Annotated in this window: 59 protein-coding genes and 1 pseudogene; 25 read left to right on the top strand and 35 right to left on the bottom strand. The window is 58.1% G+C overall.

From position 1 onward, the window contains the following. Positions 1–168 precede the first annotated feature (168 nt). The 4 genes from NUV55_RS12340 (at position 169) to NUV55_RS12325 (ending at position 4,054) form a co-directional block, all read left to right on the top strand. Positions 169–1,089, top strand: a complete 921-nt coding sequence (locus tag NUV55_RS12340; RefSeq protein WP_296673425.1) for a calcium/sodium antiporter — start codon at positions 169–171, stop codon at positions 1,087–1,089. 177 nt (positions 1,090–1,266) lie between these two features. Further along, positions 1,267–2,646, top strand: a complete 1,380-nt coding sequence (locus NUV55_RS12335; RefSeq protein WP_296673423.1) for a cation:proton antiporter — start codon at positions 1,267–1,269, stop codon at positions 2,644–2,646. A gap of 36 nt (positions 2,647–2,682) precedes the next feature. Next, positions 2,683–3,531: a carboxylating nicotinate-nucleotide diphosphorylase gene (gene nadC, locus NUV55_RS12330; RefSeq protein WP_296673422.1), complete on the top strand. Its 849-nt coding sequence runs from the start codon at positions 2,683–2,685 to the stop codon at positions 3,529–3,531. A gap of 25 nt (positions 3,532–3,556) precedes the next feature. After that, positions 3,557–4,054, top strand: coding sequence for a DsrE family protein (locus NUV55_RS12325; protein WP_296673420.1), 498 nt, complete (start codon positions 3,557–3,559; stop codon positions 4,052–4,054). Here the strand turns inward: NUV55_RS12325 and NUV55_RS12320 are convergent. The 6 genes from NUV55_RS12320 to rluD form a co-directional block, all read right to left on the bottom strand. Beyond that, positions 4,045–4,893 carry an alpha/beta hydrolase gene (locus tag NUV55_RS12320; RefSeq protein ID WP_296673418.1) on the bottom strand — a complete coding sequence of 283 codons (849 nt, stop codon included), beginning with the start codon at positions 4,891–4,893 and terminating at the stop codon, positions 4,045–4,047. The genes NUV55_RS12325 and NUV55_RS12320 overlap by 10 nt on opposite strands. Beyond that, complete coding sequence (locus NUV55_RS12315; protein ID WP_296673416.1) at positions 4,893–6,812, bottom strand: DUF4105 domain-containing protein; 1,920 nt, start codon at positions 6,810–6,812, stop codon at positions 4,893–4,895. The genes NUV55_RS12320 and NUV55_RS12315 overlap by 1 nt, the downstream gene beginning before the upstream one ends. 84 nt (positions 6,813–6,896) lie before the next feature. Beyond that, positions 6,897–7,391 carry a DUF3015 domain-containing protein gene (locus tag NUV55_RS12310; RefSeq protein ID WP_296673414.1) on the bottom strand — a complete coding sequence of 165 codons (495 nt, stop codon included), beginning with the start codon at positions 7,389–7,391 and terminating at the stop codon, positions 6,897–6,899. Between the two features lie 275 nt (positions 7,392–7,666). Then, the gene (locus NUV55_RS12305; protein WP_296673412.1) at positions 7,667–8,500 is read right to left on the bottom strand and encodes a ZIP family metal transporter; all 834 of its coding nucleotides are present in this window, start codon (positions 8,498–8,500) and stop codon (positions 7,667–7,669) included. 38 nt (positions 8,501–8,538) lie between these two features. Then, positions 8,539–9,306 (bottom strand): peptidoglycan editing factor PgeF, encoded by a 768-nt coding sequence (pgeF, locus tag NUV55_RS12300; RefSeq protein ID WP_296673410.1) that lies wholly within the window; start codon positions 9,304–9,306, stop codon positions 8,539–8,541. 76 nt (positions 9,307–9,382) lie between these two features. Beyond that, the gene (gene rluD / locus NUV55_RS12295; protein ID WP_296673409.1) at positions 9,383–10,345 is read right to left on the bottom strand and encodes a 23S rRNA pseudouridine(1911/1915/1917) synthase RluD; all 963 of its coding nucleotides are present in this window, start codon (positions 10,343–10,345) and stop codon (positions 9,383–9,385) included. A 78-nt stretch (positions 10,346–10,423) separates the two neighbouring features. Here rluD and NUV55_RS12290 point away from each other — a divergent pair, with 78 nt between their 5' ends. After that, positions 10,424–11,206: an outer membrane protein assembly factor BamD gene (locus NUV55_RS12290; protein WP_296673407.1), complete on the top strand. Its 783-nt coding sequence runs from the start codon at positions 10,424–10,426 to the stop codon at positions 11,204–11,206. A gap of 10 nt (positions 11,207–11,216) precedes the next feature. Here the strand turns inward: NUV55_RS12290 and NUV55_RS12285 are convergent, their stop codons facing one another. The 7 genes from NUV55_RS12285 to NUV55_RS12255 form a co-directional block, all read right to left on the bottom strand. Beyond that, positions 11,217–11,555, bottom strand: a complete 339-nt coding sequence (locus NUV55_RS12285) for a P-II family nitrogen regulator (protein ID WP_296673405.1) — start codon at positions 11,553–11,555, stop codon at positions 11,217–11,219. Between the two features lie 173 nt (positions 11,556–11,728). After that, positions 11,729–13,396 (bottom strand): NAD+ synthase, encoded by a 1,668-nt coding sequence (locus tag NUV55_RS12280; RefSeq protein WP_296673404.1) that lies wholly within the window; start codon positions 13,394–13,396, stop codon positions 11,729–11,731. A 1-nt stretch (position 13,397) separates the two neighbouring features. Next, positions 13,398–14,270, bottom strand: a complete 873-nt coding sequence (gene sucD / locus NUV55_RS12275; protein ID WP_296673402.1) for a succinate--CoA ligase subunit alpha — start codon at positions 14,268–14,270, stop codon at positions 13,398–13,400. Beyond that, positions 14,267–15,430 (bottom strand): ADP-forming succinate--CoA ligase subunit beta, encoded by a 1,164-nt coding sequence (gene sucC, locus NUV55_RS12270; RefSeq protein ID WP_296673400.1) that lies wholly within the window; start codon positions 15,428–15,430, stop codon positions 14,267–14,269. The genes sucD and sucC overlap by 4 nt, the downstream gene beginning before the upstream one ends. A 71-nt stretch (positions 15,431–15,501) precedes the next feature. Further along, the gene (locus NUV55_RS12265) at positions 15,502–17,451 is read right to left on the bottom strand and encodes an ABC transporter permease (protein ID WP_296673398.1); all 1,950 of its coding nucleotides are present in this window, start codon (positions 17,449–17,451) and stop codon (positions 15,502–15,504) included. Positions 17,452–17,464: 13 nt separating this feature from the next. Next, positions 17,465–18,439: an HlyD family efflux transporter periplasmic adaptor subunit gene (locus NUV55_RS12260; protein WP_296673396.1), complete on the bottom strand. Its 975-nt coding sequence runs from the start codon at positions 18,437–18,439 to the stop codon at positions 17,465–17,467. Beyond that, positions 18,436–19,695, bottom strand: coding sequence for a TolC family protein (locus NUV55_RS12255; RefSeq protein ID WP_296673394.1), 1,260 nt, complete (start codon positions 19,693–19,695; stop codon positions 18,436–18,438). Before NUV55_RS12255 ends, NUV55_RS12260 begins: the two co-directional genes overlap by 4 nt. Positions 19,696–20,043: 348 nt before the next feature. On the opposite strand from NUV55_RS12255, the gene NUV55_RS12250 reads away from it, so the two are divergent. The 5 genes from NUV55_RS12250 to infA all read left to right on the top strand — a co-directional run bounded on the left by NUV55_RS12250 (position 20,044) and on the right by infA (position 23,473). After that, positions 20,044–21,213, top strand: coding sequence for a GNAT family N-acetyltransferase (locus NUV55_RS12250; protein WP_296673392.1), 1,170 nt, complete (start codon positions 20,044–20,046; stop codon positions 21,211–21,213). A gap of 86 nt (positions 21,214–21,299) precedes the next feature. Continuing rightward, positions 21,300–22,085: a leucyl/phenylalanyl-tRNA--protein transferase gene (aat, locus tag NUV55_RS12245; RefSeq protein ID WP_296673390.1), complete on the top strand. Its 786-nt coding sequence runs from the start codon at positions 21,300–21,302 to the stop codon at positions 22,083–22,085. Beyond that, a complete protein-coding gene (locus tag NUV55_RS12240) occupies positions 22,082–22,816 on the top strand; it encodes an arginyltransferase (protein WP_296673388.1) in 735 nt (244 codons plus the stop codon). The genes aat and NUV55_RS12240 overlap by 4 nt, the downstream gene beginning before the upstream one ends. 35 nt (positions 22,817–22,851) lie before the next feature. Beyond that, entirely contained in the window at positions 22,852–23,148 is a 297-nt protein-coding gene (locus NUV55_RS12235) for a hypothetical protein (protein ID WP_296673386.1), read from the top strand. A 106-nt stretch (positions 23,149–23,254) separates the two neighbouring features. Further along, entirely contained in the window at positions 23,255–23,473 is a 219-nt protein-coding gene (infA, locus tag NUV55_RS12230) for a translation initiation factor IF-1 (protein WP_296673385.1), read from the top strand. Positions 23,474–23,547: 74 nt separating this feature from the next. Here the strand turns inward: infA and clpA are convergent, their stop codons facing one another. Beyond that, positions 23,548–25,812: an ATP-dependent Clp protease ATP-binding subunit ClpA gene (gene clpA / locus NUV55_RS12225; RefSeq protein ID WP_296673383.1), complete on the bottom strand. Its 2,265-nt coding sequence runs from the start codon at positions 25,810–25,812 to the stop codon at positions 23,548–23,550. A 60-nt stretch (positions 25,813–25,872) separates the two neighbouring features. Beyond that, on the bottom strand, positions 25,873–26,190 hold the full coding sequence (gene clpS / locus NUV55_RS12220; RefSeq protein ID WP_367280420.1) for an ATP-dependent Clp protease adapter ClpS: 318 nt from the start codon (positions 26,188–26,190) through the stop codon (positions 25,873–25,875). A gap of 299 nt (positions 26,191–26,489) precedes the next feature. Between clpS and NUV55_RS12215 the strand changes: the two genes are divergently transcribed. Then, a complete protein-coding gene (locus tag NUV55_RS12215) occupies positions 26,490–26,699 on the top strand; it encodes a cold-shock protein (RefSeq protein ID WP_296673382.1) in 210 nt (69 codons plus the stop codon). A gap of 495 nt (positions 26,700–27,194) precedes the next feature. On the opposite strand, the gene icd is transcribed toward NUV55_RS12215, so the two are convergent. Beyond that, the gene (icd, locus tag NUV55_RS12210; protein WP_296673380.1) at positions 27,195–28,448 is read right to left on the bottom strand and encodes an NADP-dependent isocitrate dehydrogenase; all 1,254 of its coding nucleotides are present in this window, start codon (positions 28,446–28,448) and stop codon (positions 27,195–27,197) included. Between the two features lie 84 nt (positions 28,449–28,532). Between icd and NUV55_RS12205 the strand changes: the two genes are divergently transcribed. The 7 genes from NUV55_RS12205 to NUV55_RS12175 all read left to right on the top strand — a co-directional run bounded on the left by NUV55_RS12205 (position 28,533) and on the right by NUV55_RS12175 (position 34,127). After that, the gene (locus tag NUV55_RS12205) at positions 28,533–29,078 is read left to right on the top strand and encodes a pseudouridine synthase (protein WP_296673379.1); all 546 of its coding nucleotides are present in this window, start codon (positions 28,533–28,535) and stop codon (positions 29,076–29,078) included. Positions 29,079–29,090: 12 nt separating this feature from the next. Continuing rightward, the gene (locus tag NUV55_RS12200; RefSeq protein ID WP_296673377.1) at positions 29,091–29,573 is read left to right on the top strand and encodes an NUDIX hydrolase; all 483 of its coding nucleotides are present in this window, start codon (positions 29,091–29,093) and stop codon (positions 29,571–29,573) included. 6 nt (positions 29,574–29,579) lie between these two features. Next, positions 29,580–30,680, top strand: a complete 1,101-nt coding sequence (mnmA, locus tag NUV55_RS12195) for a tRNA 2-thiouridine(34) synthase MnmA (protein ID WP_296673376.1) — start codon at positions 29,580–29,582, stop codon at positions 30,678–30,680. Positions 30,681–30,777: 97 nt separating this feature from the next. Then, on the top strand, positions 30,778–32,163 hold the full coding sequence (gene purB, locus NUV55_RS12190) for an adenylosuccinate lyase (protein ID WP_367280421.1): 1,386 nt from the start codon (positions 30,778–30,780) through the stop codon (positions 32,161–32,163). Positions 32,164–32,228: 65 nt separating this feature from the next. Beyond that, positions 32,229–32,786 (top strand): hypothetical protein, encoded by a 558-nt coding sequence (locus tag NUV55_RS12185; RefSeq protein WP_296673373.1) that lies wholly within the window; start codon positions 32,229–32,231, stop codon positions 32,784–32,786. Between the two features lie 2 nt (positions 32,787–32,788). Beyond that, complete coding sequence (locus NUV55_RS12180) at positions 32,789–33,268, top strand: C40 family peptidase (RefSeq protein ID WP_296673371.1); 480 nt, start codon at positions 32,789–32,791, stop codon at positions 33,266–33,268. Beyond that, the gene (locus tag NUV55_RS12175; RefSeq protein WP_296673369.1) at positions 33,255–34,127 is read left to right on the top strand and encodes a hypothetical protein; all 873 of its coding nucleotides are present in this window, start codon (positions 33,255–33,257) and stop codon (positions 34,125–34,127) included. The genes NUV55_RS12180 and NUV55_RS12175 overlap by 14 nt, the downstream gene beginning before the upstream one ends. Before the next feature lie 3 nt (positions 34,128–34,130). On the opposite strand, the gene NUV55_RS12170 is transcribed toward NUV55_RS12175, so the two are convergent. Further along, positions 34,131–34,406, bottom strand: a complete 276-nt coding sequence (locus NUV55_RS12170) for a hypothetical protein (protein WP_296673368.1) — start codon at positions 34,404–34,406, stop codon at positions 34,131–34,133. Positions 34,407–34,975: 569 nt separating this feature from the next. Between NUV55_RS12170 and NUV55_RS12165 the strand changes: the two genes are divergently transcribed. Next, positions 34,976–35,908 (top strand): hypothetical protein, encoded by a 933-nt coding sequence (locus NUV55_RS12165; RefSeq protein WP_296673366.1) that lies wholly within the window; start codon positions 34,976–34,978, stop codon positions 35,906–35,908. A 23-nt stretch (positions 35,909–35,931) separates the two neighbouring features. Here NUV55_RS12165 and NUV55_RS12160 read toward each other — a convergent pair. From NUV55_RS12160 to NUV55_RS12145, 4 genes and pseudogenes are all read right to left on the bottom strand, one after another. After that, positions 35,932–36,144: pseudogene (locus tag NUV55_RS12160) on the bottom strand (EAL domain-containing protein); the annotation flags it as partial. 47 nt (positions 36,145–36,191) lie between these two features. Further along, complete coding sequence (locus NUV55_RS12155) at positions 36,192–36,905, bottom strand: general secretion pathway protein GspB (protein WP_296673364.1); 714 nt, start codon at positions 36,903–36,905, stop codon at positions 36,192–36,194. 2 nt (positions 36,906–36,907) lie between these two features. After that, complete coding sequence (locus NUV55_RS12150; protein ID WP_296673363.1) at positions 36,908–38,617, bottom strand: AAA family ATPase; 1,710 nt, start codon at positions 38,615–38,617, stop codon at positions 36,908–36,910. 588 nt (positions 38,618–39,205) lie between these two features. Continuing rightward, positions 39,206–39,394 (bottom strand): hypothetical protein, encoded by a 189-nt coding sequence (locus NUV55_RS12145; protein WP_296673360.1) that lies wholly within the window; start codon positions 39,392–39,394, stop codon positions 39,206–39,208. 752 nt (positions 39,395–40,146) lie between these two features. On the opposite strand from NUV55_RS12145, the gene NUV55_RS12140 reads away from it, so the two are divergent. After that, positions 40,147–40,743 (top strand): zinc ribbon domain-containing protein, encoded by a 597-nt coding sequence (locus tag NUV55_RS12140; RefSeq protein WP_296673358.1) that lies wholly within the window; start codon positions 40,147–40,149, stop codon positions 40,741–40,743. 17 nt (positions 40,744–40,760) lie between these two features. Here the strand turns inward: NUV55_RS12140 and NUV55_RS12135 are convergent, their stop codons facing one another. Beyond that, positions 40,761–41,078, bottom strand: coding sequence for a PilZ domain-containing protein (locus tag NUV55_RS12135; protein WP_296673356.1), 318 nt, complete (start codon positions 41,076–41,078; stop codon positions 40,761–40,763). Between the two features lie 213 nt (positions 41,079–41,291). On the opposite strand from NUV55_RS12135, the gene NUV55_RS12130 reads away from it, so the two are divergent. Beyond that, on the top strand, positions 41,292–41,621 hold the full coding sequence (locus NUV55_RS12130; protein ID WP_296673354.1) for a hypothetical protein: 330 nt from the start codon (positions 41,292–41,294) through the stop codon (positions 41,619–41,621). A gap of 61 nt (positions 41,622–41,682) precedes the next feature. Here NUV55_RS12130 and NUV55_RS12125 read toward each other — a convergent pair whose 3' ends face one another. From NUV55_RS12125 to NUV55_RS12115, 3 genes are all read right to left on the bottom strand, one after another. Continuing rightward, positions 41,683–41,865, bottom strand: a complete 183-nt coding sequence (locus tag NUV55_RS12125) for a hypothetical protein (protein ID WP_296673352.1) — start codon at positions 41,863–41,865, stop codon at positions 41,683–41,685. 291 nt (positions 41,866–42,156) lie between these two features. Next, positions 42,157–43,839, bottom strand: coding sequence for a dihydroxy-acid dehydratase (ilvD, locus tag NUV55_RS12120; protein WP_296673350.1), 1,683 nt, complete (start codon positions 43,837–43,839; stop codon positions 42,157–42,159). A gap of 135 nt (positions 43,840–43,974) precedes the next feature. Continuing rightward, positions 43,975–44,382 carry a hypothetical protein gene (locus tag NUV55_RS12115; RefSeq protein ID WP_296673348.1) on the bottom strand — a complete coding sequence of 136 codons (408 nt, stop codon included), beginning with the start codon at positions 44,380–44,382 and terminating at the stop codon, positions 43,975–43,977. Positions 44,383–44,512: 130 nt separating this feature from the next. Between NUV55_RS12115 and NUV55_RS12110 the strand changes: the two genes are divergently transcribed. Beyond that, on the top strand, positions 44,513–45,625 hold the full coding sequence (locus tag NUV55_RS12110; protein WP_296673346.1) for a quinone-dependent dihydroorotate dehydrogenase: 1,113 nt from the start codon (positions 44,513–44,515) through the stop codon (positions 45,623–45,625). Between the two features lie 234 nt (positions 45,626–45,859). On the opposite strand, the gene NUV55_RS12105 is transcribed toward NUV55_RS12110, so the two are convergent. Both NUV55_RS12105 and NUV55_RS12100 read right to left on the bottom strand, forming a co-directional pair. Further along, positions 45,860–46,702, bottom strand: a complete 843-nt coding sequence (locus NUV55_RS12105) for a GGDEF domain-containing protein (protein WP_296673343.1) — start codon at positions 46,700–46,702, stop codon at positions 45,860–45,862. Positions 46,703–46,792: 90 nt separating this feature from the next. Beyond that, complete coding sequence (locus tag NUV55_RS12100; protein ID WP_296673341.1) at positions 46,793–47,383, bottom strand: DUF938 domain-containing protein; 591 nt, start codon at positions 47,381–47,383, stop codon at positions 46,793–46,795. 53 nt (positions 47,384–47,436) lie between these two features. On the opposite strand from NUV55_RS12100, the gene NUV55_RS12095 reads away from it, so the two are divergent. Beyond that, the gene (locus tag NUV55_RS12095) at positions 47,437–47,781 is read left to right on the top strand and encodes a phenylpyruvate tautomerase MIF-related protein (RefSeq protein WP_296673337.1); all 345 of its coding nucleotides are present in this window, start codon (positions 47,437–47,439) and stop codon (positions 47,779–47,781) included. A 96-nt stretch (positions 47,782–47,877) separates the two neighbouring features. On the opposite strand, the gene NUV55_RS12090 is transcribed toward NUV55_RS12095, so the two are convergent. From NUV55_RS12090 to NUV55_RS12070, 5 genes are all read right to left on the bottom strand, one after another. Then, positions 47,878–48,531, bottom strand: a complete 654-nt coding sequence (locus tag NUV55_RS12090) for a hypothetical protein (protein ID WP_296673335.1) — start codon at positions 48,529–48,531, stop codon at positions 47,878–47,880. A 207-nt stretch (positions 48,532–48,738) separates the two neighbouring features. Continuing rightward, on the bottom strand, positions 48,739–50,310 hold the full coding sequence (locus tag NUV55_RS12085) for a diguanylate cyclase (protein WP_296673333.1): 1,572 nt from the start codon (positions 50,308–50,310) through the stop codon (positions 48,739–48,741). Positions 50,311–50,319: 9 nt separating this feature from the next. Continuing rightward, positions 50,320–51,195: a substrate-binding domain-containing protein gene (locus NUV55_RS12080; RefSeq protein ID WP_296673332.1), complete on the bottom strand. Its 876-nt coding sequence runs from the start codon at positions 51,193–51,195 to the stop codon at positions 50,320–50,322. A 276-nt stretch (positions 51,196–51,471) separates the two neighbouring features. Next, positions 51,472–52,608, bottom strand: coding sequence for a DegT/DnrJ/EryC1/StrS aminotransferase family protein (locus NUV55_RS12075; protein WP_296673330.1), 1,137 nt, complete (start codon positions 52,606–52,608; stop codon positions 51,472–51,474). Further along, positions 52,596–53,564 (bottom strand): Gfo/Idh/MocA family oxidoreductase, encoded by a 969-nt coding sequence (locus NUV55_RS12070; protein WP_296673329.1) that lies wholly within the window; start codon positions 53,562–53,564, stop codon positions 52,596–52,598. The genes NUV55_RS12075 and NUV55_RS12070 overlap by 13 nt, the downstream gene beginning before the upstream one ends. 181 nt (positions 53,565–53,745) lie before the next feature. Here NUV55_RS12070 and NUV55_RS12065 point away from each other — a divergent pair, with 181 nt between their 5' ends. After that, positions 53,746–54,588, top strand: coding sequence for an SDR family NAD(P)-dependent oxidoreductase (locus tag NUV55_RS12065; RefSeq protein WP_296673327.1), 843 nt, complete (start codon positions 53,746–53,748; stop codon positions 54,586–54,588). Between the two features lie 49 nt (positions 54,589–54,637). On the opposite strand, the gene NUV55_RS12060 is transcribed toward NUV55_RS12065, so the two are convergent. The 3 genes from NUV55_RS12060 to NUV55_RS12050 form a co-directional block, all read right to left on the bottom strand. Then, the gene (locus NUV55_RS12060) at positions 54,638–54,898 is read right to left on the bottom strand and encodes a helix-turn-helix transcriptional regulator (RefSeq protein ID WP_296673326.1); all 261 of its coding nucleotides are present in this window, start codon (positions 54,896–54,898) and stop codon (positions 54,638–54,640) included. Next, positions 54,899–55,180: a type II toxin-antitoxin system YafQ family toxin gene (locus NUV55_RS12055; protein ID WP_367280418.1), complete on the bottom strand. Its 282-nt coding sequence runs from the start codon at positions 55,178–55,180 to the stop codon at positions 54,899–54,901. A 150-nt stretch (positions 55,181–55,330) separates the two neighbouring features. Further along, the gene (locus NUV55_RS12050; RefSeq protein WP_296673322.1) at positions 55,331–55,537 is read right to left on the bottom strand and encodes a hypothetical protein; all 207 of its coding nucleotides are present in this window, start codon (positions 55,535–55,537) and stop codon (positions 55,331–55,333) included. 27 nt (positions 55,538–55,564) lie between these two features. Between NUV55_RS12050 and NUV55_RS12045 the strand changes: the two genes are divergently transcribed. Next, positions 55,565–55,780 carry a hypothetical protein gene (locus tag NUV55_RS12045; protein WP_296673321.1) on the top strand — a complete coding sequence of 72 codons (216 nt, stop codon included), beginning with the start codon at positions 55,565–55,567 and terminating at the stop codon, positions 55,778–55,780. Positions 55,781–55,944: the final 164 nt, after the last annotated feature.

Below are 55,944 nucleotides of genomic sequence, written 5' to 3'. Positions count from 1 at the left end.
TGGAACGACGGCATTTCGGAACCAGACCGGATATCAAACCAGGCTCAGCATAGCGCAATCGGCAAACGTGTCAAAATATTCGAACGCGATGAATTACTGATATATGACCAACCCAATCTATAGGTTAATTGAAAAATAAACTCGGCTGGCTTTCACGAACCAATAACGATGAATAATTACCTGACCCTGGCTGCCGGTGTTCTTTGCGCTGGAATTGGCGGCGAGCTTTTTGTCCGCGGCGTGGTGGGGATAGCCCGCTGGGCGCGAATCCCTGCCGGAATTATAGGCGCAACGGTGGCGGCGTTTGCCACGTCCAGCCCGGAACTCTCGGTTGCCATCACCGCCGCGATGGCTGGAGAACCGCAGATTTCTCTGGGCAACGCCTTGGGCGGCAATATCGTAAACGTTGCTTTAGTTCTCGGCATTACCCTGCTTATCTCGGGAATTCAATGCCCTCGTGACAGCCTGAAACGCGACTTTCCAGTCGCGCTGATTACTCCTTTGATCATCGGCATTCTGGCCCTCGACGGCGTGCTGTCACGGTTCGATGGGCTGCTGCTCCTGGGCATGTTCCTCACATGGATGGTCACCGTGATTGTCGAGGCACGTAAACAGAGAAGCGCCGCCGGGGAAATACTGGCTGAGCGACGCGGGTGGTTGGCAATTATTCTTTGCCTCGCTGGCCTGGTGTTTCTGATCGCTGCGGGCCACTTCATCGTCATCGGCGCAAAAGACATCGCTGCATCCTTCGGTCTCGGCGAATTTGTCATCGGGGCAACGGTCGTAGCGATCGGGACCTCTGTGCCGGAACTTGCAACGACGGTGGTTTCCAAAATACGCCGGCATGACGAAGTGGGGCTTGGAACAATACTAGGCAGCAATATCTTCAACGGTCTTTTTATCGTCGCCATTGCTGCGATCATTTCACCGATATCAATAGACTGGCGAGAGGTGGCAATAGTCTCGTTGTTTGGGATGGTAACCGTGGCACTTATCTGGCCAGTACGGAGCGGGCATATCGAACGCCGGCGTGGAGTACTTCTACTCGCCCTCTATACCGTCTATGTCGTGACAATTTTCCGGTCCTAGTCAACAGCGTCCGGAATCATCTATAGTTGGAACCGGCACACCAACCCACTTATGGCAATTGGCCATCCACTTGAATCATCCGACCGCTTCCGCCTGTCCCCGCTCGCTAGTCGTCTGCGCTGGCCAAGCTCCATATCTTGATTTAAAAAGACACATCGTCAATCGTCATTCATGACAATGCCCAACAATAAATTCGCTCATTCAAGAATTTTTGTCGGCCTGGCGCTGATTTTCATCGCAGGCAGCGAAGTGTGGGCAGCCTCGCCCGAAGCCGCGACGGCGGCCAATGCCTTTCTGTGGGTGGCGATAATGCTACTGCTCGCCAAGATTTCCGGCCTGATCGAAAAAATCGGCCAGGCGGCGGTCCTGGGCGAGCTGTTGATGGGTGTGCTGATCGGCAACCTGTACCTGCTGGGCATAGACGTCATCGAGCCGGCCAAGTCGAACGAGATCATCATCTTCCTGGCCGAGCTCGGTGTCGTCATCCTGTTGTTCCAGATCGGGCTCGAATCCGATATCGCGGCCATGCGTAAAGTCGGCGTGCCGGCGTTGCTGGTCGCCGTCATCGGCGTGGTGGCGCCCTTCGCGCTCGGGACCTACGTCATCGGCCCGTGGCTGTTGCCGGGGCTCTCCGCGAATTCCTATTTGTTCCTCGGCGCCACGCTCACGGCCACCTCTGTCGGCATCACGGCGCGCGTGTTCCGCGACCTCAATGTGCTGCATTCGCACGAGGCGCAGATCGTGCTGGGCGCGGCGGTGATCGACGACGTGCTCGGTCTGATCATCCTGGCGGTGGTTTCCGCCGTCGCCACCACGGGCGAGGTCGGCATTCTCGACATCGGCTGGATCACGCTCAAGGCCCTGCTCTTCCTCGTCGGCGCCCTCGTCATCGGCCAGCGCGTGGCCCCGCTGGCCAGCCACTGGCTGTCAAAAATCCACACCGGCAGCGGCATGAAATTTTCAATCCTGATCGCCTTCTGCCTGATCTTCGCCTGGCTGGCACACCTGATCGGCCTGGCGCCAATCATCGGCGCCTTCGCCGCAGGGCTGGTGCTTGACGAAGTGCAATTCCGCGACTTCGCCGAACCGGAACTGATTGCTGACATCCGCCGGGTTGCCGGCAATAACGAATCCGACACCGCGCAACGCGTGCGCGAGACGCTGGCGCGACACGAAAAACATAACCTCGAGGTGTTGATCGAACCTGTAGGTCACTTCTTCGTTCCGCTGTTTTTCATTTTCACTGGCATGCAGGTCAAGGTCGATGTATTTTTCAACCTGCACGTGCTCGTGCTGGCCGTGGTCATCACTGCGATCGCGTTAGCCGGAAAAATCGTGGCCGGCATCGCTGCCGGGCCGGTCAACAAATGGATTGTCGGATGGGGCATGGCGCCGCGCGGCGAGGTTGGGCTGATATTCGCCGTTACCGGCAAGGCCCTCGGGGTCGTCAGCGACGAGATCTTCTCGGTCATCGTCGCGGTGGTGATCCTCACGACGCTGATAACGCCGCCCATCCTCACGGTATTAATCCGACGCGCGGCGAAACACGGCAGGTAATGCGAACTCGCGCTCCCGCGATTACGATCTACTCCGATGCCCGCGCCGAATCTCCCTGACGACATCACCGAAATGGTCCACCGCGCGCTGGCGGAGGATGTCGGCACGGGTGATCTCACTGCGGCGCTCATTCCTGCTGACACGCAGTCCGAGGCGCAGCTGGTCACGCGCGTGCAGGCCATCCTCTGCGGTATGGCCTGGTTCGATGAAGTTTTCCATCAGGTGGACAAGCGTATCAGCGTCACCTGGAATGTCCGTGACGGCGACGCCATTCGCGCTGAACAAACACTTTGCACCCTGCATGGGCCGGCGCGCGCGCTGCTGACCGGCGAGCGCACGGCGCTCAATTTCCTGCAACTGCTCTCCGGCACCGCGACACAGACACGCCAATACGTTGACGCTTTGCGGGGAACGCGCGCAGTCATCCTCGATACGCGCAAAACCCTCCCCGGACTGCGGCGCGCGCAGAAATACGCGGTGGCCTGCGGCGGCGGACAGAATCACCGCATGGGTTTGTACGATGCCATTTTGATCAAGGAAAACCACATTGCCGCGGCAGGCTCGATCGCCTCCGCCTTGCGCTCGGCCAAGGCCTCCGCGCCGTCAGACGTGACCGTGGAAATCGAGGTGGAGAACCTCGCTCAGCTGCGCGATGCGCTCCAAGCCGGTGCCACGCGCATCCTGCTCGATAATTTCAGCGTCGAGGAATTGAGGACCGCCGTACAGGAAACACGTGGTCGCGCCAAGCTGGAGGCCTCGGGCGGCATTAATCTTTCCAATATCCGCGCTATCGCAGAAACCGGCGTGGACTTCATTTCCATCGGTGATATCACCAAAAATGTCGAGGCCGTGGACTTGTCCATGCGCTTTCGCCACCATGATTGAATCAAGGCAACCAAAAGGAAATCGAGTGCGCCACAAGCAAGTTGCCCTTATCGTGACGGTAGTCGCCGGCATCGCTGCCATGGTTTATCTAGTGGTACCACCACAATCCCATGTGCTCACGGAACCAACGCCGGCCTCACCAGCCACGAGCCTTACGACGGAAGAAGGACGCTACCTGTTCAACGTCACGCTGCACACACCGGAGGAAATCGCCGGCCTACTGACGCGCGCCGAGGAGCTGGCAAAAACCATGCGCGCTGATAACCGCCGCACCGGTATCGCGCTGGTGTTGCACGGCCCCGAAATTGAAATCTTCACCAGGAAAAATTACCAGCGATTTCAGAAAACGGTGGATCAGGCGGTGCGCCTCGATGCCGAAGGCATTATCGAGGTAAAAATGTGCCGGACTGAAATGAAAAATCTTGGTATCAAGGAAGAAGAAGTCCCGGCCTTTATCGAACTGGTTCCGTACGGCCCGGATGAAGAGGCGCGTCTGCGCCGCGGCGGTTACGTTTATCTGTGAGCGGCTGGTGCCGCGGTCAGAATCTCCGTCAGATAAGCGACCAGGCGATCGCGATACTCTTTTTTCTGAAACGCCTGAGTATGGCCGCCGCCCGGCACGACCCATAACTGTTTCGGTTCGCGCGCGAGTTCGAACAAGCGTTGCCCGTGATGCAGCGGCACGATGGGGTCCTGATCCCCGTGGATGATTAGCAGTGGGATGGGGCTGATATTCGCTACGGCCGTGGACGGATTGTATTCATCCGATACCGTCCACGAGAGCGGATACTGGAACGGCCACGTCAGCCAGAAGTCGGCGAGTTTTTCACGCGTGATCTGACGGTAACCGGAAAACGCGCTCTCCACCACCAGCGCGCGGATGTTCTCGCGGTAGGCGGTGTGCGCCACGCGATACACAGCAATGGCGCCACCGAGGCTTTGACCAAAAACCACGATGCGGCTGACATCCACGCCCGGCCGCGCGGTCAGCATTTTCAGCGCGCTCTCCACATCATCCTGCGCGCCGCCAAAGGTGGGCTTTCCCTCGGATGCGCCGTATCCCCGGTAATCCAGCAGGAACACGTTGAAACCTCTGGCCGGCAACCAGCGCACCGACATGATGTGGGTGCTGATGTTCTCGGCATTGCCGTGCAAAAACAGAATGGTCCCGAGCGCATTGCCCTGTGCGGGCAGAAACCAGCCATGCAGGCGCGTGCCGTCGCTCGCGTTGAAATACACGTCTTCATACACCAACCCCAGTTGCTTGGGTGTCTGAACATGCGCCTGATACGGAAAGAAAAAAACATTGCTACAGCCCAGAAGGCTGAGCGAGAAAAAACCGATGACCAGAAGACGTCGCATCAGAAATAAAAATGCACGGAGAGGTCCCCGCTGTTCCAGTAATCCTGGAATTCCTGTTTGCGTGACAGCCGCAGGCGCACCGCGCTCTGCCGCGTCAGCGCGTAGCGCTGCTCCAGCGCCAGCTCGCGTGACCAGTGATCGTCACCGAGGCCGTAACGCAACGAGCGCGCCTGCAGATTGAACCCCCAGCGCTCCGACACATTGGCCAGCAGGCCAATGGCGGGACCGGCGCCCAAAGTGTAATTGCTCTCAAAGCGCGAACCAGCGTCCAGCGCCGCCTCGATGAAGCCGTAGTAAACGGCATTGCCGCCGAACAGTCCCGGCGCACTGTAGGCCAGCCCGGACCCACCGTTGAACCGGAATACCAGCGGTTCGTCGCCGCCGGGAAAATGCTTGCGCGTCCAGCCAACATTGATCTTCCATGATATTGGATTGAAAAAATCGTTGCGCGGCGACAGCGAGACGATGTCCAGCGGCTTGAATTCTTCCAGACGCAGGCCATCTTCGCCCCGGTAGTGCCGCCAGCGCATGTCGAAAAACTGTATCTGCGCGCCGCGGGTATAACCGGCGTCCTGATCCAGCAGATCATGATAGGTCGGGCGCAGATGAATCTCCCCGAAACGGCGACCGTCCCGGCTTCCCGCCCCGATCCCGATGCGTGACGTCTTGTGACCCTCGTCCGGTCGAACCGACGGTACCGGCACCCCGGGTTTCTGCGGCGGAATCTTCAACTGACTGCGGGCCAACAATAGCTCGCGCATCCGTGTGACAGCATCGGGCGCTTTGTTGCGACCAGTGGCTGCTTCATATGACGCGTACTCATAGCCAAGTTCCAAAACCCTGGCATGATCCAGCGCGGGCAGTTCGCGTAGGCGATCATCGTTAGCATCGATTCGCTGTTGGGCCAAATCCTTGGCGAGTCTGCTCTGGTCCACCGGCATTTGCATCAGTCGTTGACGCATGATGCTGACGCTGGCGGGACGATAAACCACGCGCTTGAGCAGACCCGGCTGATCGGTCACGGCGCGCACGGTATCGGAGGGAATCGCCCACCAGCGGAACTGGTCCGTCAGCTGCAAACCCGGGCGGGCCACCTCCAGCAACGACAACAGATGGTAAGCGCAATTCTCGTCGAAAAAATAATAATCAAAGTGAGTCGGGCCCAGCTCCCACACGTGCATCAACAGGCGATCGATTTCTTCCGGCGTAAGCGTCAGCTGATATTCCCACACGTCGCGGTTTTCAATATCGCTGTACTCCCTGACCTTGAGGTAATAAGGCGTAATAGCGAAAACACCGGGATAACCTCCGAATAATCCCCGGACCGCAAAAATCAGGCCGCTGGTTTCATCCGTGCCGGCGGCATAGCTGATGGAATAGGCCAGCAAGCGCGTATGTTCGTCCTGATCCCTGGCATCGATACGCAGCAACGTATGACCGTACATCGAGGCCGGGTTGTTCAAGTAGGCAGCGGGAAAGACCAGCGTGATTTCGTGTGGATCGAGGCTGGCGCGCCACTGATAAAAACGCCTGCAAGGCTGCTTCGGCAGGCGCGCCGGATCGAATTGCAGTTCCTGCTTCAACCACCGGTAGCGCGCGATAAACCGGCACTGGGGATTTTGTGTCTTGTCGGTCTCCTCCGCGGTGGAGAAAAAAACGGCGAGCGTCGCCTCCAGTTCACCCGCCGCATCGGTCTTGCCATGGGGCGCATTGAAAAATTCGGGGTCGTCGGCAAGACTGCGGCTGCCCGGCCAATAGGGATAAGGCTTATAATGCAGCAAGTTGAGCCACTCGGCTCGCTGCGACAGGTTGGCCTGTCGGGCCCGTTGAATCAGTTCTTCCAGATAGGCATTGTCGGCCGCGAAGCCAGCAAGCGGCGACCATAAAAAAATGAACTGTAAAATCCAGCGCCCTGGCATGAGGTACCCGCAATCACGGGAGATATAAAAACGGCACCCAGCTTACAACAGCTGGGTGCCGCGGTGATACGACAGCTTGGTGATTTAGATCGACTGGGAATACTGAGCGAGTTCGCTGTCCGACGCCAACACCTGCTTCAGAGAGGCAAGCACCTGATCGGTGGATGAATTGTCGGTAGAGAAAATATGCGCAAAGTTATCCTTGGTGGTCTGGAAGAATGCTGCCTTGTGCTGATCCTCAACGCCGATCAGCTTGGCCAGTGACTCCAACGACTCACCACTGCCGGTGGACATGTCGCGCGCTAACTTTTCCTTGTTGCCATCGATAAACATCGCCGTCTTCCAGTTGGATTTCACGACGCCATCCTGCGTGCACCCTGAGGTACCGGAAGTAATGGCGAAAGTCTGGTTGCCCGAAGTGCCATTGGTGGTCGCCCCGAGAACCTGGGGAGCAATGCCGCGTTGACCATCGAACACTTTGCTGCCCCAACCGCATCCGATATTATTTTCCCCGGCCGCCATGGCACCGGTTGAGAACAATCCCGCTACAGCGACAGCCATGAGCTTCTTGTTCAGCATTAAGTAATCCTCCTGATATTAAAGGGATAAAGCATCCTAATTACTCAAACAACCATTTCATTTATATGCTCGGTTAATTAAAGAGTCAAGGATAATGCGGGAATTTCGGTGCTCACCGCAGCGCCCTAACCAAGGATCATCCACCAGACATAAGCAGAATTCAGATTAACCCGCTGAACCAGCATAATCTACGATAGCCGTAGAACAGATGAATATAACTACTGTGTCGTTGATATTGATTCTTTCCGATGCGCACCCGCCAAGTGTCAGATGAATCAATGCAGAGTGGAATGGGCCAGATATATTACAGCCACACCAAGCACGATCAGCGCAATCTGCTGCACCGTGGCGCTGAACTCGGGGCGCTTGTGCAGGCCGGGGATCAGGTCGGCGACCGCAATGTAGATGAAGCTCGACGCGGCAATGGCCAGCACATACGGCACCAGTTGGTTGGCGAGCGACAGGGAAAAATAGGCCACAACACCACCGACGATCGTGGTCAATCCGGTCAGGGCGTTGTACAGCAATGCCCGCGAACGGCTGTACCCGCTGTGCAGCAGAATGGCGAAGTCGCCAAGCTCCTGCGGGATCTCGTGGGCGATGACGGCGATGCTGGTGATGACGCCGAGGTGAATATCCGTCAGAAACGCCGCTCCGATCAGCACCCCGTCCACCATATTATGGATACCATCGCCGATCAGGATCATATTACCGGTCGCCGCGTGGCGCGCCCTGTCCACGTCCGGTACATGCGCTTCGGTCGCTCCCGACGTCCTGTCTCCCGCGACATTAGTGCTTCCATGCACGTCACAGCCATCGGTGTGGCAGTGGCGCCAAATCACCATCTTTTCGAGCAAGAAAAAAACCAGAATGCCACACAGAATCGTGAGCGTGACATGATGCGCATCCACCCCCGGTGATTCAAAGGCATGCGGCAGTATGGCGAGAAACGACGCGCCCAGCAGCGCGCCGATGGCAAAGCTCACCATCGGTGACAGCATGCGCGCGCGCATCGCCTCCGGCACCAGCAGAAAGGCGGCAGCCACGAAGACGCTCAGCACGCCGCCGAGAGCGGTAAAAACAATAATCCAGAGTATCAGGGAATCCATTATTGGAGATTGCCCGGCGAGAAAGCAGGCGTCATGGCTTAACGAGCATGCTTATCCAGCCAGATGAGCGAGGCCATGCGGCCGCAGGTACCATCCCGCCGGTGGGAATAAAACAGATTGCGCTCGCGCAGCGTGCAACGCAGACCGCCGAAGATCGCTTGCACGCCTTGTGAGCGCAGACGCAAGCGTGCAATATTATAAAGGTCGGCCAGCCAGTGTCCCGGACGATTGGGTATGGCAGTGAATGACTCGGACATCTCCTTGTCCTGACTGACAAACACTTTGCGCACGTCGTCACCCACCTCATAAGCCGATGGCCCGATGGCCGGCCCAAGCCAGGCCAGCAGATTCGCCGGGGGAATTTGAATTTTGCGCAATCCCTCCTCGATGACGCCCGCCGCCAAACCGCGCCAACCGGCATGCAGCACGCCGATACGCGTACTGCGCCGGTCGCACAGGAATACCGGCAGACAATCCGCCGTCAGTACTGCGCACACCACGCCACCCGTGCCGGTCACACAACCGTCCGCTTCCTCGCCGGGACCGGCGTCGAAGGCATCAATCACGCGACTGCTGTGCACCTGCGTGAGCCACCACGGCTCGGCCGGTAGCTTCTGCACATCGCGCAACAGGGCGCGGTTGCGCTTGACGTTGCCCGGCTCATCGCCCACCAGATTGCCCAAATTAAACGAGGCATAAGGGCCTACGCTGAAACCCCCGTTGCGCGTTGTCGTCAATGCCTTCACGTGCACTGGCGCCGGCCAGTCGGGGTAGATGAATTCGAGGGTATTGATCGTCGCCGCCATGGATTTATGGTTTCCTGCCAGCGGGTGATATTACAAGGGATGATCAGGTGTCGCTACCGGAGACATATTCGACATTTTAATCAGAATGCGCCTTGGCATCCATTGCCAGGGCCTCCATCAATTTACTCATATCCTCCGGTACTGACGTCGCCCACTGCACACGTTTCCCCGTCTCGGGATGAATCAACGACAGCTTCAGCGCATGCAGGGCCTGACGCTTGAAACCTCGCAATACATCTTTCAGTTTTTCGCTCGAACCAGCGGGGATTTTGAGCCGACCGCCGTACACGGGATCACCCACCACGGGATAATGCAAATGCGCCATGTGCACGCGGATCTGATGCGTGCGACCGGATTCGAGGTTGACCTGTACCAGCGTGTGTGCACGATATTTTTTCATGACGCGGTAATGGCTCACCGCGGGTTTGCCCTGACTGCTCACCGCCATGCGCGTGCGCTGAGTGCGATGGCGCCCGATTGGAGCCTCAATCGTTCCGCCGGCGACCATGACGCCATTCACGATGGCGAGGTATTCCCTCTCGACAGCATGCTCCTGCAGCTGTCCGATCAGGTTCTGGCGCGCGCTTTCGGTCTTCGCGACCACCAGCAAGCCCGAGGTATCCTTGTCGAGCCGGTGCACGATCCCGGCGCGGGGGAGTCTCGCGAGTTTCGGCGCGTGCGCGATCAGCGCGTTCAGCAGGGTGCCTTCCGGATTGCCCGCGCCGGGGTGCACCACCAAACCGGGCGGCTTGTTAATGACGAGGAGTTCATTGTCTTCATGCACAAACACCAGCGGAAGCGCCTGCGCCTTCCAGCCCGAATCCACTGGCGGCGGGACCATGATCTCTACCGCATCGCCCTCCTTCACCTTGTCGCGTTTGCGCGGGGCCCGGCCGTTGAGGGTAACGCGGCCATCTTCGATCCATTGTTGCAGTCGCGAGCGCGTGATGTCCTTGAACAGCGCCGATAACGCCTGATCGAGCCGTTGTCCGGTCAGCTCGGCCGGGATAGTTGCCGACAATCTGGATTCCTGGTTCATTCCTGCGGCTGGTCTTTTCGGCGAAGTGAAATCGGGTTAAGCTGGCGCGACTTTATACGTTGTATCGGGGTAAATCGAATGCGTCGTTTCATCAGGCCGCTGGCCGGCCTTTCCTTGTTGTTGATCGCCGGATGCGCCGGCATCACCGAAGACCCGACCAAGGACTGGTCGCCGGAGAAATTCTACACAGAGGCCAAGCAGAAGGTGGCGGACGAGGATTACGAGGCCGGCATAAAATATTTTGAAACCCTTGAAGCACGCTACCCTTACGGGCGCTATGCCGAACAGGCGCAACTGGAAATTGCCTACGCCAACTACAAATATGAGGAACCGGCGCTCGCCATCGCGGCCGCCGACCGTTTCATCCGCCTGCATCCGACGCACCCGAACGTGGATTATGCGTATTACCTCAAGGGGCTGGTGAACTTCCACGGCGAAAGGGGTCTGGTGAACTGGCTACTGGGCTCCAAGGACGATCTTTCCGACCGCGACCCCAAAGGCGCGCTGGATTCCTACAACGCCTTCAACGAAGTCGTGCAGCGCTTTCCCAACAGCCGCTACGCCGAGGATTCCCGGCAGCGCATGGCCTATCTGTTCGAGGCTCAGGCGAAGTATGAAACGCTGGTGGCGCGCTTCTATTACGAACGTTCGGCTTACGTCGCGGCCGTTAATCGCGCCAAATACGCGCTGGAAAATTATCCCCGCACGCCGTCGACGGAAGACGCCCTTGGCATCATGGCGTTGTCCTACAAGGCGATGGGGATGAACGATTTGCTGAAAGACACCCTGCGGATACTTGGCAAGAATTTCCCGAACAGCCGTTACCTCGCCGAGGTCGGCGCGCTGACAGCCAGCCGCTAGTCAACGGTGGTTAAATCGCTTCCGGCCCCTGCTCGCCGGTGCGGATGCGGATCACCTGCTCGACGAGTGTGACAAAAATCTTGCCGTCGCCAATCTTGCCGGTGCGCGCGGCACCGGTGATGGCCTCAATGCAGCGATCCAGCATTTTATCGTCCACCACCAATTCGACTTTTACCTTGGGCAGGAAATCCACCACGTACTCCGCACCGCGGTAGAGTTCGGTGTGCCCTTTCTGCCGGCCGAAACCTTTTACCTCGGTTACGGTCAGTCCGCTCACGCCGGCCTCGGACAAGGCCTCGCGCACGTCATCCAGCTTGAAAGGTTTGATGATGGCCTCGATTTTTTTCATTGTCGTAAACCTCGATTCGCATTGAACTAAAAGTTTTTAACCAAATGGAAACCAAAATCTTAAACCACGGGGAGCACGGGGAATAAAAAACACCTGAAAACAGAAAGACTATTTATACCCTTTATGCTTTTCCCCGTGTTCCCCGTGGTTCAGAATTTTTGCCGGTGATTCTATTAAATACCACTGGCCGGGCCGTTACCACCCGGCTTGTCCGGACCGTGGCTGCCGTAGCCTGAGGTAAGGGGATAGCGCCGGTCGCGCCCAAAGGCGCGCGGCGTGATACGCACACCAGGCGCCGCCTGCCGGCGCTTGTATTCATTGCGGTCCACCATGCGCAACACCTTGCGCACCGTGGCCTCGTCAAAACCCGCGGCAATAATGTCCTCCGCCGACTGATCCAGCTCGACATAGCGCTCGAGGATCGGATCCAGCACCGAATACGGCGGCAGCGAATCGGTGTCCTTCTGGTCCGGCGCCAGTTCCGCCGACGGCGGACGTTCGAACACGCGCCTGGGAATAACAGGTTTAATCTTATTTCGGTATTCCGCCAGGCGGTACACCAGTGTCTTGGGTACATCCTTGATGGCGGCAAAACCACCAGCCATGTCGCCGTAGAGCGTGGCGTAACCGACCGACATTTCGCTCTTGTTGCCGGTGGTCAGCACCATTTTGCCGGTCTTGTTCGAGATCGCCATGAGCAGCGTGCCGCGAATACGCGCCTGGATGTTTTCCTCGGTGGTATCAGGCGCCATGCCCTTGAATTCATCCTTGAGTGCCGCGCGAAACGATTCGAATAGATTTTCGATCGAGATGAAACTGTATTTTACGCCGAGCGACAAGGCTTGCATGCGCGCATCTTCCAGGCTCATCGACGACGTGAAGGGCGAAGCCATCATGACGGCCTCGACCCGTGAAGCGCCGATGGCATCGGCCGCCAAACACAGCGTCAGCGCCGAATCCACTCCACCGGACAGGCCAATGACGGCACCGCTGAACTTGTTCTTGGCGATGTAGTCGCGGATGCCCAGAACCAACGCAGAATAAACACTCTCCTCATCAGAAAGATCCGGCATGATCTGCGATTTGACCGGCTCGACGTGGTCTCCGGTATCGATCTCCACGAGATACAATCCCTCGACAAAAGCCGGGGCCCGCTGGGTCATTTCACCCCGCCCGTTGACGACAAAGGAGTCGCCATCGAACACCAGCTCATCCTGCCCACCCACCAGATTCAGATAAACAATGGGCACGCCATTGGCGCGCGCACGGCGGGCGACAATATCGAGACGTTCCCGCCCCTTTCTCCCGTGGAAGGGCGATGCATTGATATTCATCACAAGACGCGCGCCCGCGTTCACGGTCTGCTCCACTGGTCCGCGCTCCCAGATGTCCTCACAGATGGTGATACCCACCGGCGTGCCCTTGATATCCAGCACACAGGGATCGGTGCCGTCGGCAAAATAGCGTTTTTCGTCAAACACGCCGTAGTTGGGAAGGATGTGCTTGAAATAGGTCGACGCCACTTTGCCGCCACGCAGCAGCGAGGCGGCGTTGAACAACTTGCCATATTGCCGCTTGGGATAACCCACGATCACGTCGATGCCGGAAATATTCTTGAGCATCTCACCCAGCGCGAGCTCCACCCGTACGCTGAGATCGGGACGCAACAGCAAATCCTCGGGCGGATAACCGGTGAGCGCGAGCTCGGGAAACAGGACAAGATCGGCCTTGAGCTCGTCACGCGCGCGCTGGGCCGCGGCAATCATCTTCGCAGCATTCCCGCCAATATCACCCACCAGCAGGTTGAGCTGGCCAAGAGCAATGCGCAGGCGAGCGGTCATGTCAGGCCAGCGCTTCGCGCATGCGCGCACCGATATCGGCTGGCGATCGCACCGTATGCACCCCGGCGGCTTCAAGCGCGCGATATTTCTCCTCGGCCGTGCCCTTGCCGCCGGCGATTACCGCGCCGGCATGACCCATGCGCTTGCCCTTGGGTGCGGTCACGCCAGCGATATACGCCACCACCGGCTTGGTAACGTGATTCTTTATATAGGCGGCGGCGTCCTCCTCCGCCTGCCCGCCGATTTCACCCACCATAACGATACCGCGCGTGCCCGCATCGGCTTGGAACATTTTCAGGCAATCCACGAAATTCAGCCCCTGGATCGGATCGCCACCAATGCCGATACAAGTGCTCTGACCCAGCCCCTCCTGCGTAGTCTGATACACCGCTTCATAAGTCAGCGTGCCCGAACGCGAAATGATGCCGACCGCACCCGGTTTGTGAATAACGCCCGGCATGATGCCAATCTTGCACTCGCCCGGCGTGATAACGCCGGGGCAGTTCGGTCCGATGAGCGAGACACCGGGATACTGATGCAGTGCAGCCTTGACCTTGCGCATGTCGCGCACCGGTATGCCCTCGGTAATGCACACGATTACCTTGATACCCGCCGCGGCCGCCTCCAGGATGGAATCGGCGGCGAACGGCGCCGGCACGTAAATCATGGTCGCGGTCGCGCCGGTTTCGTGCACGGCTTCCCGCACGGTGTTGAACACCGGCAATCCGAGGTGCGATTGTCCGCCCTTGCCCGGGGTCACGCCGCCGACCATTTGGGTGCCATAGGCGATCGCCTGTTCTGAATGGAATGTCCCCTGCTTGCCAGTGAACCCCTGACAAATCACTTTCGTATTTTTATTAACCAGGATACTCATTTTTTTGCTGCTGCCACCACTTGCTGGGCGGCACTGGTCAGGCTGTCAGCCGAAATAATTTTCAGACCGCTGCTCTTGAGGAGCGCCCGTCCCTTGTCGACATTGGTTCCTTCAAGCCGCACCACCACGGGAATTTCAATCCCGACTTCCTTGACGGCTTTGATAATACCCTCAGCAATCAAATCGCAGCGCACGATACCGCCGAAGATATTGACCAGGATAGCCTTGACGTTCTTGTCCGAGAGAATCAGCTTGAAGGCCTCGGCCACCTTGTCGGCCGTAGCGCCCCCACCCACGTCGAGAAAATTCGCCGGCATGCCGCCGTGCAGCTTGATCAAGTCCATGGTGGCCATGGCTAATCCGGCACCGTTCACCATGCAGCCGATGTTGCCATCGAGCGCAATGTAATTGAGCCCGATCTCACGCGCCTTCTGCTCTTTGGAATCGTCCTGCGAGGGGTCGCGTAATGTTTCAAGCGCCCTCTGTCGGTAGAGCGCACTGTCATCCACCTGGATCTTGGCATCGAGCGCGATCAATTCTCCGTCGCTAACAATCGCCAGCGGGTTAATCTCCAACAGGCTCAAGTCACGCGCGCAATAGAGATGATACAGACTCAACATCATGCGCGTCAGTGCCGTGACTTGCGCGTCATTCAGCCCGAGGGCATAACCGATCTCGCGACATTGATAGCCCTGCAGACCGGCCACGGGATCGACAACTGCCTTCAGGATTTTTCCCGGATGCCTGGTGGCGATCTCCTCGATGTCCATGCCACCGGCACTGGAGGCGATAAACACGATGCGTTCCAGCGCACGATCCAGCAGGCAGGCCAGGTACAGCTCGCGTTTCACCGCACTCGTTTGTTCGATTAGCAGGCGCTGCACCGGTTGCCCGGCGGGACCGGTCTGATGCGTCACCAGTTTCTTCCCCAGCAGGCTTTCCGCTGCGTTTTTCAATGCATCGCGGCCGCTGACCTTTTTTACGCCACCGGCCTTGCCGCGACCGCCGCCATGTATCTGTGCCTTAACCATCCAGCTGTCGCCGCCCAATGCGTTGGCCGCTTCCAGCGCCTCGCTCACGGAAAAGGCCGGACGACCCGGTGAGACCGGAACGCCGTATTCAGTGAGCAGCGCCTTGGCCTGATATTCGTGCAGGTTCATGGATCAGTCTTTTTTATTAAAAAAACGGTGGACGGTCAGGCGTGAAATGTATCACATCCCAAAGCCTGGGCTCACTCGTAGCGCAACGCCTCGATGGGATTAAGTCCGGCGGCCTTGCGTGCGGGGTAGATACCGAAAACGATACCGATTCCGGCAGAGAACAGGAAGGCCAGCAGCACGGCATCCGCCGTGATGGATGCCGACCAACCGGCGAATGCTGACATCATCACCGTCATGATCCAGCCGACGGCAATGCCGGCGAATCCACCAATCAGACTCACGACCAGGGTTTCCACCAGGAACTGCGACAGGATATCGCGCCGGCGCGCGCCCACAGCCTTGCGCAGTCCGATCTCGCGTGTGCGCTCGGTCACCGACACCAGCATGATGTTCATGATACCGATACCTCCCACGAGCAGGGAAATCCCGGCAATGGTGGCGAGCAGGAATGACATGGTGCGGCTGCTTTCCGCCATGGTGGCCTGAATGTCCGCCAGATTGCGTACCTCGAAAGCATCCTGACTCAACGACGGCGGCACCCGGTGGCGCACCAGCATGAGCTGCTTGGCATCCTCGATGATCGACTCGAGCTGGTCGGCGCTGACGGCCTCGATATCGATGTAGTCCACGTAATTTTTTCCGAGCAGGCGATACATGGCCGTCTGTGTCGGGATCACCACAATATCGTCCTGATCGTTCCAGGCGTTCGCGCCTTTTTCGGGAAGAATGCCGATGACCTGGAAATTGATCTTGTTGAGTTTGATGTATTCACCCAGCGGGTTTTGCCCGCCAAAGAGTTCGCGCACCACCGTCAATCCGATGAGCGCCACGCGCGTGCGCCGCTGGTTCTCTGCCTCCGTGAAAAAGCGCCCGAGCTGCGGCCGGGCGGCGCGCATATGTTCATATTCCGGACCGGTTCCCAGTATCTGGGTATTCCAGTTGCGATTACCGAAACTCACGCGCGCGCGGCCCCGAACCGAGGGCGAGGCCTGCTTGACTCCCGCGATCCGTTCCTTGATCGCGGCAACATCATCGATGCTCAGCCGTGTCGTCGCTCCCGCTTCCTGTGCCACACCGCCGACGCGCACAGCGCCCTGGCGCAGTACCAGCAGATTCGACCCCAGCGATGCCAACTGTGTCTCGATGGCCTTCTGCGCGCCCCGCCCGAGCGCCAGCATCGCCACCACGGCGGCCACGCCGATCAGGATGCCCAGCATCGACAACGCCGTGCGCACTTTGTTGCTCGCCAGCGCACGCAGTCCCTGCCGCAGATGCTCGCCGATCTCCTGCAGGCGCCAGCGGTCGGGCGGTCGGACGTTTGGACTGGGCGGCGAAGAGGCATGTGAAGTCTTCGCAACGCAGTCATCGGACTGGATGACGCCGTCGCGCATGCGGATGCGGCGACGCGCCTCACGCGCGATTTCTTCTTCATGCGTAACGATGACGATCGTGATTCCCTCGCGATTGAGTTGCTTGAGGACCTCCATGATTTCCTTCTGGCTGGCGGTATCCAGGTTGCCGGTCGGTTCATCGGCAAGGATAATGCGCGGCTCATTCACCAGGGCACGCGCAATGGCCACGCGCTGCTGCTGCCCGCCGGAAAGCTCGTTCGACTTGTGGCGCACGCGATCAGCCAACCCGACTTGCGTCAACAGCTTTTCAGCACGCACCATGTCGAGATCGTGACGTGAGTACAGCAGCGGCATCGCCACGTTTTCTGCCGCGCTGACTCGCGGCAACAGGTTGAACTGCTGGAACACGAAACCGATGGCCTCGCGACGCAGCACCGCCAGGTCGTCCTCCGGCAGGTGTGCGGTCTCCCGGCCAAGGAGGCGGTAGGAACCCGAATCGGGCACGTCGAGCAGCCCGATCACGTGCATCAGGGTGGATTTGCCCGATCCGGACGGGCCGGTGATGGCCACGAACTCGCCCGGCTCGATACCGAGCGAAACCCCGCGCAAGGCCTCCACGCGGGTCTCACCCATGCGGTAGATCTTGCGGATGTCCTGAAGCTCGATCATCCTTGCGCTGGACTCACTTCTTCTTTCTGCCATAAGGCATGAGCGGACTGGAAGCGGCGTCGCTGCCGCTACCGGAACGCAAACGCTCCACCAGGAGTTTTTCTCCTTCGCTCATTCCTTCGAGGATTTCGGTGCGCCGGCCGTCGCTCAACCCGGTCCTGATCCGCTTTTCTTCCGGCTTGCCGTTCGGCCTCGACGGCGAAAGCAGGACATGGGCATTGCCATCGCGCATTTTCACCGCCTCGGCCGGAACCAGCAGCACGTTCTGGCGCGACTCCGTCACAAAGCTCACGTTTGCCGTCATCCCGCTGCGCATGAACGCAGGCGTCTTCTCGGGCAACACATCAACCTCATAGGTCGTGACATTGTTCACCGCCTTGGCGTCATACGCGATCTGGTCCACCTGACCGTCGAAGGGCTGGTCCGGATAGGCATCGAGCATAAGCTGCGCATTCTGGCGCAGGCGAATCCGCGCAATATCGGTCTCATCCACTTGCGCCTTGATCGTGAGCCGGTCCGACAACACGAACACGGCGTCACTACCGGTAAAGGTCTGGCCGGGTTCCACGCTGCGCAGAATGACCGTGCCGTTGATCGGCGCCAACACCGGGGTGGCGCGGTACAACTCTTCCCAGCGCTTGAGTTCCTCTGGTCCGCGGGCACGGGCGGCGTCGATCAGCGCCGCGCGCTCGGTCGAGCTCATCCACGCCATGATCTGGCCCTTGGTAACGCTCTGCCCCTCCTGTACCAGCACCTGCTCGGCGCGACCTGCGATCGGCGGTTTTATTTCAAGACGGTTCCGGGGTTGCACCACGCCGGTGCTGAGTATCGATACCTCGAGGTCGCCGCGGGTCACGCCGACCTCGCGATAGGCGGGTTGCTTATCACCGCCGGCATACCAGTAGAGATACGCGCCGGTACCGAGCGCGATGAGCAGCACCACTCCAATTACCCACCGGTATTTACGTATGGTTTCACTCGTGCTCACGGAATCACCCCTTTTCCCTGCGCCTGCTCCCAGGCCGCCTCGGCCGTGACGCGATCACGCTGGCTTTGCAAAAATGTTTTCTGGCGCTGGATGAGATCGTTCTCGATCCGATCCCAATCCTCGAACGACATCAGGCCGTTGTTGTAACGCGAACGCGCGATCTCGGCGCGCGTGAGAGCGGCCTCGAGGAATGCCCGATCCACCTTGAGCTTCTCCGCTGACTCGACGTAGCCCGCATGGGCCTGCTTGAGCCGCACCAATAATTGATGCTCTACATTATCCTTGTTAGAAGACACGGCTTCGAGCGTCGATGCCGCGCTCTTCGTCGTGTAGTAATCCTTGCCGCCGCTGAATAGCGGAATGGTCAGGTTCAGCCCCACCGTGCGCCGGTCCTTGTCGGGAGTCCAGTCCTGGCCTTCCCGTGCGACGCTGCCGGTAAGATCGACGCTCGGATAGAACCCGGAGCGCGCCAGTGTTACATCCGCCACTGCCGATCGCTCCTGTGCCCGCGCCAGCGACAGGTCGGGGGACTGCTGCACCAGTTCCCGGAAGTCCGGCGCCGTGCCCGGTGCAGTTACTGGCACGTTCCCGATTACCTGCAATCCTCCCGGCTCGGCTCGACCCAGCACGCGCGCGAATTGTGCCTGCGCCGAGGCCTGCGCCTGTTGCGCCTGAAGATGCTCGTAGCGTGCCTGGGCCAGCGTGGCGCGCGTCAACAGGAACGAACCCTTGTTTTCTCGACCGCCTTCGAAACGCAGCTCCACCAGTCGCAGATTCTCCTCCAGCCGTCGCACGATCTTCTCGGTGAGCGTGACGTTGTCCTGCGCGAATTGCAATCCTGCAAATGCCGATTTCAATTCCTGGCTCAGTTTGGCTTTGGCCGTGGCGAGACTGGCCTCAGCCTGGGTGAGATTCGCCGTTCCTTGCTCGATGCGGGCGCTGTCCTGAAAACCGGAAAAAAGATTCTGGCTGAGCGAAAGCGAGGTGCTGTAATTGGTGCCGGTGGCCGTCGCACTTCCCGAACTGTCGCTGTATCCCGCACCCGCCGCCAATTGCGGCAGATTCCCGCTGTGAGCGGCGGTGGCGGTGTGGCCGGCTGCCGCCAGGTTGGCACGTGCGGTACGCAGCTCCGGATTGCCAACGGTCGCCTCTTCGACACTGGTCTCCCAGATCAGCGCGGTGGGTGGCGCCGCCCAGAGCGGCGGCATCAGTCCAAGCAGCAGGACTGGCAGCATTTTTTTAAAGATGGCAATCATGTGGATTTCGACGACTTTCGGGGCTGCGTCTGTCTCAGGACATTCTGCAGGCAGATGGCAAGCTGTCATTGTGACGGGAAAGCAGTTACCTGTCCAAACCTGAACGTTACATGGAGGGTCCAGTTGACGGTCTCAAGAAAATATTCCTGACTGCCCGGATAGTCGGATTACCGCGGCAAACCCGTCACAGACAAGCGCCCATTCAGCAGCCCAAGCATGCATGATTAGGCCCTTGAGACAGGTAAAGACACATCACGTTCGCGGTTTTCAATCAGGCGCGTCTGATCCATAGTGAGCGTGATGATTTCGTCTGATGCATGCCCGGACGCGCACGTTTAGAATGAAGGGATGCACGTCAATGTCGTAGATTGCCTGGAGAAAATTCCCGCCATCGATTGGAATGCCCTGGTTGGCGATGCCAATCCGTTCCTGCGTCATGAATTTCTCTCAGCGCTGGAAACCACCGACTGTGTCTGCCCGAAAACCGGCTGGCTGCCGCAGCATCTTGTGGTTTACGAAGAAGGTCCGCTGCAAGGCCGGCTGTTGGGCGCAGCGCCCATGTACCTGAAGCATCATTCCTATGGCGAGTATGTCTTTGACTGGGCCTGGGCCAATGCCTACGCGCAGGCGGGCGAAAAATACTATCCCAAGCTCGTGGTCGGTGTGCCGTTCACACCGGTTGGTGGCCCGAGATTGCTCGTGGCAACCGGTACCAAATCGGCAAAAATAAAGAACGAGCTGATACAAGGCGCCACACGACACATGCAGGGAATAGGCGCGTCATCACTCCATTGGCTGTTCGTGACGGATGAAGACGCGCATTTGCTTGAAACAGAGGGTCACCTGCTGCGCACCGGCTTTCAGTTTCACTGGTCCAATCCGGGGTATCGCGATTTCGATGATTTTCTGTCCAGCTTCACGGCGGAGAAACGCAAAAAAATCAAACGCGAACGCCGTCATGTGCAAGAGGCGGGTATAATCATGGAAGTGCTGACAGGCGCTTCCATCACTTCCGCGCATTGGGACATCTTCTACGAATTCTATGTCTCGACGATTCGCGCGCACGACGCCTACGCCTATCTGACGCGCGAGTTATTCCACCGGCTGGGTGAAACGATGCGGGATCAGGTCGTTCTGGTGCTGGCGCGCAAGGACCACGAATACATTGCCGGCGCACTCAATCTGCGCGGCGCCGAAACATTGTACGGGCGCTATTGGGGCTGCCGGGGTGAATTTCACAGCCTGCATTTTGAAACCTGCTATTACACTGCCATTGAATACAGCATTATCCAGGGCCTGCGCTCCTTCGAGGCCGGGGCGCAGGGTGAACACAAGCTGGCGCGCGGGTTCACACCGGTAGTGACACGCTCAGCGCACCGGCTGACGCACCCGGAATTCAGTCGCGCCGTGGCAGATTACCTCGCCCGGGAACGCCTCGATGTGGATTCATATGTAAACGAACTGAACGAGCATGTGCCGTTTAAAAACCAGACCGTAACCACGGATGAACACAGATGAACACTGATGAAAAAATCGGGCGATCGTTGCATTCTTTTATCTGTGTTTATCCGTGTCCATCTGTGGTTTCAAAAACTTATTGAACCATGTTTGTCCTCAAGCCCGGATCGACCGATCTGCGTTTCCCGCCGGTAGAGCTGGCCTCGCCCGAGGGCCTGCTGGCGGTCGGCGGTGATCTACGCGCCGAGCGACTGCTGGAAGCCTATCGCCACGGCATTTTCCCCTGGTACAACCCGGACCAGCCGATACTGTGGTGGTCGCCCGATCCGCGCGCCGTGCTGTTCCCGTCGCAACTGCGTGTTTCGCGCAGCCTGGGCAAAACACTGCGCCAGAAAAAATTCGAGGTGACGCTGGATAAATCTTTCCGCGAAGTCATCTCTTCCTGCGCCCAACCTCGATGTACAGGGAAGTACAAGTGTCGCGAGAGGCAGGATGCCGGGAGCGACCGAAGCGAGCGTATCGGGCATGGCACCTGGATCACGCCGGAAATGATCGAGGCCTATTGCATGCTGCACGAACGCGGACTGGCGCATTCCGTGGAATCCTGGTTTGACGGGAAACTTGTCGGCGGGCTTTATGGCGTCGCTCTGGGCGGCGTCTTTTTCGGTGAATCCATGTTCAGCCGTGAAGCCGACGCTTCCAAAGTGGCGTTTGTGCATCTCGTTCGGCAACTTGAACACTGGAATTTTGACCTGGTTGATTGCCAACTGCCATCGGCGCATCTGTCCAGCTTGGGCGCGCATGAGATCCGTCGCAGTGACTTCATGGAACGGCTGGAACGGGCGCTTCAACAACACGGCCATCCGGGCCACTGGCGCTTCGAGGCGGATCCGGCAATACTTACAGGGAGTCATCCACCGGCCAGGCCATGACGAGCCCACATAAACCTCCGGAAATTTTTCTTTCAATGCCGCACGCGTGCAGTTACCTGCCCGGACGCACCGCCACCTCGCTATTTCTCGATCCGCGCCAACCGCTCGACAGCCGCCAGTATGCCGGGTTCATGCGCCTTGGTTTCCGGCGCAGCGGTGATCTCATTTACCGCCCGCATTGCCGCGAATGCAACGCCTGCATTCCGGTGCGCATTCCGGTGAATCGTTTCCGGCCAGATCGCGGCCAACGGCGCATCTGGAGACGCAATCAGGATCTGTCCGTGATGGCGCGCCCACCGCTCTTCCAGGAAGAACATTTTGAACTGTATCAACGGTACCAGTCCTCGCGTCATCCGGGCGGAGGCATGGACGATCCCGATCCGCAGAAATACCTGAACTTTCTCGGATCGCGTCATATCCACACCGTCTTTTACGAAATGCGACTGAATCAGAAACTCCTGGGAGTCGTGGTGACCGACATGCTTCCGGATGGGCTCTCGGCGGTGTATACCTTTTTCGATCCAGGCCCAAAGCGCCGCGCCCTCGGCATCTACGCCGTGCTGTGGCAGATAGAACACGCCCGCGAGCAACAACTGCCGTGGCTCTATTTGGGTTACTGGATCAGGGAATGTCAGAAAATGGCGTACAAGGGCCACTACCGCCCGCTGGAAGCCTTTCTTCAGGGTCACTGGGTTAATCTGGACAGCCCCCACACGCGCACTGGCTCGTAGATTACCGCCCAGCTGGCACGCCCATTGCATCCCTTATGGGGCATAAGGCCGGTTCATCCGGTCGGGGTGCGAAATCCATGCTCAGCTTTCTCTATCGACTCATCGAGTACTATCACCGCGAACACGCGCTCCATCCAAACCTGCTCTACCTGAACCAGTGGCATTACCAAAAACTCCTGGAGTGTCTGCCGGAGATGCAAGGTCAGGAGGAGGTTTCCCGGTTTCTGATGATGCAGATCATTATCAGCCCGGAGGCCGTGCATCCCTACGTGGCCTGGTTGCCAAGCGATGTCTGCGCCGGCCACGCCCGCCAGCGTGAACGCGTGATCTGATCCTGCCCTCAGCAGCAGTCCCGGCCGGACTGCTCCTGAAATTGCTTTACGCCTTCGCACGACTGCGGCATCATACGCCGCCGATGAAATCACACTAAGGAATTGCGTGGCGAAAGAAGAACATATTGAGATGGAAGGGACCATCACCGAAACCCTTCCCAACACCCTGTTCCGGGTCAAGCTGGACAACGGACACATCGTGACGGCCCATATCTCGGGCAAGATGCGCAAGAACTACATCCGCATCCTCACCGGCGATCGCGTCACCGTGCAACTCACCCCCTACGATCTCACCAAGGGCCGGATTACTTTCCGCGCCCGCTAGCTTTACTGCAGGCTAACGCAGAAAAAACAACGGCGCGTAAATACGCGCCGTCGACTGCTTTCATGCCCGAAAAATCAGGCCGGGGTCTTGTCAGCCGCGGTAACAAAATCGAATGACAGTCCTTTGTCGTCGGCCGTCACCTTCACATGCCCGCCCGTGGCCAAGCTGCCAAAGAGCAGCTCATTGGCGAGTGGCTTCTTGACCTTCTCCTGGATCAACCGCGACATCGGACGCGCGCCCATGGCCGGATCGTGGCCGTGCTTGGCGAGCCAGGCGCGTGCGGCATTGTCCAGCTCGACCGTGACATGCTTGTCTGCCAACTGCGCTTCCAGCTCGAGAATGAACTTGTCCACCACATGCGAGATGGTCGTCTCATCCAGCGGCTTGAACTGGATGGTCGCATCCAGCCGGTTGCGGAACTCGGGACTGAACAAACGCTTGATCTCCTGCAACTCGTCACCGGCGTGGTCCTGCTGGGTAAAGCCAATACTCGACCGGCTCAGGCGCTCAGCACCCGCGTTGGTCGTCATCACCAGAATGACGTTACGGAAATCTGCCTTGCGTCCGTTGTTATCCGTGAGCGTGCCGTGGTCCATGACCTGCAACAGCAGGTTGAACACGTCCGGATGCGCCTTTTCGATTTCATCCATGAGCAGCACCGAATGCGGATGCTTGACGATGGCCTCGGTCAGCAGGCCGCCCTGATCGAAACCGACATAACCGGGTGGTGCGCCGATCAGGCGCGACACGGTATGCCGCTCCATGTATTCCGTCATGTCGAAACGGATGAGCTCCAGACCCAGAATGTGCGCCAACTGGCGCGTGACCTCGGTCTTGCCGACGCCCGTGGGTCCGGCGAAAAGATAGGAGCCGACGGGTTTTTCCGGATGGCCCAAACCTGAGCGCGACATCTTGATCGCGGTCGCCAAAGCCTCGATGGCGTCGTCCTGACCGAACACCACCATCTTGAGGTCGCGCTCGAGCGTCTTGAGCGCCTCGCGATCCGAGGTGGAAACCGTCTTGGGCGGGATGCGCGCCATCATGGCGACGATATCCTCGATGTCATGCACGCCGATGGTTTTCTTGCGGCGGCTCGGCGGCAGCAGATGCTGGCTCGCGCCGGCCTCGTCGATCACGTCGATGGCCTTGTCCGGCAGGTGCCGGTCATTGATGTAACGGTGCGAAAGCTCCACGGCACAACGCAGCGCCTGCTGCGTATAACGCACGCCGTGGTGATTTTCAAATCGGATCTTGAGGCCGCGCAGGATTTCCACCGTTTCCTCCACCGAGGGTTCGGTGACATCAATCTTCTGGAAGCGGCGTGACAACGCACGATCCTTCTCGAAGATGTTGCGGTATTCCTGATAGGTGGTCGAGCCGACGCACTTGAGGTCGCCCGAGGCCAGCACCGGCTTCAGGAGGTTGGAGGCATCCATCGCACCACCCGATGCGGCGCCTGCGCCGATGATAGTGTGAATTTCATCGATGAACAGGACCGTGTTCTCTTGTTTCTTGAGCTGTTGCAACACCGCCTTCAGGCGCTTTTCGAAATCGCCGCGGTATTTAGTGCCCGCCAGCAAGGAACCCATGTCGAGCGCGTAAATGGTACTGTGCATCAGCACCTCCGGCACTTCGCCGTCCACGATCTTCTTGGCCAGGCCTTCGGCAATCGCCGTTTTACCCACGCCGGCTTCACCGACGTACAGTGGATTATTCTTGCGGCGGCGGCACAGCACCTGGATCGTGCGCTCCACTTCGCGGTCGCGTCCGATCAACGGATCGATTTTACCCATCCGCGCCTGTTCATTGAGATTGATGCAGAAAACATCGAGGGGGCTTTTTTCAGTGGTGGAAGCGCCCTCCTCGGTATCTTCGGAGGCAGGCAGATCACCCTGACTTTCGCCCGGTACCTTGGAAATTCCGTGCGACACGAAATTCACCACGTCGAAACGGCTGATGTTCTGCTTGTGCAGAAAATAGACGGCATGCGATTCCTTCTCGCCGAAAATGGCGATCAGAACATTGGCGCCGGTGACTTCCTTTTTGCCCACGCCCTGGACGTGCAGTACCGCGCGCTGGATAACGCGCTGAAAACCGATGGTGGGCTGGGTGTCGATCTTGCTTCCGGCGGCAAGCTTGGGGACGTTTTCCTCGAGAAAGGCGCTCAGACTGCGACGCAGTTCTTCGATGTTGCCGCCACAGGCGCGCAGCACGCGTGCCGCGGAGGGGTTGTCGAGCAGCGCCGCCAGCAGGTGCTCCACGGTGATGAACTCGTGGCGCTTTTCACGCGCGCCTTGAAACGCGCTGTTCAATGAAAACTCTAGTTCTTGCGACAACATGGCACCGCCTCCGGGCACTGGCCCCTCATCAAAAATCGTCCCTGTTAGAAAATCTTCCCCTTATTCAGGCTCCATGGTGCACTGCAACGGGTGCTGATGTTCCTGGGCATACGACAGCACCTGACGCACCTTGGTTTCCGCAATGTCACGGATGTAAATCCCGCATATCCCTATTCCCTTCTGATGCACATGCATCATGATGCGGGTCGCATCTTCCCTGCTCTTGACGAAAAACCGTTCCAGAATAATTACGACGAACTCCATTGGAGTATAGTCGTCGTTCAGCAGTATGACTTTGTACAGCTGCGGCTTCTGGAGCCGGGGTTTCGCCTCCTGGACGACCGGACCTTCGAGAGAATGTTGAGGCTTGTCGCTCATACCTTAAAGGTTACACCAATTCATTACGGGAACCCGCGTCCTGTCTGGCAAATTCAAGTACATTGTGCGACCCAAGTCTGAAAATTCAACCCCTGAAAAAGTGGCATGAAATTTGAGGTTCATCCGGGATTTTCCGGGCCGCTGGCCGGTGTTACAGCGCCCGGAGGGGGCTTGCTTGACTTGCCTAAAAAAAGAAGGATGATGACCGAGCTGCGCCTTTACTCAGGCACTTGCAGGAGGCGGGTGTGGTATCAGCAAACTGAAGGATAGCGGCGGTTGCCGCAGCAGGAGGGGGATGTATGACGCTAGGTACCGTGAAGTGGTTTAACGCCAGCAAGGGTTATGGATTCATTACACCCACAGATGGCGGCGATGATGTCTTCGCGCATTATTCTGCAATAGAAATGGAAGGGTACAAGACCCTCAAAGAGGGTCAGCAGGTCGAGTTTGAAGTTCAGGAAGGTCCCAAGGGCCCCCAAGCTTCCCACATACGTTCCCTATCCAAGTAATCGTTACTACCGTTTGAAGTTTTGCGACCCGGCCATGTGCCGGGTTTGTTTTTTCCGGGGCTGCAGATAAACGCAGATCAAGCAGTCCATTTCGAAGAATCCGCGTCTATCAGATTAAGGAAGGTCTGATTAAATATGATTATTTGACGCAAAGACGCGAAGGCGCAAAGAAAAACTCGGAAAAATAACTGAAGGGAACCTCTAATAATTCAAATGTAGGGTGGGTTGAGCGAAGCGAAACCCGCCGAACAGTATGATTTTGACTCGCCACATCCTTGTGGCTCGCCCTTCGGGCGCACTGTGTGCGCACAATTTCGCTCCAGGCGAAATTGTGTTGGGTCCGCCGCTGGCGCGGCTTGACCCAACCTACATGAGAAGCGATTTTTAGAGGTTCTCTGAATAATCTTTGCGTCTTTGCGACTTAGCGTCAGAAATTAATAAATCAGAGGTTCCTTAAATGTCTGCGTTCGTCCGCGTTCTGAAAGATTACATTAGTCACATGTGCCGGATGATGGCTTCCCCAAAGCCTGAACAACTGACTTTAGTCGCGCCTCGCATCTGCCGCGCAAAATCGTAAGTAACCGTCTTGGCGGAAATCGCGCCTTCCACCCCTTTGATAATCAGATCAGCCGCCTCCGCCCAGCCCAGATGACGCAACATCATCTCGGCCGACAGAATCATGGATCCGGGATTGACCATGTCCTTGCCGGCGTGTTTGGGCGCTGTGCCGTGCGTGGCCTCGAACATCGCCACGGTGTCGGACAGGTTTGCGCCCGGCGCGATGCCGATCCCGCCGACCTGCGCCGCCAGCGCATCGGAAATGTAATCCCCGTTGAGATTAAGCGTGGCAATCACGCTGTATTCCGCGGGCCGCAGCAAAATCTGCTGCAGAAAAGCATCGGCTATCACGTCCTTGAGCACGATTTCTTTCCCGGAATTCGGATTTTTCATGCGCATCCACGGGCCCTCGTCGAGCAGCTGCGCGCCGAATTCGCGCTGGGCCAGTTCATAGCCCCAGCTCCTGAAACCACCTTCAGTGAATTTCATGATGTTGCCCTTGTGCACCAGGGTCACCGAGGGACGGTCATTCGCGATGGCATACTGGATCGCACGACGCACCAGTCGTTCTGAGCCCTCGCGCGATACTGGTTTGATGCCGATCGCGGAAGTTTCCGGAAAGCGAATTTTCTTTACTCCCATTTCGCGCTGAAGGAAGGCAATCACCTTCTGCGCCTCGGGCGAGCCGGAAGACCACTCGATGCCAGCGTAGATATCTTCAGAATTTTCCCGGAAAATCACCATATCGGTCTTTTCCGGCTCCCGGACCGGGCTCGGGACACCGGTGAAATAGCGCACCGGTCGCAGGCAGACATACAAGTCAAGTTGCTGGCGCAATGTCACGTTGAGCGAGCGCATGCCGCCGCCCACCGGCGTCGTCAGCGGTCCCTTGATCGAGACGACATAATCCCTGACCGCCGTGAATGTTTCATCCGGCAACCAGGTGTTATTGCCATACGTGGCCACCGCCTTCTCGCCCGCGAAGATTTCCATCCAGGCGATAGAACGTTTGCCGCCGTAGGCCTTGGCGACAGCCGCATCGACCACCTTGCGCATAACCGGCGTAATATCCCGGCCAATGCCATCTCCCTCAATAAAGGGGATAACCGGGTTGTCGGGAACATTGAGTGTGTGATCCGCGTTGACCGTGATTTTTTTGCCCGCGGGAATTTTGATATGAGTAAAAGCCATGATCTGCTCCGGGAAAACTGCTGTGCATTCTATCATCAGATCGAGCCGGTACGATGCCACGTCGCGCTGCGTTAAACTTCTGCCATGCCCCGGCTGATTCTCTTTAACAAACCCTACGGTGTGCTGACGCAGTTTACCGACAGCACCGGGCGTGAAACGCTCGCCACCTATATCAAAGTTCCCGGCGTCTACCCCGCCGGGCGGCTCGACCGGGACAGCGAAGGATTGCTGCTGCTCACCGACGACGGCAAACTCCAGCAGCGCCTTTCCGATCCGCGTTACAAGCTGCCCAAGACCTACTGGGTGCAGGTGGAGGGCGAGCCGGACGAGGCGTCAGTGGAACGGCTGCGTCGTGGCGTCATCCTCGACGACAAAAGTACACAGCCGGCGAAGGTCCAACATATCGCGGAACCCGCGCTTTGGCCGCGAAATCCGCCAATAAGAGTTCGCCAATCGATACCGACTGCGTGGCTTGAAATCACGCTGACCGAAGGTCGTAACCGTCAGGTGCGGCGCATGACCGCCGCCGTGGGTTTTCCAACGCTGCGTCTGGTGCGTTATGCCATCGGTCGATTCACCCTTGAGGGTCTGACGCCGGGGCAATGGCGTGAAGCCGATGCGCAAGTTTGATAAGGTTGATTCATGATCTGGAAACCGAATGTTGTGGTCGCGGCGATTATCGAGCGTGACGGAAAATTCCTGCTGGTCGAGGAAAAGGCCGACGGCCAACTCGTGCTCAACCAGCCGGCCGGTCATCTCGACGAAGGCGAAAGCCTGCTGGACGCCGTGGTGCGTGAAACGCTGGAAGAAACCGCCTGGCACTTCACACCAGAATCACTGCTCGGCGTCTACCGCTGGCAACATCCCGCCAAGGGCACCACCTACCTGCGCTTCGCCTTCATCGGACACGTGACGCACCATGAAGCAAGCCGAGCACTCGACCATGACATCGTGCGCACACTGTGGCTGAGTCCGGAAGAGATCCGCGCCGAACGCGCGCGTCACCGCAGTCCACAGGTGGAGCGCTGCCTGAACGATTATCTCTCCGGACAACGCTACCCGCTCAATGTCCTCAAAGACCTGCAAAAACTGGCGGCATCAGCCGCTACACAAAGTATCGTTTAGACAGACATGAAAATCATTGTCGGAATCTCCGGTGGCGTGGATTCGGCCGTGGCAGCGCTGCTCCTGAAGCGCCAGGGTCACGAGGTCACCGGCCTGTTCATGAAGAACTGGGAGGAGGATGACACCGCGAGCCATTGCAGCGCGGAAGAGGATCTGAAAATGGCGCAGACAGTATGCGACCACCTCGACATTCCCCTCAAGACCGTCAACTTCTCCACCGAATACTGGGACCGCGTGTTCAGTCATTTCCTGTCAGAGTACCGGGCAGGCCGCACGCCCAATCCCGACGTGCTGTGCAACAAGGAAATAAAATTCCGGGCGTTTCTGGAACACGCGCTTGTCCTCGGCGCGGACCGCATTGCCACCGGGCATTATGCGAGGGTCGACAGCCATGCCGGACGCTTCCGTCTGCTGAAGTCGCGCGATGCCAACAAGGACCAATCCTATTTTCTGTATCTGCTGGGACGGGAGGCCTTGGCGCACACGGTATTTCCGGTGGGCGATCTGACCAAAACCGAGGTGCGCCGGCTGGCACAGGAGGCAAGTCTGCCGAATTACAATCGCCAGGATTCAACCGGTATCTGCTTCATCGGCGAGCGCGATTTCAAATCCTTTCTCGCGCGTTATCTGCCTGCGCAACCCGGTGAAATGCGCACGCTCGCCGGGTCATTCAAGGGAAACCATGACGGCGTGATGTACTACACCATCGGCCAGCGTCAGGGACTGGGCATCGGCGGAGAAGGCGAGGCCTGGTACGTGGTCAACAAGGATGCCGCCAACAATATTCTTTACGTCGAGCAGGGAGAGCATCATCCCGCGTTGTTCAGCGAGGCGCTGATAGCCGACCAGTTGCACTGGATCGGCGTCGAACCGTTGCCCTGGCCACGCCAGCTGTGCGCCAAAACCCGTTACCGCCAGCCGGATCAGAATTGCACCGTGACGCCGCATGTCAAAGGCCTGCATGTGGCATTTGATAATCCGCAGCGCGCCCTCACGCCCGGACAGTCAGTCGTTTTTTATGACAACGATGAATGCCTGGGCGGAGGTATCATTGAGGAAGCCATGCCCGCCACGCAAACTGCCGAGACGCGCTCAGCGCTGCACTAATCCGGCATTTTCCAGGCTAATCTGGTAAAATGCGGCCGTCCACACGGACCATCAACCATCGCAGGCGCGCATGAAAAAACCGAACAAGCCGGATGTATTGCCGCTGAATTCGCTCACCGCCCTCTCGCCGCTCGACGGCCGCTACCAGACTAAAACCGCAGAACTCCGACCGCTATTCAGCGAGTACGGCCTGATTCGTCACCGAGTGCTGGTGGAAATACGCTGGCTGTTGGCGCTGAGCGACCACAAAAAAATCAGGGAAGTGGCGCCCTTTTCGCCGTCGGCGAAAAAACTGCTCGACGGAATTATCCCGGCTTTTTCGGAAACCGATGCCCGACGCGTCAAGGAAATCGAGGCGACGACCAATCACGACGTCAAGGCCATTGAATATTTCCTGAAGGAAAAAACGCACGGCAACAAGGAAATCGCCGGCTGCAGCGAATTCATTCACTTTGCCTGCACCTCGGAAGATATCAATAACCTTGCCTATGCCCTGATGCTGAAGCAATGCCGGGATGGCGTAATGCTTCCGTGCATGGACAAATTGATCGCGGCCCTGACCGATCTGGCCAACCGCCATGCCGATCAGTCCATGCTCGCGCGTACGCATGGCCAACCGGCTTCGCCCACCACCCTGGGCAAGGAAATCGCTAACTTCGCCTACCGCTTGAAGCGCGCCCGCCGGCAGATGGCGCAAGTGCCGATCCTGGGCAAAATCAACGGCGCAGTGGGCAATTACAACGCGCATCTCGTGGCCTATCCGGAGGTCGACTGGCCTGCCTTCGCCCGATCCTTCGTCGAGGGACTCGGGCTCGACTGGAATCCCTACACCACGCAGATCGAGCCACACGACTACGTCGCCGAACTGCTTGATGTGGCAGCGCGCTTCAGTACCATTCTGATTGGTTTCAACCGCGACGTGTGGGGTTATATCTCGCTCGGCTATTTCAAGCAGAAGGTGGTTAAAGGCGAGGTCGGCTCTTCCACCATGCCGCACAAGGTGAACCCGATTGATTTTGAAAATTCCGAAGGCAACCTGGGACTGGCCAATGCATTGTTCCGCCACCTCGCCGAGAAATTGCCGGTGTCACGCTTTCAGCGCGACCTGACTGACTCCACCGTGCTGCGCAACCTCGGTGTGGGGTTTGGCTACATGCTGCTGGCCTGCGACTCCTGTCTCAAGGGCATCGGCAAGCTCGAGGTCAACGCGGAGCGCCTGCGGCAGGATCTCGATCAGAACTGGGATGTCCTGGCGGAAGCGGTGCAAACTGTCATGCGCCGCCACGGGGTCGAGCAAGCCTACGAAAAGCTCAAGGACCTTACACGCGGCAAGGGCGGCATGACCCGCGAATCCATGCAATCCTTCATCCGCACGCTCGATATCCCGAATGACGCGAAAAAACGCCTGCTGGCGCTAACGCCCGACACCTACATCGGCAACGCGGCCACACAGGCCAGAAACCTCGCCAAGATCAAAATCTAATCCGGCTTTGGCTCTACGCTGGTTTTACCCCTGCCAATTTCGTGAAGTAGTCTATATATATCTTGATGGCGACGATTTTCCGCCATCAAGAGAGTTTTTACACGCACATGGAAACGGCCAAGAATTCACCTGCCACCGAGATGGCGCCACAGCGCCGAATCATCCGGGATCGCACCGAGGTCAGCGATTTTCTGGCCATGCTGGCGGAAAATGCCACGCGCGAGATTGTTATCTTCGCGCCACGACTGGATGGCGCCTATTTCAATAACTCCCGTTTTGCGCGTGCACTGGCCAGTTTCGCCGCGCGTCATCGCCAGAATCTCGCGCGCATTGTGATCGAGGACACGGATCAGACGCTACGCGACAACGACCGCCTGGTCGGACTGTGCCGCCGACTCAGCGACTTCATCCACATGCACCAGGTTTCCGAGGAACACCTCGGCATCCACGAAATGTTCATGGTTGTTGATCACCGTGGCTATCTGCATCAGCAGGATACCGATAAGCCCGATTGTTTAATCCATCCAAAAGATGGTCACGATGCCGTGCTGCTCACGCGGCGATTCAATGAATTGTGGGATCGCAGTGAACCCATCGTCGCCCCGCGCGCGGCAGGGTTGTGAGCTTGGAAGCACCAGCGCCTTTTCGATTCTTCCAGAATGCATCTTTGGCCATCTCGCTGATCGTGTTGGCGGGATGCGGCCATGCACCTGCGGTCGACCCCACTCCATCTTTGGGCAGCCAGGCAGCAGACCAGGCGCTGACCATGGTGGGAAAACCTTATCGCTACGGCGGCAACACACCAAAGGGCTTCGACTGCAGCGGGTTGGTGCAATACAGCTATGGTCGGGTTGGGATAAAAATTCCCCATGGCACACGCAATCTGTTGCGTGCTTCCCGCCCCATCTCCCGGAGCAACCTCCAGCGCGGCGATCTGGTGTTCTTTACCCAGGAAGGCAGGAAGTCATCCCACGTAGCGCTGTACCTTGGAGCAAATCGCTTCGTGCACTCGCCCTCCAGCGGTAAAAATGTTTATGTCGCCGGATTCAACGACTCCTACTGGCAAAGTCATTTCACGGAAGCGCGGCGCCTTGAGATCGATTGACAAGCCACACGGCCGTGCGAACATTCATGCCCTGTTTGTCGCCTTGGCGTTGTGCCTCGCCCTGCCCCATGCCGGCGCCGACGAGACCCGCATCATCCAGCTGAAGCATCGCGCGGCCGGCGATGTCATCCCCCTGATCCGCCCCTTGCTGGGACCGGACGATGCGCTCACCGGCATGGACTTTCGTCTGATTATTCGGACTTCGGACAGGAATCTAAAAGAGATCGAACGTATTCTGGAACAAGTGGACGTAGCGCGGCAGCGGTTGCGGATCACCGTGGAGCAGGCATCCGCCGACGACAGCGTCACCACGTCCCAGTCCGTAACCGGAGAGGTTCAAGTTGGCAACAAGGCGCGTGTCACGTTACCCGCCAAAACTCCGCCAGGGGATGGTCTCATCGTACAAAAAGACAAGCTGCGCTATTCGGCCAGTCGCCGCACAACCGCTGCCGACAATGCCAGCACCCACACTGTCATGACCCTGGACGGACAGCGCGCCTACATCCGTATCGGCCAGTCGGTACCGCACGTGAAAAGAATATTGGCGCTCAGCCGTCATCAGCTCGCGCTCATGCAGGATGTTGAATTTCAAAATATCACAACAGGTTTCGATGTATTGCCGCGTGTACGCGGCGACCGGGTGCTGGTCGAGATCACGCCCCGATTATCGTCTCTGAAAAACCCCGCCACCGGCCTCGCCGATTTTCAGGAACTGTCCACCACGGTCGAAACCAAACTTGGCGAGTGGCTCGACTTGGGAGAAATTCTCGGAAGCCGTGGTGAGGTTCATCGCATGATTCTGGATAGCGCCAGCACAACCACGGGCGAGCGCCGCACCGTGAGGCTCAAGATCGAATAGCTTTCAAGGCTTGGTGCCGGCGGCAAAATGGGTTTCCACATCCAGCCAAAGACCTTTCTCTGAAATCAGCGGTTTTATTTCCGCCAGATGCGCGGCCGCCAGCGCCACCACACCGGTCCCGGTAGCCACGTCCAGCAGTTTTGTCCCCGGCAGGGGGCTGAGCCGCGCGATCAGTCGATCTGCACAGAAAGGGAAAAAACGCAGCTCCGGGCGATCGTATCCGGCGGCCACAAGATTAAAAACTGAAGTCACCCGCTCGCGCGGGTCGGGCTCATTCATTCGGGGGATGATGTCAGAATACCCGCCGGCACAACAGGCGGGCCACTGCGCCAAATAGACATGAAATGCGGCGGCCAGCGGTCCTGGGGATGGGGGACCCGGGTAGGGTCTCATTGCCTCGACATATGCTGATATATGTCGACGTTCCTTGTCGTTAGATAGAGGATCGTCCCCAGGAGGATGTCCGCCAGCCGGAGGTCACTTTAATGTGACGTTTCCTGTGTAGCAAAGGTCTGACATAAAAACTTTGACGCCAGTCAAAGCCCTCGGTCGCCTGAATTGTCGGTTTGCCTGTCGGTACATCCAAACCGGGTTGCGGCGCTAAAAACCTCCCGGCTTCCGGGGATAAGCACGACGCTGCAAGCCGGCCCGCGGCCCGGTGTCGCAGGCTCAAAAAACGCGCCACCTGTCGGGTTGGCGGCCCCATACATCGTCATGACGTACACCCATTATTTGACCGGGCCTATACTTTTTTTGCGACTACCATGATTCGACAGACAACACCTTCGAATGGACAAGGACGTCCTGTGACGACAAGGAGTATTTTCCAGAAAATCTGCCCCGGTTGCATGGTGACGCTTGCCCTGGACGCCAGTGCATGCACCTGTGGACATCAATTTGATCACGATGACACCGACGCCACGCTTTCCTCGGAACAGATTCGGCTGAAGGCCGAGGAACTCTACGAAAATTATCTGGCGGCGCGTGCCGAACAGGCCGCCAGCGCGGTCATGGCCGCACAATCCGAATTCGCGCGTGATCCCGTGAGCTCGCAAAAATCCCAGCGTGTCGCCAACGCCATCCAGGAATCGGAAGAGGCGCGCGCCGCCCTGACCGCGCAGTCCGCCCGCGTGGTGGAAATGAAGCAGGCTCTGCCACCGCCTGCTCCTGCCGCGCGCCCGATGCATGCCCCTGCTGTATCGAAGAATAAAGCTGTGCATACGAAGCCAGTTCCGAGGCCATCCCTGGTACGGGCAGAGGCCAGAGCCGCAAATGCCTCCACAAATACCGCCATCACGGCCTCCTTCCGCGCCAAGCGAGCAGCCAGGAAAGCCGCTTTAGCAACGGCGAAAAGCACGCCAGTGCCCGCACCGGTAGCGGCAAGACCGGAATTCATCCTGCCACCCACCCAGACTAAAACGCCGAATCCCGCCTTCCGCCAGGCGCAGTCCGCCAAGGCCGAAAAATTCCTGCGCAAAACGGAAACCGCGGCGGCGGTAAAAGCGGTGGTAAGGGAAGAAGCGGCCGTGGCCCCGAAGAGCGTCATGGTTCCGAAGACGGAACCCAAATCACCGCCCCCGGCCCCGATTCTGACCAAGTCCGCGCCACGGTTACTGGGACCGGACAAGAAGGAGTGCCCAAACTGTACGGGCAGTGTCGACAACAAGCTCAACCGCTGTCGCTGTGGTTACGAATTCCCGGCCAGTGAAACGCTTATGCCAACCCTGGCGATGAGCGAAGATGAGCGCGCGGAATTCGCCAAGCTTTTCAGCTCGCTCTAAAAAACAGCATTTGAAATACTGCTTCAGGTTCCGACAGAACGCTGCCGGACGACAGATTGACTGGCTTCGGAAAAGATTTCTTCCATCGGCACCGGCTTGGCCACGCCATAACCCTGCGCGTAGTTCACGCCTATCTCTCTCAATACTTCGATTATTTCATCGTTCTCGACGAACTCAGCAACGGTCTGCATACCCATGGCATGACCGATCTGGTTGGCGGCTTCAACCACGGCGCGGTTGACAGGATCCGCCCTGAAGGGCTGTCTTCGGGGGAAAAACGGGGTTAACGCGGCCGGCTCAGCTTGAAACGCTCACCGCGGAAGCTCAGAACGGCGCCATCCGGGACGATATCCTCGACGCGGATACCGCCCTCGATCTGGCTGCCCCGGCGATATTCCCGGTTGTTGATGAACAGAATCCGCTGGGATTCGTCATGGGTATACACATGAATCGTGACCGCCAGTGACGGCAGGGAGCGCTGAAAATCCTGGGGCATTTGCTGCAACAGCGGCGTGTCGTCCGTGACGAGCGGCAAGGCCGGAACGGCGGTGGCTTGGCTTGTCTCCGGGCGGCGATTCGCGATGGGTTTTTTCTCCGGACGTGCCGTAACGACTTTCTTCGGGGGCGTAATGAGAACAGGGACTTTTGCCTGCTCGGCCAGATCGGCAACGGGGATGGTTTTTTTAGGGGATGCTTCCGGAGCAGGTGCGGGCTTTCCAGCTACGGGAGTCATTGGCGCAGGCACCGATACAGGTGCCGCCGCGACTGGCTCACTCGTCACGGGCTCAGGCGGTGGACTGGGTAGGTTTGCCTCCGTGCCTCGCCAGAATAGGTAGGCGCCCACCAGCAGGCCAAACAGCAATACGATTCCCAAGGCGAGCCACCAACCACTGACCGGCAGTGCCAAAGAGATGTTGTGTACAGCACCGGTCCGCGGCACCGTGCCGGGCTGCCGCGCCTGCTGGGACTTTCGAAGGGCATCCAGAATATATGACATATTCAGCGCACCTCGGCGGTCACGGCCCCGGCAATGAGAGCAGGCGATTTACCGGTTAGGTAACCCTGCAATTTGGCCAGCGTGATCTGCCCCGCCACGCCATCGGACGTGAGTCGGTGCCGGCGCTGGAACTGCATCAGCTGCTCCTGAAGCTCTTTGTCGAACAGGTCGCTTGACACTGCCGCGAGCGGCTCGCCGCGGAAGCGTGCCAGCGCGTCACGCAGCCAGACAATCGCCTCGCCGCGGTCGCCCAGCCGCAATATTTCCTGCGTAGGCGTCGCCGGTTTCCAGAGCAACAGATATTTCCCAAACCACAAACGGCCCACTTCCGGCACGGAAAACTCCTGCGGCTCACCGCCCATAACGAGCGACACCGAATCCGCGCTGAGGGCGGTGACCAGCGCGTGATGTTTGCGGCCCGAGGGATCCTGTAATTCAATGACCACCGGCCGGTTGTGCTCGCGCAGATTATTCCAGGTTCCGGTTTGATAAATACAATGCAAGCCCGCATTGAGTGCACGCTCACATGCGGAGGCGCCCATCAGTGCCGCGTAATCCAGCCCCCAGCGATCAAACAGATTCTTCATAGCCGAATCGGTATCAGTTTTGGCTTCAGGACTGTCCAGCAATGCCTGAAGTTTGGATACGGTAGCGACGGCGGAACCGGTCGCGGCATTGGCATTGCTGGACATCGTTGTGGGCGCTGCAGCAGACGTTGCAGGTGCAATTTCGGGATTAGCGGGTTTCTCCTCAAGAGAAGGTTTCGCTTCACTGGTGGAGCTTTTTTCAGGCAACGCTACATGGGTCCATTGCGGCCACCAGTGCCAGGCCGCCACGATCAGCACAGCAGCCAATGCTGAAACAGCAGCCAAGACCCTGGGGGCGAGCCATGGCTTCGGTGCCGCACCTTGTCCAATCTCCCGGGCCGCACGCTTGACGATGGAGGTATCCACTACGGTTTTATTCAGCGTGTAAGCCCCGAGCAAGGCACGATCACAGATCACATTGATCAACCTCGGAATACCACCGGAAGTGACATATACATGCTCCATGGCTTTTCGATCAAATAAAACCGCCTTGGCGCCGGCGACCCGGCAACGATGAAGAATATATTCAAAGTTTTCCTTGCGGGTGAGCGCCACCAGGTGGAAACGCGCCGTAATGCGCTGCGCCAGTTGGCGCAGATTCTGTTGCGCCAGCATCTGGGCCAGCTCCGGCTGGCCGATCAGGATGATTTGCAGCAGTTTCTGCTTGGTGGTCTCGAGGTTGGTGAGCAGCCTCACCTGCTCCAGCACTTCGTGGCTCAGGTTTTGCGCCTCGTCGATGATGAGCACGGTACGGCGACCCTGCGCGTGGGTTTGCAATAGGTGGGCGTTGAGGGAATCAATTAACTGCTTGAGGCTGGCCTTCTCGCCGGGATGCGGCACACGCAACTCATCGCAAATGGCGGCGACAAACTCGGAAACGGTCAGCACTGGATAAAGCACCAGGGCGGCATCCACGCCTTCGGGCAGACGTTCGACCAGCGTGCGGATAAGCAGCGTCTTGCCCGTGCCGACCTCACCGGTCAGCTGCACAAAACCACCCGCCTCTCCCAACCCGTATTGGAGATGGGCGAGCGCCTCCTGATGTCCCCGGCTCAGATATAAATAATTCGGGTCCGGCGGAATGGAGAACGGGTTTTCGTGCAGACCAAAATACTGGAGGTACATTATTCCGCCCCTAGCCAATGCCGGTGAGGGTTCCGGAAGGAGGGCATTGCCCGCTGGGGGTTATTCCGATTGGAGTATCTCATGTCCATCAATCTTCCCTGACCTTCTGACCGACCGAACCATCGGCGCCGAAGCTTATGATCTCATACGATACCATTATTTGTGCACGCCTTTTTCGGAAAGTACATGGCATGTCAGACATGGTTTTCGGGCCGGGCCGGCGAGGTGATCTGTCCATCAGCATGCTTGCCCTGACCCCATACGGGGTCACCCGTCACCAACTCGGCTGCTCGCAGGGCCAGACTACGTCGGCGGGCTGGTTTCCCGGGCGGAAATCTTCCATCGCGTTGAACTGGCGTCAATCGATGGTTGACAACTACGGTTCCTGCCGGAACTCCTCTCGGTGGTCTCATGTCGCCCAGAATGGTTTTCTGCGCGAACGCACACGACCGGCATGTAGCGTAGCGCTGGCATCTGTCGTCAGGACGGAGTGACAGAATCAGCGATGACGGCCGATTCGGAAAACTGGCTGGCGGTTTGGACTGGTAAAGTAAGAGTTACAAATTAAGCGCGGGATTAAGAAGAACGTTATTGACGGCGTCCAAGTTTGACGGTGTCTTCGCCAGATGTTTTGGCGGCCTGAACGATCTTGCGAAGATCGGCGAGCTGCGCCTGCAGCGCCTTGATCGCTTCGGCTACTTCAACAGACTCTCTGCTCGTCTCAACTTCGATGTTCTTGCCCGTTTCCAGTTTTGCTGAGCGCTGTGCATGACTCATGTGAACCTCCTTGTGTGAATCCAACCAACATGAGAGCTTTACTCGACGATTCCCCTGCGCATCATAAAAGGCGATAAGCGTCGTTCATTCATTAAGGCGGATAATCGGAGAAATTACAAGTATAGATCCTGACATTGACGAGACGGGCCGACGACCGCTGATTTAAGGCTGATGACCGCAAATAGCGCCACATGCTTGTCATATTCCGGTTTGTCCGAGTTCAGTTATGCGGGGATACAACAGGTGTGTGTTTTTAGCAAACACTCTTTTTAATAGGAAACCAAACCCGACTTCAGAGTTAATCTGCAAGGGGCTCTCATTCCATGAGCACGCATTGTTAGCAGAGGTTCTTTAGCGTGGCCATCTGGGCCGCATTTATTCTTGTATGCGGCGTCATGCACTCGACCACGACATCATCGTTCGCTTCATTGATATTCGGACATGGTTTCAGCGAGACAAACATTCTCTCCCCAGGTTGAGCGCAGATTTCCATAAACGCTGTCTCATTTCCTCGTAGCGGACTATGTCCATATCGCTACCGCAATACTGAAGCCCCACCATGGTGCCAAGCCGGCAGAAATGTAAGTCATTGTATAACCGGAGCGGTTACCGCCGATCCGTTCATTAGGTGCATTATTCAGGCAACCCTTGCGGGCATTTTTCCTCGGCAGAAGGCCTTTCCATGCCTATACTTAACTCTGGCAGCACGGAGTTGTAATCAGGCGAATCTGAACATTGACAGGGATTGCAACATGAGGAACTCCAGCATATACCAGAAGCCGTGCCCGGCATGCAGCACAGTGGTATCTGTCGATGCCAAAAGCTGCAACTGCGGCTACTCCTTCGATTCCCTCGGCAAAAACGAACCGCCCTCCGATGAGCAGGCGCTGCAAGAAGAGGAATTGTTCGAGGCCTATCTGGCGGCACGCATCGACCAGGTCGTGGAAAAGGTGGAATCCGCGCGCGCTGAACTGATTGCCGACATGTCTAACCACCGCAAAGCCGACAAGCTGCTGCGGTCCGTGCAAGATGCGCTGGCGCTGCGTGATGAGCGTGACGCTCAAGCCGCTAAAATTGCGCAGATACGGGAATCCCTGCCGTCTAAACCGGATGCGCCGTCCCTGTCAGCTCAACCCACCGAGGCCTTCCGTGCACAGCAAGCCGCCAAGGCGGAGAAGATCATGGAAGGATTCGCCAACACCCGGACCAAAACCTGCCCACATTGCCAGACCGTGCTTCCCGTCACCTCCGCCCTCTGTCTGTGCGGGTACATCTTCGCGCGCAACGACTTCCTGCTACCGCGGGCCGTGGACAACTCCACGCGCGGCGAGATTTATCAAACTAAATAGGACTTCTGGTCTTCGGACTAGCTGCTGTACAACAACTTCACCAGCGCGGTGTAAGTCCGGTCATCGTAGTGGCGAAACCGCAGTGCTACACCACCCCGGTCCGTGCGCACCACGTCCGCGGGCACACGATGCAGATCGTATTCGTCATGCTCCCTGAGGGTAAGAACCGCCTCGACCGGCGTGCCGGGAGAAAGGCCGCCTCTCCCCGCTTCCAGCCTGGCTCCGCTCAGGCTCAGATCGCAAAGCTTCCAGCTCTTCGAATAGGCGAGATCGTGATTAATAATAATATTGAACGCTATTTTTTTACGGATACTCTGGCGCTGCTCGGCCTTCATGTGCTCCCCCACCCGGAAATGCTTACGTCCACATGATGTGATTGTACCGGCGGCGGGTCAAGCTCCAGGCTACGGAAAGAATCAGTATATTAGGGAGCACTTATCCACCAGGATCTCCGGGATGTCCCCAGGATTCTGGTTTTTTCTTAACAATCAGATAAGCTTGTACACAGAAGAACTGCAAATAGCCTGAAACCGGGAGGGTATTTTCCCATGTCGGAGCTGGTGGTCTCATCGACGTTCCTGCCCGCCGAACCGCTGCGCAAACGCGCACCGGCATTTGATGAGCACGGCAAAGCCTTAAGTGATTTTATGGTGCTCATTCCCGGCCTGGTGCACAAACCGCAGCATCTTATCCAGGCCACCATCGAACACATCCAGACCGTGTTCGCCGGTTATAATCACGTCGTGGTATTCGCCGAACTCAATCTGAAGCTGAGCCTGTTATGGGTAAGCGTGAAACCGGTCCCCGGTGTACGCTTTCAAATCACCGAGGCGCTGCGTGCAGTCATCCCCGAGGCGCGCCTGGTATCGCATATATAAAAAATACGCAGGCGGACCCCCCGCCCGACTCCCCCGGATTTCGAGTCAGAAAGATTACTTCCTAACGTTTGTTGCCGTTCACACCCAATTGATCAACGACTCGGCGACCGGTCGCTTGACGCCGGCTGGATTTATCCGGTTCCCAGCGGATATCCTTGCGGCGATCCACCACATTGCGGCGATTGAACTTGCGACGCTCAGCGCCCTTGTAACCCGTGCTTCCGTTCGTATAGACATTTGCCATGGTAACCTCGTCAGGCCCGGGTTCTGGCGGTTAACCCCGGCCGGCGTTTGATATACCTAAAGCAAAGCAGAAACCGTGCCAAAGCCCAAACAGGCTTGAAAACCTCGAAGATTAGCCCTGTCTGAGCGCAATTTTTTACCCAGCCACCCAAAGAAGGCGTCAGCGGCGGGTGTCTTCCCGTGGCGGGTGAATGCGGTGCGTCGTCACGCTGCCGGCGGGCAATGGCACTGCAGGGTAAACAAACATCACGGCGCCAGAAATGATCAACCCGGCAACCAGCGTGCGTTCACTTCATTCGTCGGTGACGCAACCTTCGGAGGCATTTTTGACATTCTTGATGAACTTGTAGAGCGTACCGTGCGTAACTTTGTACGGCGGCATTTTCCAGGCCGCCTTGCGCTTGGCCATTTCCGCATCGTTCACCGCCACGCTGATCTCGTTCTTCCCGGCATCGATCGTGATCACATCGCCATCACGAATCAGCGCGATCGGCCCGCCTTCCTGCGCCTCCGGCACCACATGACCGATGATGAAGCCGTGTGATCCGCCGGAGAAGCGTCCGTCGGTCATAAGCGCCACGTCTTTTCCCAGGCCCGCGCCCATGATGGCTGAAGAGGGTGTCAACATTTCGGGCATGCCGGGACCGCCTTTCGGACCTTCGTAACGGATGACCACCACATCACCTTTTTTGATCTCCGCGCGTTCGAGGCCTTTCAACATGTCTTCCTCGCAGTCGTACACCCGCGCCGGACCCGTGAAACGCAAACCTTCCTTGCCGGTGATTTTGGCCACGGCTCCGCCCGGTGCGAGATTGCCCTTGAGGATTTGTATATGGCCACTCGCCTTGACAGGTTTTTCCAGCGTCATGATAACGTTCTGACCGGCTTTCAAACCTGGAAGCTTGGCGAGATTTTCCGCGATGGTCTTTCCCGTGACCGTGAGACACCCGCCCTCGAGCAATTTCTTCTCAAGCAGATATTTCATCACTGCCGGCGTTCCCCCAGCGTTGTGCAAATCCTCCATGACGTGCTTGCCGCTCGGTTTCAGGTCCGCGAGAAACGGCACACGATCCGAGACCTTCTGAAAATCGTCGATCGTGAGATTCACCCTCACCGAACGCGCCATGGCGATAAGGTGCAACACGGCGTTGGTCGACCCACCGAGCGCCATGACCATGACCATGGCGTTCTCGAACGCCGCGCGCGTCATGATGTCGCGCGGCTTGATGTCCTTTTCGAGCAATTCGCGCATGGCGGCGCCGGCACGCAAGCACTCCTCGCGCTTGCCGGGCTCCATTGCCGGAACCGAGGAGCTATACGGCAGAGACATGCCGAGTGCCTCGATGGCGCTGGCCATGGTGTTCGCGGTGTACATGCCGCCACACGCCCCCGCGCCGGGGCAGGCGTGTTCGACGATGTCCTCGCGCGTCGTCTCGTCGATCTTATTGGCAATGAATTCGCCATAACTCTGGAACGCCGAGATGATATCGAGGGTGTCTCCCTTTTTACTGTGGCCCGGCTTGATGGTGCCGCCGTATACCATGATCGCCGGACGGTTCAGCCGGCCCATGCCGATCAGGCAGCCGGGCATGTTCTTGTCGCAGCCGGGCAACGCGATGAGCCCGTCATACCACTGCGCACCCATGACCGTCTCGATCGAGTCGGCGATGACCTCGCGCGACTGCAGAGAATATGACATTCCATCCGTGCCCATGGAAATGCCGTCCGATACGCCGATGGTGTTGAAGCGCATGCCCACCAGCCCTGCTTTCGTCACGCCTTCTTTGACCCGGGCGGCCAGATCGTTCAAATGCATGTTGCAGGTGTTGCCCTCGAACCAGTTGGCGACGATACCAATCTGGGCCTTGTCCATATCCGCGCGCGTCAGGCCGGTGCCGTAAAGCATCGCCTGCGAGGCGCCTTGCGACTTGGGTTGCGTGATGCGGGAACTATAACGATTCAGTTTGCTTGCCATGAAATCTCCGCCCGTGCCCGATGGCCGACCGATGAAAGCCGGTCATTCTACCGTAGACCGAGGAGTTGGCTGAAGTGGAAAACGGACAACACCTGAGCCTCCGCCGCGACGCGACGGAGGGCAATAAGGTGGATATTAGGCGCCGAGCGAGCGCGCCGCGCGGTTTACATCCTTCTGTTTAACCCAGAGAATCGCACCGAAACGTCCGGCGCCGGCACAGACTGCGTCCACAGCGGTGACGTTGATCTTGGCCCTCGCCAACTTCAACATCACCTTGGCAATCGCACCGCGCTGGTCGCTGCCGCGAACGAGAAATCCCGTCTTTTTGCCGCGCACCCTGAGTTTCATGCCCCGGGCAACCGCCAGAAAGGTGGTCGGGTTGGCGGGAATAAAATCCACCTGCGACCGGTTTCCGCTGGGAAAACCGGTGAACGCCAGCAGATTGACCCCGGCCTTCGCCAACCCCGCCAGAATCCGCCCCGCCTCGCCCGCCCGGTTGGGGATTTGCATCGCGAAGTAACTGACCTTCTGTGCTCTGGCCATATTCATCCTCCTGATGTCATGTCCAATGGATGATGCTGATTCCATCATATCGCATCACCATAAATACAACAGCATGACTTTTTGTCGTTGACATTCTCACCCACTGCCGGCTTATCATGCATCCACTCCCATGAACACTTGCGTCTCGTATCGGTTGTTGCGCCCGCTGCTCTTCCGGCTCCCCGCCGAAACCAGCCACCACCTGACCTTTTCAGCGTTGCGCCTGCTGTACCGGATACCCGGCGCCGGTGCACTGACACGAATTGTATTCGCGCATCGCCCGACATCTTTGCCGGTCAGCGTGATGGGACTTAATTTTCCAAACCCGGTGGGATTGGCGGCCGGGTTGGATAAAAATGCCGAATATATCCAGCCTTTGTCCGATCTGGGTTTTGGCTTCCTCGAGCTCGGTACAGTTACCCCGCGGCCGCAGCCCGGCAACCCAAAACCACGTCTGTTTCGCCTGTCGCAGCAGGCGGCGCTGATCAATCGCATGGGGTTCAACAACGTCGGTCTTAGTCAGCTCCTGGTCAATCTTGCTCGCGAGGCCAGGCCTTGCCCAATCGGGATTAATATCGGCAAGAATCGCGACACGCCGGTTGAACGCGCGGTCGAAGACTATTGCGCCGCACTCCGAGACGCGTATCCCCACGCGGATTACATTGCTGTCAACATCTCCTCGCCGAATACGACTGGCCTGCGCGACCTTCAGAATGAAGAAAATCTCGAAGCATTGCTGCGTACATTAAAGGCGGAACAGGCCGCACTCGCTGAAAAACACGGACGTTACGTGCCGATCGCGCTCAAGATCGCGCCCGATCTGGATGATACTCAGATTACTGCAATTGCCCGGCTGGTGCTGGAACACAAATTCGATGCGGTTATCGCCACCAATACGACCATCACTCGTCCCCATCTTGCCAACGATCCGCTGGCGCACCAGAGCGGCGGCCTGAGCGGCCGTCCGCTCAAATCGCTTTCCACGGAAATCATCCGCAAGCTGTACAGCCATCTTCAGGGAAACGTTCCGATTATTGGTGTGGGCGGTATTGAAAACGCGGACGACGCATGGAACAAGCTCGTCGCCGGCGCCGATTTGGTCCAGATATACACCGCGCTGATTTACGAAGGGCCGTGCGTGGTGCAGGCCATCGTGCGCAACTTGGCCGAGCGTGTGCGGGTCTCCGGTTGTGCCACGCTGGCGGAAGCCGTGGCGCAGGCGCGCCGGCAAAACTCTGGCTAATTAACAAGAGGGAACCTCTAATAATTCAAGTGTAGGGTGGGTTGAGCGAAGCGAAACCCGCCGAACAATATGATTTTGACTCGCCACATCCCTGTGGCTCGCCCTTCGGGCGCACTGTGTGCGCCCAATTTCGCTCCGGGCGAAATTGTGTTGGGTCCGCCGCTGACGCGGCTTGACCCAACCTACATGAGAAGCGATTTTTAGAGGTTCCCAATATATAAGCGGAGTGAGAATTCAGACGTCCGTGGTATTACCCGTGACGACACGATTGCGCCCTTCGCTTTTTGCGCGGTACAACGCCTTGTCAGCGCTCTGTATCAGATCCTGCATATCCTTGGTGTGTGGACCAATACAGGCCACACCAATGCTCACCGTGACACCCAGCGCGCTGATATCGCAATCCAGTTCGATCGGCACCTCGAATGAGGCGTTCTCCACAATCTTGCGCAGCCTTTCAGCCAAATCAGCCGCTATTTTCACGGGCGTGCTCGGCGCAATTACCATGATTTCCTCGCCGCCATAGCGCGCCACGATGTCCGTGGTCCGCAGGGTAGTGACAATCAGTTGCGCCATGCCTTCCAGCACCAGGTCACCAACCTGATGCCCATAGATGTCATTGACGCGCTTGAAATGATCGATATCAATCAAGAGCACGGAAAGCGGCATGCCATAACGATTGGCACGCGCAATTTCATCCGTCAGACGGCGCTCCAGATAGCGGCGATTATAGATACCCGTTAGAGGATCGGTGATGCTTTCCTGTTCGAAAACTCTCAGGCGTTGCATGTTGCGCGCGGTTTCGAGGGACAGGATGTTTACCAGAAGCACGAAGCATGCGACCAGGAAAAAAACTGCCGGAACAACAAGATCAGAGAGTCTCTCATGGCTTCCCCAGAACGCCGGAATGTAGGCGCCGTAACCGATAATAAAAATAATAATGAGGGCGGTCAGGACATACCAACTGAACCGCAGTCGGCCGGGGGGAAGCAGCGCAATCAATATTCGGACAGGTCTCAGCGCCAGAAACTGGAGGATAATCGCGGCTGCCACCAATCCATTGGCAATGAAGTGCAGCATTATGGTGAAATCACCTGAATGTCGTTGCCGGACCGTACTGAAAGTATCATCCGCGGGCTGCCGAGGGAAGCCGAATGAGGACCGGTTGCATCAGCTCTTTTGCCACCATATCGAACGATTGTTTGCCGGCATGGCGCGGTCGCCGGCGAGAATAAAACCATTTTGTTCAGCCAGCCGGTTCACGTCTTCGAACAGGCGCACGCCGGAAACCGGGTCGCGGGCCTTCAACCAGCGATCGAAGTCCTCGTTACTCGGTTCCAGCGCTCGGCCAGCGTAACGATAGGGACCGTAGACATACACAATGCCACCAGTTTTGAGCAGCCGTCCAGCGCCGATGAATAATTTTTGCACGGCCTCCCATGCGACGATGTGCAGGGTATTGATGCACACGAGCGCCTGCGCCTCTTTCGCCGGCCAGGCATCGACAAAGAGGTCGAGCGCCATCGGTTCGCGCAGGTTGGGCAAACTTGCCTCCGCGCGCCAGGCGGAAATACTGGGAAGGTTTTCGGTGGTATCGGTCGGCTGCCATGTCATCTGTGGCAGCCCGCGCGCAAAATGCACGGCGTGCTGGCCGCTGCCGCTGCCGATTTCCAGTATCAGGCCGGGGGCGGTGAAAATATTGCGCAGCACCGCCAGAATCGGTTCTTTATTGCGTTCGCAGGAAGGTGAATGTTGTTTCATGGTCCACCCTATGGTGGATTATTATGTCCGGCAGAACAACCCAGGAGGATGCCATGCCCTATCTTAAAATCCAGACCAACCGCGAGATAGCGGAAGACACCAAGCAGGAATTTCTGAAAAAGGCTTCGGTGCTGGTGTCCAAAAATATCGGCAAACCTGAAAAATACGTCATGGTGCGCATCGACCCCGCCCAACCCATGATGTTCGCGGGCAGTACCACACCTTGTGCCTACCTTGAACTTAAATCCATCGGCCTTCCGGAGAGCAAGACGGAGACCTTATCCAAGGTGCTGTGCCAACTTGTATTGGATGAACTCAAAATCCCGTCAGAGCGGGTTTATATCGAATTCGCGGATGCCAAGGATTCTATGTGGGGCTGGGATGGCGGCACCTTTTGACAATGGTCAATGTTGCCATCCTGAGAAATGCCCATTGGATAAGTTCAAATGGATTCATGCCGCCGCACTAACTCCGCTGGAGCTTGCCCGTGACGGTCATGAGGAATGCCCCGACGGATCGGATGTGCCACGAAGCCGTTTCGCATCAGCGTGTTCATTCCTTGCTCGTCTAGCCCCCAACGCAAGAAGTACTGCGCCGAGCAGCGCCAGTACAACCTGCATGATCGACAATAACCCCTCAATCCGGGAGTAAAGCTGTTGCCAGTCGATCAGTGTACTGAGCGGATTGTACGCAAGCGAGAACAGCCAGACGTCGAGAGCCCACCGCGGTCCGCCCGTGCAGCAGGTCGACACTTGTACGTAGGTCGTAACGAACACCAGTACCGCCATTCCCGGCAGCAGCGGAACGAGGCGCCGCAACGTCGCGCCGCGGGCACCGGGGCAGAGAATAACAGCAGCAAAGATCGAAACCGCCAGGAGAACCGCCACAGGAACGGGGTAGAAGAACAGCTTCCATACCCCCATTCCGCTGGCCGGCTCGCTGTGCGCAATCACCATCAGCGGCTGTTGCATCAGGATCCGTGTCGCCGCTTCCGGATTTGACGCCCACAGGGTTTTGAGCAGCGACCACTGTTCCACGAACGGCACGGCAAGCTGATTAGGCATCCGACCGATAAAACCGGCCAGGAACCCGATTGGGGGGACCGACAGGCCAAGCAGAACCACCGCGCAGAGCATCGCGGCGCGCACAAGAACATTAGAGTGCAATCGACTACGAGTCGCCATCATTCAGCGGGCTTGGCAAGCGGGCAGTGAACATGCAAGAAGTTCCTTGGCGAAGACTCCGCGCACGGTGACCATGAGGCAGATACAGCCTGCGTGCTGACCGAAGCCGTGGCGTGTACCAAGTCGCCGTGAGCTGGCCAAAAACATAGCGTGCAACACCGACACGAGAGGTCAGCGTTTGGAGACAACTAGGCGCGGCGTCTGCCAACAGGCCACGCGGTTGCGTCCCGCCTGTTTGGCGGCGTAAAGCGCCTTGTCCACACGTGCCAGCGTCTGGGTCAGTCCATTCAGGCCGTCGGTTTCCTCCGCCTGGGCCACACCGAGGCTGGCGGTCGTGCGGATGGTGAACTGGCCTTCGTTGATCGGACTGCGCTCCAACGCCTCCCGGATCTTTTCCGCCAGCACCTGCGCCCCTTCAAGGCCGGCGTGCGTGAGCACGATGAACTCTTCGCCACCCATGCGGAACAGGAAATCGCTCACCCGACAAGACTCGCGCAACACATTTGCCACGTGCACGAGCACCGTGTCGCCGGTCGGGTGTCCAAAACGGTCGTTGACCGACTTGAAGTGGTCGAGGTCGATCAGGATCACGGAAAGCCCGCCGTTCTGCCGCAACGCCTCGCTCCAGAGTTTGGGATAGATATCGTAGAGGTAATGGCGGTTGTAGAGACCGGTAAGCGCGTCGGTGACCGCCTGTTTTTCGAGCTGCTGGTGCACGGCGGCAAGTTCCTCCTGCTTGTCGCGCAGATTGCGGACCATCTCGGCGAACTGGTTCCACAGGTAGCCGATCTCGTCCCTGTTTTCCGTCTCGCGGAAATCCGGGAACCGGCCATCGCCGACCTCTTTGATGACGGCAACCAGCCTTCCCAGGGGCGCGCTGAAATTCCGCAACATCAGGAAACCGATCAACAGAATACCGACGCCCCCCGTGGCGGCCAGCGCCAGTATCTGGTTGCGCTGGCGATTGATTCGTTCCGTCAACTCCGCCTCCGACAGCGCAAACCATAAGGTAGGCAGGCCGGGGTCCGCGCCGGCCACCTGGATCTGCCGCACCAGAAATTCTTCATTGCCGGCACGCAGCACATTCGACGCCGGATTGAAGCCAAGCCCTGCCCATTCGCTCCCGAGCGTGGTCTGGATGATTTTGCCGTCCTTCACCATGATGAGATGGCCGTTGCTGAGTCGGCGCGTGGTCTTCATCCACTCATCGCTGATGGCCGCGGTGATCGCGACCACGCCGAGGTATTGTGAGCGGTAATCCACGGGTGCCGCGGAAACCAGCTCCAGTCCGTTCTTTCCGTAGAGGTAGAACTGCTGTTCAAGCCGTTGCTTTGGCGCGCGCCGCGCGCGCAGCGCCTGGATCAGGTCCGCATGCTCCGCGCCGAGCATGGCCTTGCCGTTCTTCATGAGCAAAACCACCCGATCCGCCGGCAGCCAGCCGAATTGCCTTTGATACAATTCCCGGACAGCGGCGGCGTCGGTATCGAGCGCGGCGGCGATGAACAGGTACTCCGTCAGGGGGACATTGTCGCGGATCATCTTGACGCGCGCGCGGGAATCGCGCGCGTCATATCCGACCTGGCCTTCGATCTGCTGGGCCACGCGGCTGATATTGTTCTCGGCCACCTGCAGGATGAGCGCGCGGCTGCCGCGATACGAAAACGCCAGCACCGCCACCAGGAACACCAGCAGGACGGTGATGTAGACAACCAGGCGGAGCCGGTATGTGCGCGGAAGAAACACGGTCAGGCGCTAGTTTCGCGGAACCAGTTCGTATTTCTTCCCTACTTCCTTGAACGCCTTGCTCGTCTGCACATCCTTGATGATGCCGGCCAGGTCGCCGGAGATCTCGCCGTGGGTCACGATGGACAGTTCCTGCGTGAAGGGATACTTGCCCGACTTGAGGTTTTCCGCCGTGGGGGCGAGACCGCTGACCTTGACGACCTTCACCTTTTCATCCGAACTGAAGATCCAGGTGGCGCCGATATTGCCGACACCCTCCGCAAAATCGGAAACCCGCTGAACCACCTCGGCCTCGCTCTTCACATCGAGCCGGTCCTTGCGGAACTGATCGAGCGCCGGAACGATGGTCTTCCAGTGTCCGGGGCGATCCGGGCAGTGCGGGCGCAGCACCACGACGATGGGTTTGTCCTCCCCGCCCACCTCTTTCCAGTTGGTAATCTCGCCGCGAAAGATGGCGCGGACCTTTTCGATCGGAATATCCTCAACCGGATTGGACTTGTTCACCAGAATCAACAGCGCCTCCTGCGCCAGCGGATGAGCCGTGAGACCTTCCTTCTGAACCTCTTCTGGACTCAACGGGCAGCAGACGAAGCCGAAGGTTTCGTGACCGGGACCGTTTTCCTTGGCCTTTTTTATCCCCTTGCCGCAGCCCGCGCCGAGCATGGACTCCTTGCCGAATAGCTTGATGATGCGGCCATACTTGCGCTCCAGGTCCGGCTTGAGCTCGTCGAGAATAACCCACGAGAAATGTTCGCCGGCGCCGGTAATGGTCTTGGCGTCGGGTGGATCTTCTGCTGCCACCGAAAGCGGGGAAAGGGCGTTCAGGATGGCGAAAAAAAAGACACTGATTAATACGGGCCTGATGCGCTTGATGGTCACAGTCATGAAAACACCTCGGGAAATACCTGACAGGTGGAGCAAAAGTTGCAAGTTCCGTGCCTGTCTTCCCGCACGGCGAATCAGGGAATTCCCGCGAAATGCCCGCATTTAGAGATATTTCAGGCCGGCAAAAGTACAAAATACCGTCAGAACAGAGGCTTATCTCTCCCCATACGTCAGGAAGCAGATAACGCCTCTAAAGAAGATTACTCATTCGCTGAACATCCCCACCCGGCGCATGCCGGGATAAAGGGAAGTCAGCGTAAGGCGCAATAGGTTGCGCTATTGCGCCCTGCGCGGGCTGATGGCGGCAAGCAGAACCTCGCATACGCGCTCAATGTGGCCAAGCGGCATACCGGGGTACATGGGGAGTGACAGCGTTTCAGTACAGGCGTGCTCGCACACGGGGAGGCTGCCGGGCTTATAGTGGAGATGCTTGTAGACTTCTTGCAGGTGCAGTCCCTGCGGATAGCACTGCGAGGTGCCAATCTGTGCGTCCGTCAGGGCCTGACGCACAGCATCGCGCCTGTGCACGCGAATAGTATAGAGATTGAAAACATGTGTGCCGTTTTTGGGTAAGGGCGGGGTTTTGACAGAGGAGTTAGTCAGGCGCTTCGTATACTCCGCCGCCACTTTCTGCCGGCCAGCGATGTCATCTTTGATATGCCGCAGTTTGATGCGCAGCGCCGCCGCCTGAACCTCGTCGAGTCGGCTGTTCATGCCGATTTCGGTATGCAGGAAGGGCTTCGCCGCGCCGTGGTTACGCAGCCGACGGATATGTTCGTTAACCGCATCTGAATTGGTCGTGACCATACCGCCGTCACCGTAGCAACCAAGAACCTTCGTCGGATAGAAACTGAAGCTACCGGTATCGCCGATCGAACCGACCACCTTGCCGTTATGCAGTGCGCCGAAAGACTGGGCACAGTCTTCGATCACGGCGAGTTTGTGCTTTTTGGCGATTTCCATGATCTCGTCCATCCCGGACGGATAACCGAAGATGTGCACCGGCACGATGGCCTTGGTTTTAGGTGTGATTTTCGCGCGCACGCTCGCGGGGTCGAGACAGAAACTGTCCGGGAGAATATCAACAAATACCGGCGTGGCGCCGACCATGTCGATGGTTTCGGCCGAGGCAAAGAAGGTGAATGGTGTGGTAATGACCTCATCGCCCTTGCCTATACCCAGCGCGCGCAACGAGAGATAAAGCGAATCCGTGCCATTGGCCACCGCGATGGCGTGCTTCACGCCAACGTATTCGGCGAATTCCTTTTCGAACGCCTGAGTATGCGGGCCAAGAATGAAACTGCCGCGCGCGCCGGTCTCGCGGATGGCGGCGAGCCATTCGGTTTCGAGGCGTTTGTACTGCGCGGTAAGATCGAGAAACGGGACGGGCTGGGCCCTGGTTACGGCGTGCATGCGGCGATTTTCTCCTTGACGAGCAGGGCCACGCGCAGTGCCTCGAGCCCCACCCTGCCGGTGACCAGGGGCGGCGTGCCGGTGCGCACGGATTTCACGAAATATTCGAGTTCGGCGTCCAGCGGCGGGCGCGGCGTGATGTCGAGCCGCTCGGTCACGATGTGCGGCCATTTTCCGCCGTCCGGGTCCGGTTCGGAGCGGACCATTTCGAGCTTCTGGTCGATGTAGTCAAGACCATAATAGTGCTCAGTTCCAAAGATGCGGATACGACGCAGTTTCTTGTTCGAGACGCGGCTGGCAGTCACGTTTGCCACGGCGCCGTTCTCAAATTCAATGCGGGCGTTGGCAATGTCCACGTGATCGGTGAGCACGTTGGTGCCGGTGGCGGCGATATTCCGGATATCCGATTTCACCAGCGACAGCACGATGTCGATGTCGTGGATCATGAGATCGGTCACCACGTCCACGTCGGTGGCACGTTCGACAAAGGGGCCAAGGCGATGCACCTCAATGAAGCGCGGATTCTGTGCGCGCTCGGCCAGCGCCATGATGCCGGCGTTGAAGCGCTCGAGATGCCCCACCTGAAAAATCACCCCCGCGCGTTCGGCCAGCTCCACCAGCGCGCGTGATTCCTCGTAGGTTGGCGCGATGGGTTTTTCCATCAGCATGTGCACGCCTTTTTCAAGGAACGGTCGCGCCACATCGCCATGGTAAATGGTCGGCACCACGATGCTGATGGCGTCCACGCTCCCGATCAGTTCGCGCGCGTCGGTGTAGGCGCGGCAGCCATGCTGCTCAGCCACTTCTTTCGCCACGCGTTCATCGGAATCGGCCACGCCGACGAGTTCGACATCCGGCATGGCGGCGTAGATGCGCGCATGAAAGCGGCCGAGATAACCGACACCGGCGACGCCGACGCGCAGTTTTCCGGAAGTTTCAACAGCAGGCGTGGGCATGGGAGCTCAAGGGGCGGTGTCCTTCCGCGAGGTCGAATGAAAAATAAAGCGCCGTCATATAAGCGCGCAAATTATACCGGAATTCAGCGCCGACGCCATGAACCGGGCAATTGAACTACGGCGGTAAACACCCTACAGTCGGTTTCCCCATGGTGCCACATTCCTGACCGACACCATCCGCATGGAATCGAAAAGCGTATTGATCACCGGCTGTTCTTCCGGCATCGGCAACTGCCTCGCGCATGGCCTGCGGGAACGCGGTTACCGGGTGTTCGCCAGCGCGCGCAAGGAGCCGGATGTCGCCGCTCTCTCGGCCGCGGGGTTTGAAAGCTTATGGCTCGACCTGGATTCCTCTGAATCTATTCAAGCCGCCGTGCAGAACATGCTCGGTCGCACACAAGGGCGGCTCTATGCGCTGATTAACAACGGCGCCTACGGACAGCCCGGCGCGGTTGAGGATTTATCCCGCGACACATTGCGGGCCCAATTCGAGACCAACCTGTTCGGCACCCAGGAACTGACCAACCTCGTCATCCCCGCCATGCGCGCACAGGGCGAAGGACGCATCATCCAGATGAGCTCGATCCTCGGTATTGTCTGCTTCGCCTATCGTGGCGCCTACAACGCCACCAAGTTCGCGCTCGAGGCATTGTCCGACACGATGCGCCTGGAACTGCGCAATACCAATATATATATCTCGATCATCGAACCCGGCCCGATCGAAAGCCGTTTCCGCGCCAACGCCTACGCGGCCTTCCAGCGCAACATAGACCGTGAACATAGTATGTATCGTGAATACTACGCGCGCGTGGAAAAACGCCTCGAAGGCCCCAAGCCCTTGCCCTTCACACTCCCGCCCGAAGCCGTACTGAAGAAGGTGATTCGCGCGTTGGAGGCGCGCCGGCCGAAGACGCGCTATGGGGTGACCTTTCCCACGCATCTCTTTCACGTGTTGCGACGGGTGTTGCCGGTGCGCGTGCTCGACCAAATCCTGTCCGCCACCAGCAATGGCGGGCGTCACTAACGCAGAGTTCACCGGCACGCTGTTTTTGCGCGCACGGTTGAACAACCTGTTATGCCGCCGCTTTGTCGGGCAGCTTCCAGCCGGGAAATACCAGCACCCCGGGATGACACTTGAGTGCCCGGGCGAGAACCTTGGCCCGCTCGACACCCAGACGGACACGATCGTTCTCGATGGCTGAAATGGTGGCCTGGGGAATGCCGGTCAGGCGAGCCAATTGGCTCTGGCTCAACTCCTGGAGTTCACGAAGAATGCGCACGGACTCACCGACCGAAACCGTGACACGCTTTTTGGCAGGACGATACTCTTTCATTTATGACCTCCTATAGTCATGCGCGGTTATCGATGCGACCTGGAAGAGCAGCTTCTCGGCAACCACGCGGTAGATGACGCGCCACTGAATTCCGAGTCGGGAAGACCGGTAACCTCGCCACTCGCCTGAAAGAGCCTCGTCACGAAATCCCCTGATCAGACGGAGCCCGGGTGGGCCGGATATCGCCGCAATGTCCTTCCACTTTTCGTAGCGCTTGAGGATATCCTTCGGGACCGCCGCAGCCTGTTTATCCACCCGTCGGTGCTCTTCGATGCGCCACATATCATATTATGACTATACTCAATATAGCATGTCAACCAAGCTCATCGTTCCGGGATAATGACTCAAATAAACGGTGCGCGGTTCTCGCACGTCCGGCCAGCGCCTTTCGCGGGCGAACTTGATTTGATTGTTAGAGGGCAATCTCATTATTTAATCCTGACGCCGTCCAATACGCCTTGGCCAGAAGAACATCCACGCTAAAGCGCTAACGACAAAAATCAGATGCCCCACCGCAAATAATTTGCTTTTTTCCGGAAAGCCATAGAGCACCAGTGAATCGAGCAAACTGACACTGGCAATAGCCGCTTTCGCGCCAACGCCTACGCGGCCTTCAAGCGCAACATCGACCGCGAGCACAGCGCGTATCGTGACTATTACGCGCGCGTGGAACAGCGCCTGGGCGGCGAGAAGCCTTTGCCGTTCACGCTGCCGCCGGAAGCGGTGCTGAAGAAAGTGATCAAAGCACTGGAGGCGCGCCGGCCGAAAGCGCGTTATGCCGTTACCTTTCCCACGCATCTTTTCGCCGTGCTGCGGCGGGTTTTGCCGGTGCGTATGCTCGATCGAGTTTTATTCGCCGTCAGCAACGGTGGCCGGCGCTGAATTACCCCTCTAACTTGCTATACCCCTACATTCCATATAACCTATAAAAATAGTAGGGTTTAGTTGTGCGGGTGCCTTGGAATGAGGACAACGCCAGGGAGGGTGCAAGCGATTATCTACTCGCTTGGATTTAGGGGCTGACGTTTTTAAAAAAAGAACCGCAG

It is taken from the genome of Sulfuricaulis sp. (assembly GCF_024653915.1).
GTDB lineage: Bacteria > Pseudomonadota > Gammaproteobacteria > Acidiferrobacterales > Sulfurifustaceae > Sulfuricaulis.
Note: the sequence above shows the minus strand (reverse complement) of the source record. Positions and strands in the feature narration are given on the sequence as shown.

What these genes read in the sequence shown, in the direction of transcription:
- NUV55_RS12310 (WP_296673414.1), bottom strand. Translation starts at nt 7,391, where the DNA reads ATGCTGAACAAGAAGCTCATGGCTGTCGCTGTAGCGGGATTGTTCTCA.
- NUV55_RS12130 (WP_296673354.1), top strand. Translation starts at nt 41,292, where the DNA reads ATGTCGGAGCTGGTGGTCTCATCGACGTTCCTGCCCGCCGAACCGCTG.
- NUV55_RS12185 (WP_296673373.1), top strand. Translation starts at nt 32,229, where the DNA reads ATGGCGACGATTTTCCGCCATCAAGAGAGTTTTTACACGCACATGGAA.
- NUV55_RS12335 (WP_296673423.1), top strand. Translation starts at nt 1,267, where the DNA reads ATGCCCAACAATAAATTCGCTCATTCAAGAATTTTTGTCGGCCTGGCG.
- NUV55_RS12140 (WP_296673358.1), top strand. Translation starts at nt 40,147, where the DNA reads ATGAGGAACTCCAGCATATACCAGAAGCCGTGCCCGGCATGCAGCACA.
- ilvD (WP_296673350.1), bottom strand. Translation starts at nt 43,839, where the DNA reads ATGGCAAGCAAACTGAATCGTTATAGTTCCCGCATCACGCAACCCAAG.
- aat (WP_296673390.1), top strand. Translation starts at nt 21,300, where the DNA reads ATGTTTGTCCTCAAGCCCGGATCGACCGATCTGCGTTTCCCGCCGGTA.
- sucC (WP_296673400.1), bottom strand. Translation starts at nt 15,430, where the DNA reads ATGAACCTGCACGAATATCAGGCCAAGGCGCTGCTCACTGAATACGGC.
- NUV55_RS12240 (WP_296673388.1), top strand. Translation starts at nt 22,082, where the DNA reads ATGACGAGCCCACATAAACCTCCGGAAATTTTTCTTTCAATGCCGCAC.
- NUV55_RS12150 (WP_296673363.1), bottom strand. Translation starts at nt 38,617, where the DNA reads ATGTACCTCCAGTATTTTGGTCTGCACGAAAACCCGTTCTCCATTCCG.
- NUV55_RS12205 (WP_296673379.1), top strand. Translation starts at nt 28,533, where the DNA reads ATGCCCCGGCTGATTCTCTTTAACAAACCCTACGGTGTGCTGACGCAG.
- NUV55_RS12265 (WP_296673398.1), bottom strand. Translation starts at nt 17,451, where the DNA reads ATGATCGAGCTTCAGGACATCCGCAAGATCTACCGCATGGGTGAGACC.
- NUV55_RS12075 (WP_296673330.1), bottom strand. Translation starts at nt 52,608, where the DNA reads ATGCACGCCGTAACCAGGGCCCAGCCCGTCCCGTTTCTCGATCTTACC.
- mnmA (WP_296673376.1), top strand. Translation starts at nt 29,580, where the DNA reads ATGAAAATCATTGTCGGAATCTCCGGTGGCGTGGATTCGGCCGTGGCA.
- clpA (WP_296673383.1), bottom strand. Translation starts at nt 25,812, where the DNA reads ATGTTGTCGCAAGAACTAGAGTTTTCATTGAACAGCGCGTTTCAAGGC.
- sucD (WP_296673402.1), bottom strand. Translation starts at nt 14,270, where the DNA reads ATGAGTATCCTGGTTAATAAAAATACGAAAGTGATTTGTCAGGGGTTC.
- NUV55_RS12080 (WP_296673332.1), bottom strand. Translation starts at nt 51,195, where the DNA reads ATGACTGTGACCATCAAGCGCATCAGGCCCGTATTAATCAGTGTCTTT.
- NUV55_RS12060 (WP_296673326.1), bottom strand. Translation starts at nt 54,898, where the DNA reads ATGAAAGAGTATCGTCCTGCCAAAAAGCGTGTCACGGTTTCGGTCGGT.
- NUV55_RS12065 (WP_296673327.1), top strand. Translation starts at nt 53,746, where the DNA reads ATGGAATCGAAAAGCGTATTGATCACCGGCTGTTCTTCCGGCATCGGC.
- NUV55_RS12320 (WP_296673418.1), bottom strand. Translation starts at nt 4,893, where the DNA reads ATGCGACGTCTTCTGGTCATCGGTTTTTTCTCGCTCAGCCTTCTGGGC.
- NUV55_RS12145 (WP_296673360.1), bottom strand. Translation starts at nt 39,394, where the DNA reads ATGAGTCATGCACAGCGCTCAGCAAAACTGGAAACGGGCAAGAACATC.
- icd (WP_296673380.1), bottom strand. Translation starts at nt 28,448, where the DNA reads ATGGCTTTTACTCATATCAAAATTCCCGCGGGCAAAAAAATCACGGTC.
- rluD (WP_296673409.1), bottom strand. Translation starts at nt 10,345, where the DNA reads ATGAACCAGGAATCCAGATTGTCGGCAACTATCCCGGCCGAGCTGACC.
- pgeF (WP_296673410.1), bottom strand. Translation starts at nt 9,306, where the DNA reads ATGGCGGCGACGATCAATACCCTCGAATTCATCTACCCCGACTGGCCG.
- NUV55_RS12070 (WP_296673329.1), bottom strand. Translation starts at nt 53,564, where the DNA reads ATGCCCACGCCTGCTGTTGAAACTTCCGGAAAACTGCGCGTCGGCGTC.
- nadC (WP_296673422.1), top strand. Translation starts at nt 2,683, where the DNA reads ATGCCCGCGCCGAATCTCCCTGACGACATCACCGAAATGGTCCACCGC.
- NUV55_RS12170 (WP_296673368.1), bottom strand. Translation starts at nt 34,406, where the DNA reads ATGAATGAGCCCGACCCGCGCGAGCGGGTGACTTCAGTTTTTAATCTT.
- NUV55_RS12165 (WP_296673366.1), top strand. Translation starts at nt 34,976, where the DNA reads ATGGTGACGCTTGCCCTGGACGCCAGTGCATGCACCTGTGGACATCAA.
- NUV55_RS12255 (WP_296673394.1), bottom strand. Translation starts at nt 19,695, where the DNA reads ATGATTGCCATCTTTAAAAAAATGCTGCCAGTCCTGCTGCTTGGACTG.
- NUV55_RS12115 (WP_296673348.1), bottom strand. Translation starts at nt 44,382, where the DNA reads ATGGCCAGAGCACAGAAGGTCAGTTACTTCGCGATGCAAATCCCCAAC.
- NUV55_RS12055 (WP_367280418.1), bottom strand. Translation starts at nt 55,180, where the DNA reads ATGTGGCGCATCGAAGAGCACCGACGGGTGGATAAACAGGCTGCGGCG.
- NUV55_RS12340 (WP_296673425.1), top strand. Translation starts at nt 169, where the DNA reads ATGAATAATTACCTGACCCTGGCTGCCGGTGTTCTTTGCGCTGGAATT.
- NUV55_RS12100 (WP_296673341.1), bottom strand. Translation starts at nt 47,383, where the DNA reads ATGAAACAACATTCACCTTCCTGCGAACGCAATAAAGAACCGATTCTG.
- NUV55_RS12155 (WP_296673364.1), bottom strand. Translation starts at nt 36,905, where the DNA reads ATGTCATATATTCTGGATGCCCTTCGAAAGTCCCAGCAGGCGCGGCAG.
- NUV55_RS12135 (WP_296673356.1), bottom strand. Translation starts at nt 41,078, where the DNA reads ATGAAGGCCGAGCAGCGCCAGAGTATCCGTAAAAAAATAGCGTTCAAT.
- NUV55_RS12235 (WP_296673386.1), top strand. Translation starts at nt 22,852, where the DNA reads ATGGGGCATAAGGCCGGTTCATCCGGTCGGGGTGCGAAATCCATGCTC.
- NUV55_RS12215 (WP_296673382.1), top strand. Translation starts at nt 26,490, where the DNA reads ATGACGCTAGGTACCGTGAAGTGGTTTAACGCCAGCAAGGGTTATGGA.
- NUV55_RS12250 (WP_296673392.1), top strand. Translation starts at nt 20,044, where the DNA reads ATGCACGTCAATGTCGTAGATTGCCTGGAGAAAATTCCCGCCATCGAT.
- NUV55_RS12285 (WP_296673405.1), bottom strand. Translation starts at nt 11,555, where the DNA reads ATGAAAAAAATCGAGGCCATCATCAAACCTTTCAAGCTGGATGACGTG.
- NUV55_RS12280 (WP_296673404.1), bottom strand. Translation starts at nt 13,396, where the DNA reads ATGACCGCTCGCCTGCGCATTGCTCTTGGCCAGCTCAACCTGCTGGTG.
- NUV55_RS12305 (WP_296673412.1), bottom strand. Translation starts at nt 8,500, where the DNA reads ATGGATTCCCTGATACTCTGGATTATTGTTTTTACCGCTCTCGGCGGC.
- NUV55_RS12315 (WP_296673416.1), bottom strand. Translation starts at nt 6,812, where the DNA reads ATGCCAGGGCGCTGGATTTTACAGTTCATTTTTTTATGGTCGCCGCTT.
- NUV55_RS12105 (WP_296673343.1), bottom strand. Translation starts at nt 46,702, where the DNA reads ATGCTGCACTTCATTGCCAATGGATTGGTGGCAGCCGCGATTATCCTC.
- NUV55_RS12125 (WP_296673352.1), bottom strand. Translation starts at nt 41,865, where the DNA reads ATGGCAAATGTCTATACGAACGGAAGCACGGGTTACAAGGGCGCTGAG.
- clpS (WP_367280420.1), bottom strand. Translation starts at nt 26,190, where the DNA reads ATGAGCGACAAGCCTCAACATTCTCTCGAAGGTCCGGTCGTCCAGGAG.
- NUV55_RS12200 (WP_296673377.1), top strand. Translation starts at nt 29,091, where the DNA reads ATGATCTGGAAACCGAATGTTGTGGTCGCGGCGATTATCGAGCGTGAC.
- NUV55_RS12110 (WP_296673346.1), top strand. Translation starts at nt 44,513, where the DNA reads ATGAACACTTGCGTCTCGTATCGGTTGTTGCGCCCGCTGCTCTTCCGG.
- NUV55_RS12290 (WP_296673407.1), top strand. Translation starts at nt 10,424, where the DNA reads ATGCGTCGTTTCATCAGGCCGCTGGCCGGCCTTTCCTTGTTGTTGATC.
- NUV55_RS12095 (WP_296673337.1), top strand. Translation starts at nt 47,437, where the DNA reads ATGCCCTATCTTAAAATCCAGACCAACCGCGAGATAGCGGAAGACACC.